The organism is Roseateles sp. P5_E1, assembly GCF_054049335.1.
Genome location: NZ_JBFUMN010000004.1, coordinates 164,914 through 219,980, shown reverse-complemented (window position 1 = coordinate 219,980; position 55,067 = coordinate 164,914). Strand labels below are relative to the sequence as shown.

Annotated in this window: 54 protein-coding genes (2 of these 54 only partly in view); 29 read left to right on the top strand and 25 right to left on the bottom strand. The window is 68.7% G+C overall.

The genetic code is table 11. From position 1 onward, the window contains the following. The 3 genes in view from ACXJKJ_RS06880 to ACXJKJ_RS06870 are tightly spaced (at most 46 nt apart) and all read left to right on the top strand, a layout consistent with a single transcriptional unit that may run on beyond the window. On the top strand, positions 1-536 hold the 3' end of the coding sequence (locus ACXJKJ_RS06880) for a putative bifunctional diguanylate cyclase/phosphodiesterase (protein ID WP_056205140.1). It extends 1,678 nt beyond the left edge of the window; the window shows 536 of its 2,214 coding nt (coding positions 1,679-2,214); the start codon falls outside the window, past its left edge; it ends in the stop codon at positions 534-536. A gap of 46 nt (positions 537-582) precedes the next feature. Next, on the top strand, positions 583-1,803 hold the full coding sequence (locus tag ACXJKJ_RS06875; protein ID WP_056205139.1) for a 6-phosphofructokinase: 1,221 nt from the start codon (positions 583-585) through the stop codon (positions 1,801-1,803). Beyond that, positions 1,800-2,594, top strand: coding sequence for a substrate-binding periplasmic protein (locus ACXJKJ_RS06870; protein WP_457389576.1), 795 nt, complete (start codon positions 1,800-1,802; stop codon positions 2,592-2,594). Before ACXJKJ_RS06875 ends, ACXJKJ_RS06870 begins: the two co-directional genes overlap by 4 nt. Before the next feature lie 6 nt (positions 2,595-2,600). On the opposite strand, the gene ACXJKJ_RS06865 is transcribed toward ACXJKJ_RS06870, so the two are convergent. Further along, on the bottom strand, positions 2,601-3,062 hold the full coding sequence (locus tag ACXJKJ_RS06865; protein ID WP_457389575.1) for a YciI family protein: 462 nt from the start codon (positions 3,060-3,062) through the stop codon (positions 2,601-2,603). 65 nt (positions 3,063-3,127) lie between these two features. On the opposite strand from ACXJKJ_RS06865, the gene ACXJKJ_RS06860 reads away from it, so the two are divergent. From ACXJKJ_RS06860 to ACXJKJ_RS06850, 3 genes are all read left to right on the top strand, one after another. After that, positions 3,128-3,598 (top strand): VOC family protein, encoded by a 471-nt coding sequence (locus tag ACXJKJ_RS06860; protein WP_457389574.1) that lies wholly within the window; start codon positions 3,128-3,130, stop codon positions 3,596-3,598. A 75-nt stretch (positions 3,599-3,673) separates the two neighbouring features. After that, positions 3,674-4,072 carry a BlaI/MecI/CopY family transcriptional regulator gene (locus ACXJKJ_RS06855; RefSeq protein ID WP_056205129.1) on the top strand — a complete coding sequence of 133 codons (399 nt, stop codon included), beginning with the start codon at positions 3,674-3,676 and terminating at the stop codon, positions 4,070-4,072. Beyond that, entirely contained in the window at positions 4,069-6,336 is a 2,268-nt protein-coding gene (locus ACXJKJ_RS06850) for a M56 family metallopeptidase (protein ID WP_457389573.1), read from the top strand. The genes ACXJKJ_RS06855 and ACXJKJ_RS06850 overlap by 4 nt, the downstream gene beginning before the upstream one ends. Before the next feature lie 38 nt (positions 6,337-6,374). On the opposite strand, the gene ACXJKJ_RS06845 is transcribed toward ACXJKJ_RS06850, so the two are convergent. The 14 genes from ACXJKJ_RS06845 to ACXJKJ_RS06780 form a co-directional block, all read right to left on the bottom strand. After that, positions 6,375-7,283, bottom strand: coding sequence for a hydroxymethylglutaryl-CoA lyase (locus ACXJKJ_RS06845; protein ID WP_457389572.1), 909 nt, complete (start codon positions 7,281-7,283; stop codon positions 6,375-6,377). A gap of 3 nt (positions 7,284-7,286) precedes the next feature. Further along, positions 7,287-9,269 carry an ATP-binding protein gene (locus ACXJKJ_RS06840; RefSeq protein WP_457389571.1) on the bottom strand — a complete coding sequence of 661 codons (1,983 nt, stop codon included), beginning with the start codon at positions 9,267-9,269 and terminating at the stop codon, positions 7,287-7,289. Continuing rightward, a complete protein-coding gene (locus tag ACXJKJ_RS06835; RefSeq protein WP_457389570.1) occupies positions 9,262-9,393 on the bottom strand; it encodes a hypothetical protein in 132 nt (43 codons plus the stop codon). The genes ACXJKJ_RS06840 and ACXJKJ_RS06835 overlap by 8 nt, the downstream gene beginning before the upstream one ends. A 94-nt stretch (positions 9,394-9,487) precedes the next feature. Then, complete coding sequence (locus tag ACXJKJ_RS06830) at positions 9,488-9,694, bottom strand: hypothetical protein (protein WP_056205118.1); 207 nt, start codon at positions 9,692-9,694, stop codon at positions 9,488-9,490. A gap of 1 nt (position 9,695) precedes the next feature. After that, on the bottom strand, positions 9,696-10,736 hold the full coding sequence (bioB, locus tag ACXJKJ_RS06825; RefSeq protein WP_457320134.1) for a biotin synthase BioB: 1,041 nt from the start codon (positions 10,734-10,736) through the stop codon (positions 9,696-9,698). Beyond that, positions 10,733-11,434 carry a dethiobiotin synthase gene (gene bioD, locus ACXJKJ_RS06820; protein WP_457352557.1) on the bottom strand — a complete coding sequence of 234 codons (702 nt, stop codon included), beginning with the start codon at positions 11,432-11,434 and terminating at the stop codon, positions 10,733-10,735. The genes bioB and bioD overlap by 4 nt, the downstream gene beginning before the upstream one ends. Then, the gene (locus ACXJKJ_RS06815; protein WP_457389569.1) at positions 11,431-12,645 is read right to left on the bottom strand and encodes an 8-amino-7-oxononanoate synthase; all 1,215 of its coding nucleotides are present in this window, start codon (positions 12,643-12,645) and stop codon (positions 11,431-11,433) included. Before ACXJKJ_RS06815 ends, bioD begins: the two co-directional genes overlap by 4 nt. Then, positions 12,632-13,921, bottom strand: a complete 1,290-nt coding sequence (bioA, locus tag ACXJKJ_RS06810) for an adenosylmethionine--8-amino-7-oxononanoate transaminase (RefSeq protein WP_457389568.1) — start codon at positions 13,919-13,921, stop codon at positions 12,632-12,634. The genes ACXJKJ_RS06815 and bioA overlap by 14 nt, the downstream gene beginning before the upstream one ends. Further along, positions 13,918-14,532, bottom strand: a complete 615-nt coding sequence (locus tag ACXJKJ_RS06805; RefSeq protein WP_457352551.1) for a DUF4126 domain-containing protein — start codon at positions 14,530-14,532, stop codon at positions 13,918-13,920. Before ACXJKJ_RS06805 ends, bioA begins: the two co-directional genes overlap by 4 nt. Before the next feature lie 13 nt (positions 14,533-14,545). Continuing rightward, entirely contained in the window at positions 14,546-15,049 is a 504-nt protein-coding gene (locus ACXJKJ_RS06800; protein WP_457389567.1) for a hypothetical protein, read from the bottom strand. A gap of 15 nt (positions 15,050-15,064) precedes the next feature. Beyond that, positions 15,065-15,850 carry an enoyl-CoA hydratase/isomerase family protein gene (locus ACXJKJ_RS06795; RefSeq protein ID WP_457389566.1) on the bottom strand — a complete coding sequence of 262 codons (786 nt, stop codon included), beginning with the start codon at positions 15,848-15,850 and terminating at the stop codon, positions 15,065-15,067. Next, positions 15,847-16,368 carry a GNAT family N-acetyltransferase gene (locus ACXJKJ_RS06790; RefSeq protein WP_457389565.1) on the bottom strand — a complete coding sequence of 174 codons (522 nt, stop codon included), beginning with the start codon at positions 16,366-16,368 and terminating at the stop codon, positions 15,847-15,849. The genes ACXJKJ_RS06795 and ACXJKJ_RS06790 overlap by 4 nt, the downstream gene beginning before the upstream one ends. A 40-nt stretch (positions 16,369-16,408) precedes the next feature. Further along, positions 16,409-17,203, bottom strand: a complete 795-nt coding sequence (locus ACXJKJ_RS06785; protein WP_457389564.1) for a M48 family metalloprotease — start codon at positions 17,201-17,203, stop codon at positions 16,409-16,411. Next, on the bottom strand, positions 17,203-18,810 hold the full coding sequence (locus tag ACXJKJ_RS06780; RefSeq protein WP_457389563.1) for a carboxyl transferase domain-containing protein: 1,608 nt from the start codon (positions 18,808-18,810) through the stop codon (positions 17,203-17,205). The genes ACXJKJ_RS06785 and ACXJKJ_RS06780 overlap by 1 nt, the downstream gene beginning before the upstream one ends. A gap of 151 nt (positions 18,811-18,961) precedes the next feature. On the opposite strand from ACXJKJ_RS06780, the gene ACXJKJ_RS06775 reads away from it, so the two are divergent. Continuing rightward, positions 18,962-19,654: a TetR/AcrR family transcriptional regulator gene (locus tag ACXJKJ_RS06775; protein ID WP_457389562.1), complete on the top strand. Its 693-nt coding sequence runs from the start codon at positions 18,962-18,964 to the stop codon at positions 19,652-19,654. On the opposite strand, the gene ACXJKJ_RS06770 is transcribed toward ACXJKJ_RS06775, so the two are convergent. Further along, the gene (locus tag ACXJKJ_RS06770) at positions 19,651-19,932 is read right to left on the bottom strand and encodes a hypothetical protein (protein WP_457389561.1); all 282 of its coding nucleotides are present in this window, start codon (positions 19,930-19,932) and stop codon (positions 19,651-19,653) included. The genes ACXJKJ_RS06775 and ACXJKJ_RS06770 overlap by 4 nt on opposite strands. A gap of 76 nt (positions 19,933-20,008) precedes the next feature. Between ACXJKJ_RS06770 and ACXJKJ_RS06765 the strand changes: the two genes are divergently transcribed. From ACXJKJ_RS06765 to ACXJKJ_RS06745, 5 genes are all read left to right on the top strand, one after another. Next, positions 20,009-21,637 carry a FecR domain-containing protein gene (locus ACXJKJ_RS06765; protein WP_457389560.1) on the top strand — a complete coding sequence of 543 codons (1,629 nt, stop codon included), beginning with the start codon at positions 20,009-20,011 and terminating at the stop codon, positions 21,635-21,637. Next, positions 21,634-24,015, top strand: a complete 2,382-nt coding sequence (locus ACXJKJ_RS06760) for a CHASE2 domain-containing protein (RefSeq protein WP_457389559.1) — start codon at positions 21,634-21,636, stop codon at positions 24,013-24,015. Before ACXJKJ_RS06765 ends, ACXJKJ_RS06760 begins: the two co-directional genes overlap by 4 nt. Positions 24,016-24,215: 200 nt before the next feature. Then, positions 24,216-26,975 (top strand): TonB-dependent receptor plug domain-containing protein, encoded by a 2,760-nt coding sequence (locus tag ACXJKJ_RS06755; protein ID WP_457352531.1) that lies wholly within the window; start codon positions 24,216-24,218, stop codon positions 26,973-26,975. A gap of 126 nt (positions 26,976-27,101) precedes the next feature. Further along, complete coding sequence (locus tag ACXJKJ_RS06750) at positions 27,102-27,557, top strand: (2Fe-2S)-binding protein (protein ID WP_056205070.1); 456 nt, start codon at positions 27,102-27,104, stop codon at positions 27,555-27,557. 10 nt (positions 27,558-27,567) lie between these two features. Further along, entirely contained in the window at positions 27,568-29,796 is a 2,229-nt protein-coding gene (locus tag ACXJKJ_RS06745; protein ID WP_457389557.1) for a molybdopterin cofactor-binding domain-containing protein, read from the top strand. Between the two features lies 1 nt (position 29,797). Here ACXJKJ_RS06745 and ACXJKJ_RS06740 read toward each other — a convergent pair whose 3' ends face one another. Then, on the bottom strand, positions 29,798-30,013 hold the full coding sequence (locus ACXJKJ_RS06740; RefSeq protein WP_235532124.1) for a heavy-metal-associated domain-containing protein: 216 nt from the start codon (positions 30,011-30,013) through the stop codon (positions 29,798-29,800). 27 nt (positions 30,014-30,040) lie between these two features. On the opposite strand from ACXJKJ_RS06740, the gene ACXJKJ_RS06735 reads away from it, so the two are divergent. Together ACXJKJ_RS06735 and ACXJKJ_RS06730 are read left to right on the top strand one after the other, a co-directional pair. Further along, a complete protein-coding gene (locus ACXJKJ_RS06735) occupies positions 30,041-30,595 on the top strand; it encodes an NADPH-dependent FMN reductase (protein ID WP_457389556.1) in 555 nt (184 codons plus the stop codon). Further along, positions 30,592-31,494 carry a pirin family protein gene (locus ACXJKJ_RS06730; RefSeq protein ID WP_457389555.1) on the top strand — a complete coding sequence of 301 codons (903 nt, stop codon included), beginning with the start codon at positions 30,592-30,594 and terminating at the stop codon, positions 31,492-31,494. The genes ACXJKJ_RS06735 and ACXJKJ_RS06730 overlap by 4 nt, the downstream gene beginning before the upstream one ends. Positions 31,495-31,560: 66 nt before the next feature. Here ACXJKJ_RS06730 and ACXJKJ_RS06725 read toward each other — a convergent pair whose 3' ends face one another. Both ACXJKJ_RS06725 and ACXJKJ_RS06720 read right to left on the bottom strand, forming a co-directional pair. Continuing rightward, complete coding sequence (locus ACXJKJ_RS06725; RefSeq protein WP_457389554.1) at positions 31,561-32,550, bottom strand: PEP-CTERM sorting domain-containing protein; 990 nt, start codon at positions 32,548-32,550, stop codon at positions 31,561-31,563. A gap of 328 nt (positions 32,551-32,878) precedes the next feature. Then, positions 32,879-33,898, bottom strand: a complete 1,020-nt coding sequence (locus ACXJKJ_RS06720) for an STAS-like domain-containing protein (protein ID WP_457389553.1) — start codon at positions 33,896-33,898, stop codon at positions 32,879-32,881. 146 nt (positions 33,899-34,044) lie between these two features. Between ACXJKJ_RS06720 and fba the strand changes: the two genes are divergently transcribed. The 8 genes from fba to ACXJKJ_RS06680 all read left to right on the top strand — a co-directional run bounded on the left by fba (position 34,045) and on the right by ACXJKJ_RS06680 (position 43,189). Then, positions 34,045-35,109, top strand: coding sequence for a class II fructose-bisphosphate aldolase (gene fba, locus ACXJKJ_RS06715; protein ID WP_457389552.1), 1,065 nt, complete (start codon positions 34,045-34,047; stop codon positions 35,107-35,109). 7 nt (positions 35,110-35,116) lie between these two features. After that, positions 35,117-35,542: a gamma-glutamylcyclotransferase family protein gene (locus tag ACXJKJ_RS06710; protein WP_457389551.1), complete on the top strand. Its 426-nt coding sequence runs from the start codon at positions 35,117-35,119 to the stop codon at positions 35,540-35,542. A 98-nt stretch (positions 35,543-35,640) separates the two neighbouring features. Continuing rightward, positions 35,641-38,763 carry a PAS domain S-box protein gene (locus ACXJKJ_RS06705; protein ID WP_457389550.1) on the top strand — a complete coding sequence of 1,041 codons (3,123 nt, stop codon included), beginning with the start codon at positions 35,641-35,643 and terminating at the stop codon, positions 38,761-38,763. A 1-nt stretch (position 38,764) separates the two neighbouring features. Next, the gene (locus ACXJKJ_RS06700; protein WP_057298198.1) at positions 38,765-39,145 is read left to right on the top strand and encodes a response regulator; all 381 of its coding nucleotides are present in this window, start codon (positions 38,765-38,767) and stop codon (positions 39,143-39,145) included. A gap of 31 nt (positions 39,146-39,176) precedes the next feature. Next, positions 39,177-40,073 carry a phosphoribosylaminoimidazolesuccinocarboxamide synthase gene (locus tag ACXJKJ_RS06695; RefSeq protein ID WP_457389549.1) on the top strand — a complete coding sequence of 299 codons (897 nt, stop codon included), beginning with the start codon at positions 39,177-39,179 and terminating at the stop codon, positions 40,071-40,073. Positions 40,074-40,218: 145 nt separating this feature from the next. After that, complete coding sequence (locus tag ACXJKJ_RS06690) at positions 40,219-41,364, top strand: hypothetical protein (protein WP_457389548.1); 1,146 nt, start codon at positions 40,219-40,221, stop codon at positions 41,362-41,364. Positions 41,365-41,417: 53 nt separating this feature from the next. After that, positions 41,418-42,647 (top strand): serine/threonine protein kinase, encoded by a 1,230-nt coding sequence (locus ACXJKJ_RS06685; protein WP_457389547.1) that lies wholly within the window; start codon positions 41,418-41,420, stop codon positions 42,645-42,647. After that, positions 42,593-43,189 carry a hypothetical protein gene (locus tag ACXJKJ_RS06680; protein WP_457389546.1) on the top strand — a complete coding sequence of 199 codons (597 nt, stop codon included), beginning with the start codon at positions 42,593-42,595 and terminating at the stop codon, positions 43,187-43,189. The genes ACXJKJ_RS06685 and ACXJKJ_RS06680 overlap by 55 nt, the downstream gene beginning before the upstream one ends. A 36-nt stretch (positions 43,190-43,225) precedes the next feature. Here the strand turns inward: ACXJKJ_RS06680 and ACXJKJ_RS06675 are convergent, their stop codons facing one another. Beyond that, complete coding sequence (locus tag ACXJKJ_RS06675) at positions 43,226-44,176, bottom strand: tetratricopeptide repeat protein (RefSeq protein ID WP_457389545.1); 951 nt, start codon at positions 44,174-44,176, stop codon at positions 43,226-43,228. Between the two features lie 115 nt (positions 44,177-44,291). Here ACXJKJ_RS06675 and purE point away from each other — a divergent pair, with 115 nt between their 5' ends. Genes purE through ACXJKJ_RS06655 form a run of 4 tightly spaced genes read left to right on the top strand, consistent with a single transcriptional unit; the run spans position 44,292 to position 47,910 of the window. Further along, positions 44,292-44,756 carry a 5-(carboxyamino)imidazole ribonucleotide mutase gene (gene purE, locus ACXJKJ_RS06670; RefSeq protein WP_457389605.1) on the top strand — a complete coding sequence of 155 codons (465 nt, stop codon included), beginning with the start codon at positions 44,292-44,294 and terminating at the stop codon, positions 44,754-44,756. Continuing rightward, the gene (locus tag ACXJKJ_RS06665) at positions 44,753-45,940 is read left to right on the top strand and encodes a 5-(carboxyamino)imidazole ribonucleotide synthase (protein ID WP_457389544.1); all 1,188 of its coding nucleotides are present in this window, start codon (positions 44,753-44,755) and stop codon (positions 45,938-45,940) included. Before purE ends, ACXJKJ_RS06665 begins: the two co-directional genes overlap by 4 nt. Further along, complete coding sequence (locus ACXJKJ_RS06660; protein ID WP_457352508.1) at positions 45,940-46,926, top strand: L-threonylcarbamoyladenylate synthase; 987 nt, start codon at positions 45,940-45,942, stop codon at positions 46,924-46,926. The genes ACXJKJ_RS06665 and ACXJKJ_RS06660 overlap by 1 nt, the downstream gene beginning before the upstream one ends. A gap of 24 nt (positions 46,927-46,950) precedes the next feature. After that, positions 46,951-47,910, top strand: coding sequence for an SGNH/GDSL hydrolase family protein (locus tag ACXJKJ_RS06655; RefSeq protein WP_457389543.1), 960 nt, complete (start codon positions 46,951-46,953; stop codon positions 47,908-47,910). Positions 47,911-48,036: 126 nt separating this feature from the next. Here ACXJKJ_RS06655 and ACXJKJ_RS06650 read toward each other — a convergent pair whose 3' ends face one another. Then, positions 48,037-49,770: a long-chain-fatty-acid--CoA ligase gene (locus ACXJKJ_RS06650; protein WP_457389542.1), complete on the bottom strand. Its 1,734-nt coding sequence runs from the start codon at positions 49,768-49,770 to the stop codon at positions 48,037-48,039. Between the two features lie 62 nt (positions 49,771-49,832). Further along, positions 49,833-50,534, bottom strand: coding sequence for an FFLEELY motif protein (locus ACXJKJ_RS06645; RefSeq protein WP_457389541.1), 702 nt, complete (start codon positions 50,532-50,534; stop codon positions 49,833-49,835). A gap of 35 nt (positions 50,535-50,569) precedes the next feature. On the opposite strand from ACXJKJ_RS06645, the gene ACXJKJ_RS06640 reads away from it, so the two are divergent. Further along, positions 50,570-51,433, top strand: coding sequence for an esterase/lipase family protein (locus ACXJKJ_RS06640; RefSeq protein WP_457389540.1), 864 nt, complete (start codon positions 50,570-50,572; stop codon positions 51,431-51,433). Here the strand turns inward: ACXJKJ_RS06640 and hppD are convergent. Further along, a complete protein-coding gene (gene hppD / locus ACXJKJ_RS06635; RefSeq protein ID WP_457389539.1) occupies positions 51,385-52,524 on the bottom strand; it encodes a 4-hydroxyphenylpyruvate dioxygenase in 1,140 nt (379 codons plus the stop codon). The two genes, ACXJKJ_RS06640 and hppD, sit on opposite strands and share 49 nt — an antisense overlap. Before the next feature lie 120 nt (positions 52,525-52,644). Between hppD and ACXJKJ_RS06630 the strand changes: the two genes are divergently transcribed. Both ACXJKJ_RS06630 and ACXJKJ_RS06625 read left to right on the top strand, forming a co-directional pair. After that, entirely contained in the window at positions 52,645-53,127 is a 483-nt protein-coding gene (locus ACXJKJ_RS06630) for an Lrp/AsnC family transcriptional regulator (protein ID WP_056205021.1), read from the top strand. Positions 53,128-53,159: 32 nt separating this feature from the next. After that, on the top strand, positions 53,160-53,708 hold the full coding sequence (locus ACXJKJ_RS06625; protein ID WP_457389538.1) for an RNA polymerase sigma factor: 549 nt from the start codon (positions 53,160-53,162) through the stop codon (positions 53,706-53,708). Between the two features lie 13 nt (positions 53,709-53,721). Here ACXJKJ_RS06625 and ACXJKJ_RS06620 read toward each other — a convergent pair whose 3' ends face one another. Further along, positions 53,722-54,564 carry an HDOD domain-containing protein gene (locus ACXJKJ_RS06620; protein WP_457321657.1) on the bottom strand — a complete coding sequence of 281 codons (843 nt, stop codon included), beginning with the start codon at positions 54,562-54,564 and terminating at the stop codon, positions 53,722-53,724. Between the two features lie 305 nt (positions 54,565-54,869). Beyond that, positions 54,870-55,067, bottom strand: the 3' portion of a protein-coding gene (locus tag ACXJKJ_RS06615; RefSeq protein WP_157282183.1) for a hypothetical protein. Its footprint extends 39 nt past the window's final position; only the last 198 of its 237 coding nucleotides appear in the window; its start codon lies beyond the right edge, outside the window; its stop codon occupies positions 54,870-54,872.

Below are 55,067 nucleotides of genomic sequence, written 5' to 3'. Positions count from 1 at the left end.
GCGCCCAGCTGAAGAAGATGCAGGCCCTGGGCCATGCCGACTTCCGCATGGCCGTCAACGTGTCCATGGCGCAGTTCCGCCACCCCGGCTTCATCGACATGCTGGGCCGCGCGCTGCAGGACTGCGGCGTCGCCGGCCAGAACATCGAGCTCGAAATCACCGAGTCCATGGCCATGGAAGACGCCGACCTCGTGCTGCGTGTGCTGGCCGACATCAAGCAGCTCGGCTTCAGCGTCGCCATCGACGACTTCGGCACCGGCTTCTCATCTTTAAGCCAGCTGCGCCAGCTGCAGGTCGACCGCCTCAAGATCGACCGCGCCTTTGTGCAGGAGGCGCAGGCCTCGTCCGCCGGCTCGACGATCGCCCAGATGGTCATCAACCTCGGCCGCGGCCTGGGCCTGACCGTCATCGCCGAAGGCATCGAGACCGAGGAGCAGCGCCAGTACCTGATCGGCCTGGGCTGCCATGAGGGTCAAGGCTGGCTGTTCGCCCGGCCCATGCCCGCGGACCAACTTGAAGTTTGGATGAACCGCTGAGACCCCTAAACTCCGCGCCGTCGATTGACGACAGCCAGGAGCGTTCATGAGTCTCGCCAAGATCCTCGTCGCCCAGGGCGGCGGTCCCACCGCCGTCATCAACCAGAGCCTCGTCGGTGTCGTGCTCGAAGCGCGGCGTCAGGCCGGTGTGGGCAAGGTTTACGGCGCCCGCCATGGCGTGCGGGGCATCGTCAACGAGGACTTCGTCGACCTGACCCAGGAGACCAGCCACAACCTCGAGCTGGTGGCCAACACGCCGGCCTCGGCGCTGGGCTCCACGCGCGACAAGCCCGATGCCGCCTATTGCCGCGAGATCTTCACGGTGCTGCAGGCGCACGGCATCACGCATTTCTTCTACATCGGCGGCAACGACTCGTCGGACACCGTGCGCATCGTCTCGGAGGAGGCGCAGGCGGCCGGCTACCCACTGCGCTGCATCCACATCCCCAAGACCATCGACAACGACCTGGTGGGCAACGACCACACGCCGGGCTATGCGTCCGCCGCGCGCTTCGTCGCCCAGGCCTTTGCCGGCGCCAACCTCGACAACGCGGCCCTGCCGGGCGTCTACGTCGGCGTCGTCATGGGCCGTCACGCCGGCTTCCTGACGGCGGCCGCGGCCCTGGGCAAGAAGTTCGAGGACGACGGCCCCCACCTCATCTACCTGCCCGAGCGCCACTTCGACAACGAGCAGTTCCTGCGCGACGTGAAGGCCACCTACGAGCGCTTCGGCCGCTGCGTCATCGCCGTCAGCGAGGGCATCCACGACGCCAGCGGCACGCCGATGCTGTCCAAGCTGGCCGGTGACCTGGAGCGCGACGCCCACGGCAATGTGCAGCTCAGCGGCACCGGCGCGCTGGCCGACCTGCTCTGCGAGGAGATCAAGACCAAGCTCGGCATCAAGCGCGTGCGCGGCGACACCTTCGGCTATCTGCAGCGCAGCTTCCTGGGCTGCGTGTCCGACGTGGACCAACGCGAGGCCCGCGAGGTCGGCGAGAAGGCCGTGCAGTACGCCTTCCACGGCGACCGCGACGGTTCGGTCGCCATCAAGCGCGTCGGCTACTACGCGGTGGACTACGAACTGTTGCCCCTCACCGCCGTCGCCGGCAAGACGCGCACGATGGAAGACGAGTTCATCAGCGCAAGTGGCACCGACGTGACCGATGCCTTCCGCCTCTACCTGCGCCCGCTGCTGGGCTCTGGCATGCCGGACGCGTTCAGGCTGAGGCCGAACCCGGTGGAGAAGGTGCTGCGGCGCGAGCCGTGAGACCGATCTCCCCGCGGCTGCTGCTGGCGATCGCGGTGGCGATGGCCGGGCCGGCGGCCGCCGCGGAGGTCACGCTGCGCTTTTTGAGCCAGGACTTTCCGCCCTACGTCGAGCGAGAGGGGCAGCAGGCCCGTGGCCCGCTCGTTCGGCTGGTGATGGAGGGTTGTGCGCGCCTGGGCTGGAAATGCTCGGTCGAAGTCCTGCCTTGGCGTCGCGCCCAGGCCGCTGTCGAGCGCGGCGAGGCCGAGGGCATCTTCCCCCTGCTGGACACCCCGCAGCGCCGCCAGATCTACCACCTGAGCCAGCCCGTCGTGGGGGTCCAGATGGTCTTCTTCACACGCGTCGAGCAGGACTTCTTCTACCGTGATCCGGCCAGCCTGGGCACCCAGAGGATCATCGGTGTGTTCGGGCCGTCCGGGACGGCGACCGTGCTCCAGGACATCGTCGCCGCCAACCCCAACACCATGGTCGTCGAGCCCGACAACACGACGGTGCTGCGCAAGCTGCTGGCCGGTCGTTACGGCGAAGACGGCGTCGCCCTGATCAACCGCGACGTGGCCTGGCATCTGGCAGACCGCTCGCACCTGACGGGGCTGCGGGAGGCGGGCATCGCCCACACGGACACCTACCGCATCGGCCTCGTGCGCAAGCGGGTCAGCGCCGCGCAGGCGAATGCCTTCATGGCCATGCTGGCCGAGATGTGTACTTCCCCGGCTGCGGCCCTGCTGCTCGCGCCCGAACTGGTGCCGAGTGCGGCCTGCGGCGCCGTGCCGGCCAAAGCGGCGCGCTGAATGCCCTCACGGCTTGGGCTTGATCAGCTTCGGATGCCACTCGTTCACGGCCAGCAGCGCTGCCGAGCCGAAGTGCTTGTGCAGCTCGGCCACCATCTCGCCGCTGGCGATGACGGGGTCGGTCTCCACGGCCTTGCGGGCGACGTCCATGTCGGACGTCGCGAAGATGAAGAGGCCGCGCCAGCCGTCTACGCCGTCGAAGGGGCCTGCGTAGACGAGCAGGCCTTCCTTGGCCAGGCGGGTCATGTTGGCAAAGTGGCCCTTGAACATTTCGTCGCGCGCCGGGCCGTCGGGCATGCGCTTCGGTCCGGTCTTCAGCAGCACGAAGGTGTAGCTGCGCAGACCCTGGTCGTTGGCACCCCAGGCCTGCGCCTTGGCGGCGTCGTAGGCGGGCGCTTCCTGGGCGTGGACGGGCAGGGCGCCGAGCAGGGCGAGGAAGCTGAGCACGAAGGCGGCAAGTCGGTTCATGGTGGTGGCGGCGCGTCAGTCGGGGTGCGAGGATTGAACCGCACCCCGGCTTCAGTAAGACCGCGATGAAAACCCTTGGTTTCGCCAAACCCACCCCACCCGGCTGGCCGCGCCTGTCGTCGGCCCTGTACTGCGAGAACGCCCGCGAAGCCGTCGCCTGGTATTGCCAAGCCTTCGGTTTCGAGGTCGAGATCGTCGTCGACGCGCCGGACGGCAGCGTCATGCACAGCGAGATCCGCTATGGCGAAGCCATCGTCATGGTGGCCGAGGGCAGCGCCGAGCGCGAGGCGCGCTTTGGCGTGGCGGGGCGCTCCCCCAAGGCCGTCGACGGCGTCAACACGCAGACGCTGTTCCTCTATGTCGACGACGTCGATGCACATTGCGCCCAGGCCCGCGCGGCCGGCGCCAACGTGACCTACGAGCTGACCAACAACGACTACGGTGCGGAGTACTGGACCGACCGCAGCTATGGCTGCCTCGACCCGGATGGCCATCTGTGGTGGTTCAGCCAGCGGCTGCGCAACCCGCCTGTCTGACCCCCTGCCGAAAGACACTTGCTGGCTTCACGGCGGTCTTCTACATTTGTAGTACGACAACTGTAGAAGATCGTGATGGATGAGGACACCGGCAGTGGGGACGTGTCGCTGAGCGAGCTGCAGCTCAGCCTGATGCGCGTGCTTTGGGCGCGCGGCGAGGCCAGTACGGCCGATGTGGCGGAAGCGCTGCGCGGCGAGCGCGATCTCGCGCACACGACGGTGGCGACGCTGCTGACGCGCCTGGAAAAGCGTGGCCTGCTCAGCAGCCGGCGCGAGGGTCGGGCGCTGCTCTATCAGCCCCTCGTGACCCAGGCTGACGTGCAACGCTCCATGGTGGGCAGCCTGGTCGACAGCCTGTTCGCCGGCCGCGCCAGCGCCCTCGTCAGCCACCTGCTGGACGCCCGCGGCGTCGATGCCGGCGAACTGGCCGAGCTGCAGGCGCTGCTGAAACAACGCAAGGGAGAGACGCGATGACCGATGTGCTGCTGACCTGGCTGTGCAGCTACCTGCTGCACAGCAGCCTGTTGATCGGCGCGCTGTGGGCGGCCGAGCGCGCCGGCGTGCTGGCCCGCCTGGCCCTGTCGACGCAGGAGACGCTGTGGCGCCTGGCCTTGCTGGGCGGCCTCGTCAGCGCCAGCCTGCCGCTGCTGCCCACGTTGCCTCAGACCGCGCCGGCCGATGTCGTGCGGCCCGCCGTCGTCGTGCAGGAGGCCGCGCCGGTGCCCGCCGATGTTCGGCTCATCGTCGTCGAGGCGCCCGCCGCCGCGCGGCCCAGCGCCCAGCTCGGCGCCTCGCCCATCACGACGCCGCTGGCGCCGCAGGCCCATGACGTCGCCATCGGCTTCATGGCGCTGTGGCTGGCGGGTGCCGTGTTGATGCTGCTGGGCCTGGCCCTGCAGTGGGCCTGGCTGCGCCGCACCGTGCGCTGCCTGCCCGAGTTGGCTGACGCGCGTTGGCGAACCCTGGCCGTGCGCCTCGCTGCCGACATGCGCCTGCCCCTGCCCTCATTGCGCCATGCCCGCGCCAACTGGGCCAGCCCGCTGCTGGCGCCGGGCCGGGTGCTCTGCCTGCCGGCCTGGTGCTTGGACCTGCCGGACGACGAGGCTCGTGCCGTGCTCGGCCATGAACTGGCTCATCTGCGCCGCCGCGACCCCGCCTGGCGCCTGCTCGCCGCCGTCATGAAGACGCTGCTGTGGCCGCAGGTGCTGAACCGCGTCGCGCTGCAGCGCCTGGACCTGCTGGCCGAGCTGGCCTGCGATGCCGCGGCTGCCGCACCGACTGGCCAGCGCCTGGCCCTGGCGCAAAGCCTGCTGCGCTGCGCCGAGGCACTGAAGGCCCAGGGAGGCGGCCACGGCCCGGCCCTTGCCTGCGGCGCCGCCAGCGCGGGCTCGCCCTTGTTCGCCCGTGTGCGCCGCCTGCTCAAGGCCGAGGTCGAGGGTGAGGACGCTCCGCGCGAGCGCCGCGGCCTGCGCCTGGGGCTGGTGGGCGCCATGGTGGTCGCCCTGGTCGCGCTGCCGGCGGTCGTCGTCAGCCACACCGATGGACGCAGTCTTCTGGATCGCTTCGACCTTGGTGGCCTGAGCGACGGCATGTCCTTCTCGGTGCGCGGCACGCGCATCTACAGCCGCTATCCCGGCGGCAGCTTCTCCGTGACGCTGGACGGCAAGGCGGTGTTCAACGACGCCGAGGATGAAGTACAGGCGCTGACGGGCACCCTGACCGTGAAGGAGCGCGAGGGCGGGCTGACGCGCGAGATGGTGCTGAAGTCCATGGGCGAGGGTCGCATCGAGCGTGAGTACCGGGTCGGCAACGAGAGCCTGCCTTTGGACCAGGCCGGTCGCCAGTGGTGGGCCAAGGCCGTGCAGCGCATGGCCGAGGACCTGACAGACCCGCAGGTGCGTGCCCGCAAGCTGTTCGCCAAGGGCGGTGTCGATGCGGTGATCACCGACATCGAGCATGCCCGGGAGGACTTCCAGCGCCGCCGCCGCATCGAGGCCGCGCTGCAACTCGACGCGCCGCTGCCCGCGGTGGCGTTGGACCGCCTGATCACCGCCTCCACGACCCTGCAAGGTGCCTTCGAGCGTCGCGAGGCCTTGAGCGCCATTGCCCGCCAGCCGCTGAACGAACCCCAGCAGCTGGCCTGGCTGGCCGCCGTGGCCGGCATCGACAGCGACTTCGAGCGCCGTGAGGCCCTGGGGGCGCTGGCGCCCAAGCTGCTCGACAGGCCTGCCGTGCTCGCGGCCTGGACCGAGGCGCTGGGCCGTATCGGCGGCGACTTCGAACTGCGCACGGCCATCGACAACCAGGTGTCGGCGACGCCCCAACCCGCCGTGCTCGCGGCCGCCGTGCAGGCGGCGGCGCGCATCCAGAGTGATTTCGAGAAGCGCGAGGCCCTGGGCGCCGTGGCGCAACGCATGCAGGGCGACGAGGCCGAGCTGGTCGACGCCTATGCCCGTGCAGCCGGCGGCATCTCGGGCGGCTTCGAACGGCGCGAGGCCTTGAACCGCCTGCTGGACCGCCCCAAGTTGGGGGGCGCAGGCCTGGAGCGCGTGCTGGCCAGCGCCGAGACCATGGAAGGCGGCTTCGAGCGCCTGCAGGTGTTGCTGCGCGTGGCCGAGAAGCTGGGCCAGGCCAAGCCGGTCGATGCCGGCCTCGTTGAGCGCGTGCGCCGCGCCGGGCGCGGCCTGGGCGATCACGAACGCGGTCAGATCGAGAGCGCGTTGGATCGGTTGGGCTGACGCCGCAAGGCGCGGCGGGCCCGAAAGAAGCTGCGGGCCTAGCCCGCTCGTTTCGCGAGCACGGCGCGCGCCACGCGCGACACCGGCGGGCGGCCCAGCACGTTGGAGATATAGGCGCCGGCGTCCACGAGCTTGTCGAGGTCGATGCCGGTTTCAATGCCGAGACCATTGAGCAGGAACACCACGTCCTCGGTGGCGACATTGCCGGTCGCGCCTTTGGCATAGGGGCAGCCGCCCAGGCCGGCCACGCTGGCGTGGAAGCTGTGCAGCCCCAGTTCCATGCTCGCGTAGACATTGCTCAGCGCCTGGCCATAGGTGTCGTGGAAGTGCCCCGACACTTCGGCGAGCGGGAAGTGCTTCAGCGCCCGCTCCATGGCCGCCTGCACCTTGCGCGGCGTGCCGACGCCGATGGTGTCGGCGATGTCGATCGCGTCCACGCCCAGCTCGCGCAGCGGCTTCACGACGCGCTCGACCTGGTCGGCGGTGATTTCACCTTCGTAAGGGCAGCCGAGCGAGCAGGACAGCGCTGCGCGCACCTTGATGCCGGCGGCGTGTGCGCCTGCGATGACCGGCGCAAAGCGCTCCAGGCTCTCGGCGATGGAGCAGTTGATGTTCTTCTGCGTGAAGGCTTCGCTCGCGGCCGTGAAGACGAGGATCTCGTCGGGCTTCGTCGCCAGCGCGGGCTCCAGACCCTTGGTATTGGGCACGAGCACCGAGTAGCGCACACCGGTGCGGCGCTCGATGGCCGCCATGACGGCGGCGTTGTCGCCCATCTGCGGCACCCACTTCGGGCTGACGAAGCTGGTGACTTCGATCTCCTTCAAACCGGCGTCCTGCAGCATCGCGACGAGCCGCGCCTTGTGCTCGGTCGAGACGTTTTCCTTCTCGTTCTGCAACCCGTCGCGCGGGCCGACGTCGAGGATCTTGACGTGGGTGGGCAGGGCCATGGCTCAAGCCTCCAGCTTCAGCAGTTCGGCGCCGTCGCCGACTTGGTCGCCAATGCTGAACAGCAGCTCCGCCACCTTGCCATCACGCGGCGACGAGATGGTGTGCTCCATCTTCATCGCCTCCATGACGGCCAGCGGTTGGCCCTTGGTGACGGTGTCGCCGGCCTGGGCGAGGAAGGCGATCAGCTTGCCGGGCATGGGCGCCGTGAGGCGGCCGCCTTCGCTGGGCGAATCCCCGGCGTGGGCGATGAGGTCCACCTCGGTCAGCACGGCCGAGCCGTTCGCGGCGAAGACGGCGACGCGTTCGCCCCGGGCGTAGGTCTTCACGCGGAGGCGATCGGCGCCGAGGAAGAGTTCATGTGTCTCGGTGTCGGCGGACTGAACCGCGAACTCGATGGCTTCGCTCTCGACCGTCAGCGTCATGCCGCCGCGGTGGTGGCGGGACAGCAGAACCTCGTGATGCACGCCGCCGGCCTCCAGATCGAAGCGCCGCGTCGCCGAGCCGAAGAGACGCCAGCCATCGCGGGCGCTCCACGGGTCGTTGCTTTGCCGCGTGCCCTCGACGGCCAGCGTGTGCGCGATGACCGCAGCCGCGCTGACTCGCAGCGGCAGGCCGGGCTGGTCGAACAGCACCGCCTTCTCGCGCTCGATCAGGCCGGTGTCGAGATCGGCGCCCGCGAACGAGGCCGTGGCCGCGCAGCGGCGCAGGAAGGCGACGTTGGTGTGCAGGCCAACGATGTGCGTGTCGCGCAGCGCCAGGTCCAGGCGGGCCAGCGCCTGCGCGCGGTCCTCGCCCCAGACGATGAGCTTGGCGATCATCGAGTCGTAGAAGGGGCTGATCGCATCACCTTCGCGCACGCCGGCGTCGATGCGCACGTTGCCTCGCTGGAAAGCCACATGCTCGGGCCAGCGCGCCACGTCCAGCCTGCCCGTGGCGGGCAGGAAACCGGCGTCCGGGTTCTCGGCACAGATGCGCGCCTCGATGGCGTGGCCATGCATGCGCAGTTCCGATTGCTTGAGCGGCAGCGGCTCGCCCGAAGCCACGCGCAGTTGCCACTCCACCAGGTCCTGGCCCGTGATCGCTTCCGTCACCGGGTGCTCGACCTGCAGCCGCGTGTTCATTTCCATGAAATAGAAGCGGCCGTCCTGCTCGGCGATGAACTCCACCGTGCCGGCGCCGACATAGCCGACGGCCTTCGCAGCGGCCACGGCGGCCTCGCCCATCTGCGCACGGCGCTCTGGCGTCATGCCGGGGGCTGGGGCTTCCTCCAGCACCTTCTGGTGGCGGCGCTGCACGGAGCAGTCGCGCTCGAACAGGTAGACGCAGTCGCCGTGCGAATCGCCAAAGACCTGGATCTCGATGTGGCGGGGCTTTTGCACATAGCGCTCGATCAGCACCGCATCGTCGCCAAAGCTGTTGATGGCCTCGCGCTTGCACGAGGTCAGCGCCGCGTCGAACTCGTCGGCGTTGTAGACCGCGCGCATGCCCTTGCCACCGCCGCCGGCGCTGGCCTTGATGAGCACCGGGTAACCGATGCGGCTGGCTTCGCGCTTCAGCAGCGCCGGGTCCTGGTCGGCGCCGTGGTAGCCCGGCACCAGCGGCACGTTGGCCGCTTCCATCAAGCGCTTGGACTCGGCCTTCAGCCCCATCGCGAGGATGGCGCTCGGCGGCGGGCCGATGAAGACGAGGCCGGCGTCGGCGCAGGCCTGGGCGAAGGCTTCGTTCTCGCTCAGGAAGCCGTAGCCTGGGTGGACCGCTTGCGCGCCGGTCGCCTTGGCAGCTTCGAGGATGCGCTGCCACTGCAGGTAGGAGTCGCGCGGCGCCGGGCCGCCGATGTGGACGGCTTCGTCGCAGGCCTGCACGTGCCGTGCGTCGCGGTCAGCGTCTGAGTAGACGGCCACGGTTTGAATGCCGAGGCGCTTGGCCGTGGCCGCAACTCGACAGGCAATTTCACCCCGGTTGGCGATGAGGATCTTCTTAAACATGGCGCGCTCCCGGGGTGAACTCGCCTGCCTGTCCGGCTACGCCGACCAGCACGCAATTTGTCGCTGGCGCGACCGCGCCTTCGGCGCGAGCACCGCGGTTGGCGATCAGGATTTTCTTGAACATCTCTTCTTGTCTCCGGTCTCGTGAACCTTCTACACGGTTGTTCAGGCGGGGCCAGGATCACTGGCGCTGAGGCAAGGTAAACAGGCGAGGGCGGTCAGCCCGGCTTGTTACCTTCCTGCAGCCGCTTGCGGCGGGCCTCGTAATCGTCATAGGCCGGTGCGTTGCGCTTCTCGCAGGCGCGACGGTCTTGCGCGTTGCCATTGCCGGCGCACTGGGTCTGCGCGATGTCCTGCACCTGGTCGTAGACAAAGGCGCAGCCGGACAGCGCGAGGACAGCAATCAGCAGGAGGGCTTGCTTCATGTCAGTGCGTGCAGACCTGTACCTTGGCCGCGGCGTCCGACGGCGTCAGCTCGGCTTCCGTCGAACAGCGCATGCCCAGCCGCTCCAGCAACGCACGATCCTTCTCGGCCTGAGGGTTGCTCGTCGTCAGCAGCTTGTCGCCGTAGAACATGGAGTTGGCACCGGCCAAGAAGCACAACGCCTGCATCGTCTCGGGCATCTGCTCGCGGCCGGCGGACAGGCGCACCATGGCGCGCGGCATGGTGATGCGGGCGACGGCAATCGTGCGGATGAACTCCAGCGGATCCAGCGGCGCGGTGCCGGCCAGCGGCGTGCCTTCGACCTGCACGAGGTTGTTGATGGGCACGCTCTCGGGGTAAGGGTCGAGGTTGGCGAGCTGGGCGATCAGGCCGGCGCGCTGGCGGCGCGTCTCGCCCATGCCGACGATGCCGCCGCTGCAGACCTTGAGCCCCTGCTGGCGCACGCGCTCCAGCGTGTCCAGGCGGTCCTGGTAGGTGCGCGTCGTGATGATCTGGCCGTAGAACTCGGGCGCGGTGTCGAGGTTGTGGTTGTAGTAGTCGAGGCCGGCGCTCTTGAGTTGCTCGGCCTGGCCGTCTTCCAGCATGCCGGCAGTCAGGCAGGTCTCCAGGCCCAGGGCCTTGACTTCGGCAATCATCTCGCCGATGGCGTCCAGGTGGCGCGGCTTGGGGCTGCGCCAGGCGGCGCCCATGCAGAAGCGCGTCGCGCCGTTCTGCTTGGCCGCGCGGGCGGCTTCCATGACCTCTTCCAGCGGGATCAGCTTCTCGGCCTTCAGGCCGGTGTCGAAGTGGGCCGACTGCGGGCAGTAGGCGCAGTCCTCCTCGCAGCCGCCGGTCTTGATGGACAGCAGCGTCGAGAGTTGTACCGCGTTGGCGTCGAAGTGCTCGCGGTGCACCTGCTGGGCGCGGAACAGCAGGTCGTTGAAGGGCAGCTCGAACAGCGCCGCAATCTCGCTCACGGTCCAGGGCTTGGCCTGGCGGCGGTCGGCGTCGGAGGTGGGGGTGAGGGTCTGGATCTGGTTCATGCTGGGAGGTGTTCGAGCAGAGGTTCGAGCGACAGATGGCGTGCCATCGTGGCGTGGTCGGCGTGGGCCAGGCGCGGCACATGGCCGAGGCAGGGGGCGGCAAGGCCGCGCTGCAGAGCTTGCAGATTGTCGGTGACGTGAGGCTGACGCTCATCCACCGTGTTGGCCACCCAGGCGGCCAGCGTGAGGCCGCGTGCGCGCACCGCCTCGGCTGTCAGCAGCGCGTGGTTGATGCAGCCCAGGCGCAGGCCGACGACGAGGATGACCGGCAGGCCCAGGTCAGTGGCCAGGTCGGCCGTGTCCCACTCGTCGTTGAGCGGCACGCGAAAACCGCCCACGCCTTCGATGAGGGCGACGTCTGCGCGGAAGGCGACCGTGCGCAGCGCGTGCAGCACGGGCTCGCGGGCGATGGCCTCGCTCTCGATGCGGGCGGCGATATGGGGTGCGCAGGCGGTGCGCAACTGCAGCGCGCCGACTTCGGCCGACGTGAGGTCCAGGTTGCCGGCGGCGCGCAGGCGCTCGACGTCGTCGTTGAGCCAGTGGCCGCCGATGAAGTCCTGTCCGGCCGAGATGGGCTTGAGCGCGGCGACGCGCCGGCCGGTCTGCGCGAAGGCGTGGGCCAGGCCGGCCGTGACGGCGGTCTTGCCGATCTCGGTGTCGGTGCCGGTGATGAAGAAACCTCTTCTCAGGGCGGTCATGCGGCCTGCTCCTGAGCCGCCGCGGCGCGCTGCAGTGCAGTCAGCAGCGCGTCCACGTCGGCAGCGGTGTGCGTGCCGCACAGCGTGATGCGCAGCCGCGCCGTGCCCGCGGCGACGGTGGGCGGGCGGATGCCGGGCACGCGCAGGCCGGCGCTCTCCAGTGCAGCGGCCAGGGCCATGACCTCGGCATTGCCGCCGACGATCAGCGGCTGGATGGGCGTGGCCGAATCGGTCAGCGACCAGCCCAGGCGCGGGTGCTGGTCGATCAGCGCCAGCAGGCCGTCGCGCAACTGGGCTTGCAGCGCGACGAGGTTGGCACGGCGGGCGGCACCGAGCGGCCCTTCAATCAACTCGAAGCTGGTCAGCAGCGCATGTTCTACGGCCGGCGGGGAGGCGGTCGAGAAGATGAAGTTGCGCGCGGCCTGCAGCAGGTAGTCGACGATGGTGGCGTGGGCCGCGACGAAGGCGCCGGCGAGGCCGGCGGCCTTGCCCAGTGTGCCGACGAGGATCAGGCGTTCGCTGTGCAACCCGAAGTGCTCCAGCGAGCCGCGGCCCTTTTCGCCCAGCACGCCAAAGCCGTGGGCATCGTCGACGATGAGCCAGGCGTCGAACTCGTTGGCGAGGGCCAGCAGCGCCGGCAGCGGCGCCAGGTCGCCGTCCATGCTGAACACGGCGTCGGTGACGATGAGCTTGACCTTGGCGGTGCTGGCCGCCAGCAGCGCGCGCAGGCCGGCCACGTCGGCGTGGCCGTAGCGCGTGACCTGGGCCTTCGCCAGTCGTGCGGCGTCGATCAGCGAGGCGTGATTCAGCTGCTCCGAGAAGATCTCGGTGTGCTCGTCGCCCAGGGCTGTCACAACGGCCAGGTTGGCCATATAGCCCGTGCAGAAGCCGATGGCTCGCGCCTGCGGGATGTGCGGTGCATACCAGCGTGCCAGCGTGTCGGTCACGGCCTCGTGCGCGGCGCTGTGGCCGCTGACCAGCGGCGAAGCGCCCGAGCCGCCGCCCCACAGGCGAGCGCCTTCGGCAATCGCCTCGGCAATCGCTGGCTCGGCGGCCAGGCCGAGGTAGTCGTTGGAGCAGAACATCAGCAGCTCGCGGCCGTTGATGGTCTGGCGGGGCGCGGTGCCGTTGTCGGCGCGGCGCAGCGTGCGGGTCAGGCTCTGCGCGGCAATCGCGTGGAGCTTGGCCTGGAGGTGATCAAGCAAGGACATCGTTCAAGGTCGCCGTCACGGCCTGGGCCAAAAAGGCCGCGGTCGCGTCGTCGATCAGGTAGGGGGGCATCAGGTAGACGGTGTTGCCGATCGGGCGGATCAGCAGTTCGTGCTCGCGCGCCTTCAGGTGGAAGGCTTCCGCGAAGCGTGGTGGCGCTTGCGGCACATCGAAGGCCAGGATCATGCCGCGTTGGCGCAAATGGGTCACGCGCGGGGCCAGTGGCGCGAAAGCGCGGGTCAGCCGTTCGGCCTGGGCGCGGTTGTCGTCGAGCTGGCCGGCGTCGAAGCGGTCCAGCACCGCATTGGCCGCCGCGCAGGCCAACGGGTTGCCGGTGTAGGAATGCGAATGCAGGAAGCCGCGCGTGACGTCCTCGCTCCAGAAGGCGCCGAACACATCGTCCGTCGTCAGCACCAGCGACAGCGGCAGCGTGCCGCCCGTGATGCCTTTGCTGAGCAGGATGAAATCCGGCCAATCCGCGCCCGTCTGCTCCCACGCGAAGAAGGTGCCGGTGCGGCCGCAGCCCACGGCGATCTCGTCGGCGATCAGGTGGACGCCGAACTCGTGCGTCAGCTTGCGCAGGCCCTTCAGATAGGCCGGCGCGTACATGACCATGCCCGCCGCCCCCTGGATCAGCGGTTCGACGATGACGGCAGCTATCTGGTCATGGCGCTCGGCCAGCAACGCGCGCATGGCTTCCAAAGCCTCGGCCTCGTTGCCCAGGCGCCCATCCGGCGACGCGATGATGTGGGCGCGCATCAGCAGCGGGTCATAGGCGTCGCGGAACACCTGCACGTCGGTCACGCTGAGCGCGCCCAGCGTCTCGCCGTGATAGCTGTTCTTCAGGCAGACAAACTCGCGCTTCTCGGGCCGGCCGCGGTTCTTGAATGAGTGGAAGCTCTGCTTCAGCGCGATCTCGACGGCGCTGGCGCCATCGCTGCCGAAGAAGGCGTGGCCCAGCGCGCCACCGGTGCGCGCCGACAGCCGCTCGGCCAGCCGCACGGCGGGCTCGTGGGTGCAGCCGGCCAGCATCACATGGGGCAGCGTGTCGAGCTGGGCCTTGATGGCGTCGTGAAGCGGCTTGTCGCTATGGCCGAACAGGTTGACCCACCAGGACGAGTTGGCGTCGAAATAGCGCCGGCCGTCGGTGTCGAACAGCCAGGGGCCATCGCCGCGGGCGATGGGCAGCGGCGGCACGTCGGCCAGGCGCGCCATCTGCGTGCAGGGGTGCCAGACGGCGGCGCGGCTGCGTGCGGCGAGATCGGAGGGAGAGGTCATGCGGGAGAGGGGCGGCGCACGCGCTTGAGCAGCGCGCGCAGGAACTTGAAGCACAGCCAGATCAGCGCGCCCATGACGGCAAGGGCCAGGACGAGCAGCGGGAAGAAGATGAAAGGGTGCGCCCAGGCCAGCCACAGCATGGTCGGCACGGCCACATCGCCCATCAGCGACAAGCCGATGTTGGAGAACGGCTCGGGCGACGTGTTGGCCGCCGCGCGCGTGCTGGCTTTGGCCGTGTGCGCCACAGCCGCGAGGCCACCGCCGAACAGCGCTGCAACGACAGCCCAGGCCTGGCCATGGTCGCCCGCCCAGCCACTGACGAGTCCGGCCACGAGCGCCGCGCCGGCGGGGATGCGGATCAGCGTGTGCAGCGCGTCCCAGGCGCTGTCGACGAGGGGAATTTTGTCGGCCAGGAACTCGACGAATGCCAGCGCCGCGGCGCAGCTCATCACCAGTGGCGACGCCAGCACCTGCAGCCCGGGTGGCAGCGCGATCCAGCCCCAGTGCCCGGCAATGCCGACGAGCAGCACCGTCAGGTAAAGGCGCAGGCCGCTGGCCCAGCCGAGGGCGGCGGCGAGGGCGAGCAACTGGATGGCGTCGAGCTGGGGCATGAGGGGTGTCGCGTCAGGGCAGGCGCGGCCGGAAGCCCGGCACCGTCGCGTTGAACAAGGCCACGGCCTCGTGTTTGCCGGGCTGGCAGACCATGGAGAAGTTCAGGATCTTGCGCGAGGTCACATAGCCCAGGTAGAGGTGCACCGGCTCCCCTTCGGCGTGCGCCGCGAAAGACATCTCCAGCCCGACGCCGCCGGCGTGCGGCTTGATGGCCCGCTGCAGCACCTGCACGGGCCCCTGGCTGGCCGATTGAATGGCCTCGATGCGGCTGCTGAGGCACTTCTCGGCGAAGAGCTGGGCCTTGGCGTCGGGGATGTCGAAGAAGTCGGCGGAGATGATGATGGCGGCGCCGTCAGCGTCCGATTGGAAGTTCAGCCCGTCGTCTTCGTCGGTCGGGATCTGGCGCCACTTGTGCGCCAGGTCGAGCAGGAATTCCGAGTCGTCGTATGAGTGCTTGGCCGCAGCCGTTGGCGCTGACGGCTGCGTCAACGAGAAGCTGTAGTTGAGGATAGTCATGGCGGGCCTCAGCCGTCAGCTCGCCAGCCAGGAGGGCTTGGACTTGCTCAGGAAGCTCTGCACGCCCTCCCGCCCTTCGGCGCTGGCGCGGATGTCCGCGATACGGCGCGCGGTGTTGTCGCGCAGTTCAGGTGTGATCTCGCGGCTGGCGACGTCCTTGACGAGCTGCTTGCAAGCGCGCGCGGCGGCGGGGCCGTTGGCGGTGACGGCGGCGACCAGTTCATCGACCTTGGCGTCCAGCGCATCGGCCGCAATGACCTCGTGCACGAGGCCCAGCGCTTTGGCTTCGCCAGCGGTGAAGCGCTCCGCCGTCACGAAATAGCGCCGCGAGGCCTGCTCGCCTAAGGCCCGGACGACGTAGGGGCCGATGGTGGCCGGCAGCAAGCCCAGCTTGGCCTCCGACAAGCAGAAGCCCGCCGCATCCACCGCGACGACGATGTCGGCACAGGCCACCAGCCCCACGCCGCCCGCATAGACGTCGCCCTGCACGCGAGCGATCACCGGCACCGGGCAGCTGTAGATCGCCCACAGCATGTCGGCCAGCTTGCTGGCATCGGCATGGTTTTCGTCCCAGCTGTAGCCGGCCATCGCCTTCATCCAGTTCAGGTCGGCGCCGGCGCAGAAGGCCTTGCCCTCGGCAGCCAGCACGATGGCGCGCAGGTCATCGCGCTCGCCCAGCGCGTTGAAGGTGCCGGTCAACTCGGCGATCAGCGTTTCATTGAACGCGTTGCGAACCTCGGGGCGGTTCAGCGTGACGCGGGCGACATGGCCCGTGGTCGTGACGGTCAGGCAGGTGTTCATGGCAGTGCTCTTCCGTGCGGGATTGTCCGGCCGGCCTCGCCAAGCGGCTTGCACATCAGCACGGATCCATACGTCTTGCCCTGCCACTGCACGCCGCCGACGGTGGCATAGCCGCGGCGCTCGTAGCGGCGGCGTAGCGCGACGGCGGGCTCGGCGGTGTCCAGCGCGAGCCGGGCGAAACCTTGTTTGCGGGCCCAGGCCTCGGCGGCGTCGAGAAGAAGCTCGCCGACACCTTGACCGCGGCAGTCCGGGTGAACGGCTAGCTGCGACAGGATGGCCGTGCCCGGCGTCGTGTACAGCGGCGGCGGCGGGTCGGCGATGTAGGTTTCGCCGGCGGGCTTGGGGCCGCGCACGGCCACGGTGCCGACCATGCGGCGGCCCAGTTCGGCGACGAAGCCCTGGGCGCCGGCCAGGCGTTCGCGCGTCACGTCGACGCTCTGGTCAACGGCGGTGAAGTTCCAGCCTTGGGCGGCGAGGCTGGCGTAGGACAGGTGCAGCAGCGTGGTGAGCGTTTGCATGCAGTCATTGCTGCTCAGCGGGCGGATGGTGACCATCTCGTCATCCCTTCAGCATTCGGGCTGGGTTGGGCTTGCCGCAGGCGCGGGTGAGAAGGGCCGGATCGAGTTGACGTGCGGCTTCATCGCGCGACAGCTCGTAGCGAGGCAGTAGTCGTTCAGTGGCGGGCCACGGTGGGCGCGATGCGTAGACCGCTCGGCAGAAGCTGCGTGCCACCTGGGCCCCGTTGGCATGTCGGCGTGCGTTTTCGGGGTGAGTGGTCGCGCCATGCGACTTCATGCCGGGAATGCGTTGACTGGCCGTGCGCCAGAGTGCCGCGCCGCGATGCACGTCGTACCCCGCCAAGCCGGCAAAGACCAGGCCGAGCGTGTCGGCGTCCAGCTCCTGGGCGCGCAGGTCTTGAGGAGTGTCTGCGTGGGGCTCGATACCGAACTGTTCATTGAGCGACAGCAGCATGGCTTGCGCCTCGTCCGGGCCTTTGGCGATCTGCTGGCGCATTCTGAAGATGCCGTGACCCAACACCACGTGCGCCAACTCATGGCCCATCGCTGCGGCGAGTTCGTCCTCAGATAGCACCGCCAGCAACTCATCGGAGATGCGGGTCATGTCGAACACCGCGAACGCGTTGCCTGCGCCGATCGGCCCCACGCTCTCGAAGGGCACGGTGCAGCGGCGCTGGCCCTGCGCGTCGATTTCCGCCAGACGGCCGCACCACGGCGACGCGGCATGGCGCAGCGCGGCGTCCACGCGTCGCAGGTCTTCCTGCGTGGCGGCGTTGGCAGCAACGGTAAGGCTGACCAGCAACGAGGTCAGCGTGGAGCGCAGGCGTGGCGTCATCACATCCGAAACACGCCGAACTTCGTTTCAGGGATGGGCGCATTCAGTGACGCCGACAGCCCCAGCGCCAGCACACGGCGCGTATCGGCCGGGTCGATGACGCCGTCGTCCCAGAGGCGCGCCGACGCGTAGTAGGGATGGCCCTGGTCCTCGTACTGCTGGCGCAGCGGCGCCTTGAAGGCTTCTTCCTCGTCGGCGGACCAGCTGCCGCCCTTGGCTTCGATGGCGTCACGGCGGATCGTCGACAGCACGCTGGCTGCCTGCTCGCCGCCCATCACCGAGATGCGCGCGTTCGGCCACATCCACAGGAAGCGCGGCGAGTAGGCGCGGCCACACATGCCGTAGTTGCCGGCGCCAAAGCTGCCACCGATGATGACGGTGAACTTGGGCACCTGGGCGCAGGCCACGGCCGTCACCATCTTGGCGCCGGCGCGGGCGATGCCGTCGTTCTCGTACTTGCGGCCGACCATGAAGCCGGTGATGTTCTGCAAGAAGATCAGCGGGATCTTGCGCTGGCAGCACAGCTCGATGAAGTGAGCGCCCTTGTTGGCGCTCTCGGCGAACAGGATGCCGTTGTTGGCGACGATGCCGACCGGCATGCCCTCGATGTGGGCGAAGCCGCAGACGAGCGTCGCGCCGTAGCGGGCCTTGAACTCATCGAACTCCGAGCCGTCGACGATGCGGGCAATGATCTCGCGGATGTCGAAGGGCTTGCGCGTGTCGGTGGGAATCACGCCGTGCAGCTCGGCGGGGTCGTGCGCCGGCGCCTTCGGTTCCTGCATCGCCAGTGGGCTCGCCTTGGTCCAGTTCAGCCGTGCGACGGACTGCCGTGCGATGGCCAGCGCATGCGTGTCGTTGTTGGCCAGGTGGTCGGCCACGCCCGAAAGGCGCGTGTGCACGTCGCCACCGCCCAGGTCCTCAGCCGTGACCACCTCGCCGGTGGCCGCCTTCACGAGCGGCGGGCCGCCCAGGAAGATGGTGCCCTGGTTCTTGACGATGATGGTCTCGTCGCTCATCGCCGGCACGTAGGCGCCGCCGGCCGTGCAGGAGCCCATGACCACCGCGATCTGCGGGATGCCCGCGGCCGACAGGTTGGCCTGGTTGAAGAAGATGCGGCCGAAGTGGTCGCGGTCGGGGAAGACCTCGTCCTGGTTGGGCAGGTTGGCGCCGCCGCTGTCCACGAGGTAGACGCAGGGCAGGCGGTTTTGCTGGGCAATTTCCTGCGCGCGCAGATGCTTCTTGACGGTGATGGGGTAGTAGGTGCCGCCCTTCACGGTCGCGTCATTGCAGACGATGACGCATTCCACGCCCGACACGCGGCCGATGCCGGCGATGACACCGCCGCCGGGCGCAGCGTTGTCGTACAGGTTCAGGCCGGCCAGCGGCGCCAACTCCAAGAAGGGCGTGCCTGGGTCCAGCAGCATCTCGACCCGGTCGCGCGGCAGCAGCTTGCCGCGGGCGGTGTGCTTGGCGCGCGCGGCGTCGCCGCCGCCCTGGGCGATCTTGGCGAGCCTGGCGTTCAAGTCGTCGATCAACCCGCGCATTGCGTCGGCATTGGCCTTGAAGTCGGCCGAGCGGGGGTTGAGTTGCGTGTTCAGGACCGGCATGGAGTCTCCGCGAAGCCCAGCTTAAGCAAGGCTCAACTTTATCGTTTGACGGCCTCGTGAGCCGCGTGAGGGGCGCCAGAATAATCCAGGGTGAACGCGGATGCAATCAAGACTTGAGTGATCCTCAATATTTGCGCAGAATGCGTCCCCGATGACCACGGCCACCGCTCAACCTCAACGCCGCTCCCCCGCCGGCCCGAAGGCCGAGCAGCGCGTGCGCGACATCCTGCGCGTTGGTCGGGAGGTGTTTGCCGAGCGCGGCTACGAGCGTGCGACGACGACCGAGATCGCCCAGCGCCTGGCCATCTCCGAGGCCACCGTCTTCACCTACTTCCGCGGCAAGCGCGAGCTGTGCATGCGCGTCATCCAGGACTGGTACGACGAGATCATCGCCGCCATCCAGGCCGGCCTGCCGCGCCAGGCTTCGGTGCGCGAGCAGCTGGAGTTCGTCGTGCTGACGCATCTGCGCCTGTTCCTGATCCAGGGCACGGGGCTGTGCGCGCTGGTGCTGTCGGAAGGCAGAACCAAGGGCCAGGACCTCGGCGAAGGCTTCGTCGAGCTGCAGCGGCGCTACACCGCGCCGCTGATGGAGCTGCTGGCGCGCGGCCAGGAGGCCGGCGAGGTGCGGCGCGACATCCCGCTGCGCATGCTGCGCTCGCTGGTGTTCGGGCCGATGGAGCACATGCTGTGGGAGGTGGTCATCACCGGCCGCCAGATCGACGTGGAGGCCAGCGCGCGTGACCTCGTCGCCCTGCTGTGGCCGGCCCTGCAGGCACCCGACCAGGAGCTGCAGCGGCTGCGCCGGCTGCGTGGGCAGCTGCAGGATGCGTTGGCTCAGGCCTAACGCGTCCAGGCCTGCACGAGCACCGTCTCGCAGACCTTGAACAGCAGCCAGGCCGCCATCGCCGCCAGCGTCGAGGCGATCAGCTCGGCCAGTTGCCGCAGCCCGCCGTCCTGCAGCCCTTGCCAGCCGTAGTCCGACAGCAGGGCCGCGTTGGCACTCACCAGCCGCACGAGATCCAGCGTCAGCAGCCCGAAAGCGACGAAGCTCAACACCATGACGCCGAAGCAGGCGATGCGATGGCGGCGCAGCCAGCCGATGAAGCCCGAAATCGTGAGCATTGCGCACACTCCTCCTGTGTTCGGCATTCTCAGGCATCGCTAGGATCCAAGCTCCTGCGAGGGAAGGGAGGCGCCGATGAGTGCAATGAGAATCTGGCTCGCCATGGGCCTGTTGCTGCTGGCCTGCGCCGAGGCGCCTGCGCAGACGGAGGCGGCCGACGCCGACTGGCGCTACCGCATCCAGCCCGGTGACACGCTGATCACACTGACCGACGCCTGGCTGGCGCCGCCCAAGACCTGGCGCGACCTGCAAAAGCTCAACCGCGTGCCTGACCCGCTGCGGCTGATGCCCGGTTCGACCCTGCGCATGCCGGTGGCCTGGCTGAAGCGCGAGGCCAGCGTCGCCGAGGCCGTGTTCGCGCGCGGCCAGGTCACGCGCCAGCGTGGTGCGGCGAGCGAAGCCCTCACCGCCGGCACGACGCTGCAAGGCGGGGACCGCATCAAGACCGGCGCTCAGTCCAGCGCCAGCCTGCGTTTCGCCGATGGCTCGCGGCTGCTGATCCCGCCCGACAGCGACATCACGCTGGACCAACTGCTGGTGCTGGGCCGCGGCGCAATCCCCGCGGTGCGCATCGGCGTGCAGCAGGGCGGTGCGGACAGCCGCGTGACGCCCAACGCACAGCGCGTGCCGCTGTACGAAGTGCGCACGCCGCATGTGAACCTGGGCGTGCGCGGCACCGAGTTCCGCGTGCAGACGGCGGGTTCGCAGAGCCGCATGCAGGTGCTGTCCGGCGCCGTGCATGCCGGTGGCCTGGGCCCCGACGTGGCGAGCGGCCAGGGCCTGCTCGCCGAGGGAGCAGCGCGCAGCGTCGCGCCGCTGCTGCCGGCGGCCGATCTGAGTGGCCTGGTGCCCGTGATGGAGCGGCTGCCGCTGCACCTGGCCTGGGTGGGCGGTCCGGCCGGCGCTGCCACCTGGCGGGTGCAGCTGTACGTTGGCGGTGACTTCGACCGCCTGCTGCTGGATGACGTCGTGGGCGAGCCGGCCGTCACCTGGCCGGAGGCGCGCGAGCTGGCCGACGGCGACTACACGCTGCGCGTGCGCGCCATTGACGCGCGCGGCCAGGAGGGCGCCGCTGCCGATGCAAGCATCCGCCTGCTGGCCCGGCCCGAGCCGCCCTTCATCCAGGCGCCTGCGCCCGGTGCCGTCAGCTACGCCGGTGGCACGGCCTTCGCCTGGACGCGCAACACGGTGGCGCCAAATGTGCGCCTGCAGATCGCGCGGGATGCCGGCTTCAAGGACCTGGTTCTGCAACCCTCACCCATTGACGGCGCGAACTACGACGCCCGACTGCCCGACGGCCTCTATCACTGGCGCATCGCCTCCGTCGAAGCGGGCGGCCGTGCCGGGCCGTTCGGCGACCCGCAAACCTTCGAGATCAGGCCGCCGCCGCCCGCGCCACCGCCGGCCGAGCCGGAGGTCAGCGGCGACCAGTTGAAGCTGCGCTGGCGGGCCGACCCGGACGTCACGCGCTACGAACTGGAATGGTCCAAGACCGAGACCTTTGACGGCGCGGACGTGCAGCGCTTTGCAACGGACAAGCCCGAGCTCGCGATCCCGAAGCCATCGCCGGGCAAGTACTTCTTGCGCGCCAAGGCCTTCAACGCCGCCGGCGCGGCAAGCCCCTGGGGCCAGACGCAGATGATCGAGCAGCCCTATCCGCGCTGGCTGTGGCTGCTGCCCTTGCTGCTGATCCCCGTGCTTTGAAACGCTGGCCCTGGCTCGCCCTGCCCGGAGCACTGCTGCTCTGGGCGCTGCTGAGCCTGACCGGCGCGCAGCCGCGTATCGACCGCGCCATCGGCGACCTGTTGCTGCGTGCCGCCGCGCCCGCGGCACCGCCACCCACCAGCGTCATCGTCGACATCGACGACGCCTCGCTGCTTGTGCTGCGCCAGCCCCTGGGCGAGTGGCCCTACTCGCGCGAGGTCTATGCGCTGATGCTGGACTACCTCGGCCAGGCCGGTGCCCGCCTCGTTGTCGTCGACATCGTCTTCGCCGGCCCGCGTGAAGGCGATACACGGCTGGCGCAGACCTTGGCCGCCGGCCCGCCGACGGTGCTCGCGGCTGCCGGCCTGGCGACGCGCCAGCGCGCCGGCGTCGAACTCGCGCCAGCCAGTGCGGCCGAGCAGCGCGCGCTGACCCGCCTGGGCGCGGCCCATGCGCCAGGCCTGGACTGGGACGCGCTGACGGCCCCGGCCGATGCACTGCTGGACGCGCTCGCCGAGCCCGCCAGCCTGGGAGTCATTTCGGTGGCCCTGGACGACGACGGGCTGCTGCGCCGCCTGCCGTTGTTGCATCGCGTGCAGGGGCGCAGCCTGCCCAGCCTGGCCTTCGCTGCGCGGCTGCGCGCCGACGGTGCGCTTGGCTGGCGGCGCGAGGGCGACGAGCTTGTCGCGGGCGCGCGCCGCTGGCCTGTGGACGAGGCCGGCCAGCTGCGCCTGCGCCTGCCGTTGGGCGGCGGCGAGCCACCGCGCGTGTCCTGGCAGCGCCTGATGCGCGCGGCCCTGGGCGAGAGCGAGGACGCCGAGCTGGCCCGATTGCTCGCCGGCCGCAGCGTCTTCGTCGGCAGCAGTGCCTTCTTTGCCGACGAGGTCATGACGCCCCAGGGCCGGTTGTCGGGGACGGCGCTGAACGCTGCCGTCTTCGAAGCCCTGGGCGCCGAGCCGCTGGCGCTGCTGCGCGAGCGCGGTGCGGGCGTGTGGGCCGTGGATGCATTGTTGTTCGCCCTGGGTGCGTTGCCCCTGCTGTTGCGTCGCCAGGCGCTGGCGGCAGGCATCGCGATGGCGGCGCTGCTGTTCGCGTCATGGAGTGCCGCGTGGGCCGGTACGCTGCCGACGCTCGCGCCCGGCTTCTACCTGCTCGCGCTGGCCCTGCTGCTGACAGCCGTCGAGCACGAGCGCCATGCCCGTGAGCGGGAGCGCGAGCTGACCCGCGAGCGCGAGTTGGCCGATGCGCGCAGCCGCGCCAAGACCGAGCTGCTGGCCCAGGTCAGCCACGAGATGCGCACGCCGATGAACGCCGTGCTGGGCTTCTCCGACATCCTCGCGCGCTCGCCGCTCAAGCCGGATCAGGCCCATTACGTCGAGGTGCTGGGCCATGCCGGTCGCCAGGTGTTCGCCCTCATCAACGACCTGCTCGACAACGCCCGCATCGAGAGCGGCCGGCTGGAGCTGGCCTCGCATCCCTTCAATCTGGTCGACCTCGTCGAGTTGCAATTGGAGCTGCTGCGCGAGCGCGCCCAGAGCCAGGGCCTGTGGCTGCGCGTGTTCGCGCGCACCGAAGCGGCGGGCTGGGTGCTGGGCGACCAGCAGCGTGTCGCGCAGATCGTCACCAACCTGGTCGGCAACGCCATCAAATTCACCAAGACGGGCGGCGTGACGGTCGAGCTGTCGCGCAGCACCCAGGGCCAGGTGCTGATCAGCGTGCAGGACACCGGCATCGGCATTGCACCCGACGGGTTGGAGCGCATCTTCCAACCCTTCGCCCAGGCGGATGCGACCATCGCGCAGGAATTTGGCGGCACCGGCCTGGGCCTGGCCATCACGCGCAGGCTGGCGCGGCTGATGGGCGGCGATGTCAGCGTGCACAGCCGTGTAGGCGAGGGCAGCTGCTTCGAGGTGCGGCTGGATCTGCCCGACTCACGCCCGCCGCATGCCGACCCGGCAGAGCCGCGCGCTGAGCGCATGGCGCCGAGCCGTCCGCTTGAGCTGCTGCTGGCCGAGGACAACGACGTCAACGTGCTCGTCATCGAGGGCATGCTGCAGCCCCTGGGTCACCGCATCAAGCGGGCACGCGATGGCGAGCAGGCCCTGGCCGCTCTGCGTGAAGGCACGGGCGAGGGTGACTTCGACCTCGTGCTGATGGACATGCTGATGCCCGGGCTGGACGGGCTGTCGGCCACGCGGCAATGGCGGGCCATCGAAGCTGCCGAGGGCAGGCCGCGCACGCCCATCGTCGCGCTGACGGCGAACGCCTTCGACACCGATGTGCAGCAGTCCCTGGCGGCGGGTTGCGACGCCCACCTGACCAAGCCCATCAGCCTCGCAGCGCTGCTGCGGGCGCTGGCCAAGTACGCGCGAGTCTGAGCCTTGCGGCGCCGGCCGCGGACGTGAAGGAAGTCAGGCCCTAATTCGCAGTGCTGTGAATGCGCCACAGCCTGACTTCCCGCAGGGGAGGAGCCATGAACTGCGGCTCAACACTTCTTTGCATGAGGGCAACAAGCCGCGCCGCGGCGGGGGTCGGGGGCGACCCTTCACAAGGCCCCAACTGACAGGAGTGAGCTTCCATGCAACACCGTCACACCCGACTGGCGCTGGCCTTGCTGGCCGCCGGTATCGCCGGCTCGGCCGCTGCGCAGAACGCACCGGCCCAACAGCAGCAGCTCGAGCGCATCACCATCACCGGCTCGTCGATCAAGCGCGTGGAATCCGAGACGGCCCTGCCGGTGTCGGTGATGACGCGCGACCAGATCGAGAAGACCGGCGCCACCAACGTCGAGGACATCCTGCGCCGCATCGGTGCCAACACCGCCGTGCAGTCGGACACCACGCAGGGCGCCGGCTATTCCCAGAGCTTCGCCAACCTGCGCGGCCTGGGCCCCAACTCGACGCTGGTGCTGCTGAATGGCCGGCGCCTGGCCAACTTCGCCTTCGGCTCCATCGGCGGCAATTCGTCGGTGGACCTGAACAGCATCCCTTTCGCGGCCATCGACCGCATCGAGGTGCTGCGTGACGGCGCCTCGGCCGTGTATGGCACCGACGCCGTCGGCGGCGTCATCAACTTCATCACCCGCAAGGACTACGACAAGGGCGCCGTCACGCTGAAGTACGGCGCACCCGAGAAGAGCATTGGCGGCAAGGAGACGAGCGCCTCCATCGCCTTCGGCATGGGCGGCCTCAAGACCGATGGCTACAACCTGCTCGTGACCGGCAACGTCAAGAAGCAGACCAAGGTCAGCTCCCTCGACCAGAAGTGGTATCTGCGCGGCATCGACGAGATCCCCGGCTCCGACCCCCCCACCTCGGGCCGCTCCTTCCCAGGTCGCCTCGTCGACTTCAACATCACGCCGGGCGCCTATGCCAACGCGGGTACCAACTTCAGCCCCTGCGACCCCAACTTCAACACCATCCAGACGCTGACCGCGACGACCCCCAACGGCACGCCGATCAAGCGCTGCCGCTTCATCTATCCGGCCATGCAGGAGAACCTGCCCGACTCCAAGAAGGCCGATGCCTTCGGTCGGTTGACGCTGGACACGGGCGGTGATTCGCAGGTCTTCTTCGAGGCCAGCTACGCACGCAACGACTCCATCGGCCGCACGGCCGCCGTGCCCATTGACTCGACGGCGGGTCATGTGAAGGCCGACGGCACCTACCCGTCCTTCGCCTTCCCCATCTCGAGCAAATACTTCCCGGCGGCACTGCTGACCAGCCTGGGCTACACGCCGGCGCAGTTCGACACGCTGGGCGGCGGTTTCACCGAGATCGCGATGCGTTCCGTGCCGGTCGGCCCGCGCACCAACAACGTGTTGAACGAGCAGACCCGCTTCGTGGCCGGTGCCACCGGCATCTTCCAGGGCTGGGACTACGACGCCGGCCTGACGATGTCGCAGGCCAAGGGCTCGCTGGACTACTACAACTACCTGCACGAAGGCCGCTTCATCACCGAACTGGCCACCGGGGTCATCAACCCCTTCGGCCCGCAGGATGAAGCTGGACTGGCCGCGCTGAACCGCGCGCGCATGGAAGGCCCGATGCGCCGTTCCAAGAGCACGACCTATGCCTTCGACGCCAAGGCCAGCACCGAGCTGATGGCCATGAGCGGCGGCCCGATGATGCTGGCCGTCGGCACCGATCTGCGCAAGGAAAAGGCCGACGACCATGCCGTGAATGCCGACTATGAGCTGGGCCTGCACATCGGCGGCGAAGGCACGGTGCCCAAGACCGTGGCCTCGCGCACCATCTATGCCGTGTTCAGTGAGCTGTCGATGCCCTTCGCCAAGGGCTGGGAGGCCACGGTCAAGGCGCGCTACGACAAATACAGCGACTTCGGCGGCACGTTCAACCCGGGCGTGACGCTGCGCTTCCAGCCCAGCCGCGAAGTGCTGCTGCGCGCCAGTGCCGGCACGGGCTTCCGCGCCCCGACGCTGTGGGACGTGAACAGCCCGACGGCCTTCACCAACACCGCCAACTCCCTGGTCGACCCGAACTGCCCGCCCGGCCAGGCCGGCGACCCGCGCTGCGAAACGCAGTTCAACGTGCGCCTGTCCAGTGACCCCTCGCTCAAGCCCGAGAAGTCGCGCCAGTATTCCTTTGGCGCGGTGTTCGAGCCGATGCGGGACCTGTCCATCGCGCTGGACTACTGGCATATCCAGAAGAAGGACCAGATCGGCACCATCGGCGGCGACGCCATCATGTCCGACCCGATCCTTTACCAGCGCTACAACACCCGCATCCACCGCCTGCAGCCCAGCGGCTTCATCAGCTACATCGAGACCCCGGTCGAGAACCTCGGCGATCTGAAGACCAACGGCATCGACCTCGACGTGAAGGCGGGCTGGAGCTTGGGTTCCATGGGTCGCCTGAGCGCCAGCTACGCCGGCAGCTTCATCAACCAATGGAAGCAGCAGAACGGCAAGGGCACGCCTTATGTGTCCTATGAGGGCACGGCCGGCGACGGTGCCGGCGTGCAGCCGGTGCCCAAGTGGCAGCACACCCTGGGCCTGGACTGGAACATGGGCAACTGGAACCTGACGCTGGAGAACATCTTCGTCAAGGGCTGGACGGAATCGGCCGGCCTGGTGGAGGCCAACGTCGGCCCGCTCGTCGAGCACAAGGTCAAGGACAGCAGCCGCTGGAACCTGGGCCTAGGCTGGAAGCCCATGCCCACGCTGGCCCTGCGTGTCGGCGCCCGCAACCTGCTGGACCAGGACCCGCCGTTCACCGCCGTGTCCAGCTATGGCTCGCACGTGACCGGCTATGCGGGTTCCTTCGTCGACCCGCGTGGCCGCTTCTGGTACGCCACGGCGAGCTACCAGTTCAAGTAGGCGGCGCCGGAGTGGCTACGTCTTGGGGGCTCTTCGGAGCCCTTTTTGTTTGGCAATGCCCGAGTGATGTACGGGGACACCGCAAGTGGCTAGAGTCGCCCGCGTCCCACCCCCCTGAGGAATCCCATGATCAACATGACCGTCAACGGTCGCGCCGTGTCGCTGGACGCCGAGCCCGATATGCCCCTGCTGTGGGCCGTGCGGGAGGAATTGCAGCTGACCGGCACGAAATTCGGCTGCGGGGCGGCCCAGTGCGGCGCCTGCACCATGCACGTGGCCGGCGCGCCGGTGCGGTCCTGCCTGACGCCGATTTCCTCGGTGCAAGGCCCGGTGACCACCATCGAGGGCATCGCCACCGACAAGGTTGGCCAGGCCGTGCAGGCGGCCTGGGTCGAGCATGACGTGGCCCAGTGCGGCTACTGTCAGAGTGGCCAGGTCATGAGTGCGGTTGCGCTGCTCAAGGGCAACAAGAAGCCCAGCGACGCGCAGATCGACGAGGCCATGGCCGGCAATCTCTGCCGCTGTGGCACCTACACCCGCATTCGCGCGGCCATCCACACGGCTGCGGCCAAGCTCGCCTGAGGAGGCCGACATGCTGAATCCCCGTCGCATCGACCAGGCACTGACCGCGGGCTCCCTTGGAGTTTCCCGCCGCAGCTTCGTCACCACCACCGTCGGCGGCGCCGTCGGCCTGGCGCTGTTGCCTGGCATGGCGAGCGCCCAGGCGCCCAAGCCCGGGTCCAAGCCGACTGAACAACCGTTGGCCTTCGTCACCATCGCCAAGGACGGCACCACCACCATCCTGTGCAACCGCATGGACATGGGCCAGGGCGTCGAGACCGGCCTGGCCATGATCTGCGCCGAGGAGCTGGAAGCCGACTGGAGCAAGGTGCGCACCGGTTTTGGCGACCAGAAGGCCGCCTACGTCGACCCGCTTTTCGGCATCCACCTGACCGGCGGCTCCAACTCGGTCAAGAACAGCTACCAGCAGTACCGCGAACTGGGTGCGCGCACCAAGGCCATGCTGGTGGCCGCCGCGGCCGAGAGCTGGGGGGTGCCGGCCGCATCGTTAAAAGCCGAGAACGGTGTCATTTCAGGTGGTGGCAAGAGCGCCGGCTATGGCGAATTCTTCGACGCCGCCATGAAGGGCACGGTGCCCGAGGCCGTCACGTTGAAGGATCCCAAGACCTTCAAGCTGATCGGCAAGCCCACCGGCCTGGTCGTCAGCCAGGCCAAGAGCACCGGCACCCAGGCCTATGGCATGGACGTGCAACTGCCGGGCATGGCGGTGGCCGTCATCCAGCGCCCGCCGGTCTTCAACGGCAAGGTCGCCAAGCTCGATTCGACCGAGGCGCTCAAGGTCAAGGGTGTCAAGGCCGTGCTGCCGGTGGCGCTGGACCGCGGCGGCCAGGGTGTGGCCGTGGTGGCCAGCGGCTACTGGGCGGCCAAGAAGGGCCGTGATGCGCTCAAGGTCGACTGGGACCTGGGTGGCGTGGCCAAGCCCGACACCGCGGCGCTGACCAAGCAGTACCTGGCCCTGGCCAAGACGCCCGGCACGCCGGCGCCCAAGCCGGAGTTCCAGGCCGATGCCAGCGCCTGGGCGAAGGCGCCCAGGAAGATCACGGCGGACTTCGTCTTCCCCTATCTGAACCACGCCCAGATGGAGCCGCTGGCCTGCACGGTGGACCTGAAGGCCGACCGCTGCGACTTCTATTACGCGGCCCAGATGCCCGGCATCGATGCGATGAACCTGGCCAAGACGGTGGGGCTCAAGCCGGAGCAGGTGCAGGTCAATGTGCAGATGGCGGGCGGCGGCTTTGGCCGGCGTGCCACGCCCGCCACCGAATGGCCGCGCGAGGCGGCAGCCGTGGCGGTGGCCCTGGCCCAGGCCGGCAAACCCATGCCGGTCAAGGTGATCTGGAGCCGCGAGGATGACGTCAAGGCCGGCTACTACCGGCCCATGACGGTGCATCGCGCCGAGATCGGCTTCGATGCCGCGGGCAAGATCTCCGGCTGGCAGCACCGCATCGTCAGCCAGAGCATCCTGAAGGGCTCGCCGCTGGAAGGCTTTGGCTATCAGAAGGGCGTGGACGGCACGACGACCGAGGGCATGCGCGATCCCTACGAGATCCCGATGAATCTCAGCGTCCACCACCCCGACGTCAATGTGCCGGTGCTGTGGTGGCGCTCGGTGGGCTCCACCCACACGGCCTATGTGATGGAGACCCTGGTCGACGAGATCGCCTTCGCCACCAAGCAGGACCCGGTGGCCTACCGCCTCAAGCTGATGGAGGGCAATGCCAAGGCCGACCGGCATCGCGCCGCCCTGCAGGCGGCCGTCGACAAGAGCGGCTATGGCAAGCGCAAGCTCAAACCCGGCCAGGCCTGGGGTGTGGCGGTGCATGAGAGTTTCGAGTCGGTCGTCGCCTATGTCGTCGTCGCCAGCATCAAGGGCAAAGGCAAGGATCGCCAGCCGGTGCTGCAGGAAGTGCATGCGGGCGTGCACTGCAACCTCTGCATCAACCCCAAGGCGGTCGAGACCCAGGTTCAGGGCGCGGCCATCATGGCCCTGGCCACGACCATGCCGACCCACCGTGTGACCTTCAAGGACGGCGTCGTCGAGCAGAACAACTTCTACGACATGGCCATGCCGCGCATGCCCGACGCGCCCAAGGTCATGACGGTCAGCATCGTGCCCAGCAACGACCCACCCAAGGGCATGGGCGAGCCGGGGCTGCCGCCGCTGGCACCGGCGCTCGCCAACGCGGTGGCGCGGCTGACTGGCAAGCGCCAGCGCGAGTTGCCGTTCAGCTTCGCTTGAGTCAGGTGCTGGCCGGCGCCGGCGGGTAGCCGGCCTCGGTCAGCACGGCCACCAGTGCCTCGCGGGGCAGGTCGCTGTCGACGTCGGCGGTCTTGGCGTTGCGATCAATCTCGACGCGCGCCTGGGCGTCGGCCGCCTTCAGCGCTTCGGTGATGGCGGCGACGCAATGGCCGCAGCTCATGTCGGGCAGGATGAAGCTGTGCATCGCTGGCATCATGCCCGCATCCACCTTTGCGGTATCGCCATGCACATCATTGCCCTCAGCGGCGCGCTGCGCCGCGCGTCCTACAACACCGCCTTGCTGCGCGCTGCCATCGCGATGGCGCCCGAGAGCGTCACGATCGAGCTGCGCACCCTGCACGGCATTCCCCTCTATGACGGGGACGTCGAGGCCCAGGGCATCCCCGAGGCCGTGACGAAGCTGCGCGAGGAGATCCGTGCCGCGGATGCGCTGCTGATCAGCACGCCCGAGTACAACCACTCCATCCCCGGCGTGCTGAAGAACGGGTTGGATTGGCTGTCGCGCCCCAGCGGCGAAGGCGCCAAGCTGTTTGGCGGCAGGCCCACGGCCGTGATCGGCGCGTCGCCGGGCGGCTTCGGCACCGTGCGCTCCCAGGGCGCGCTGTTGCCGGTGCTGCATGCTTTCGGCTGCGACCACTGGATGGCCGGCGAGCTGCTGGTCTCCAAGGCCGGCTCGGTCTTCGACGCCGACGGCCGTCTCGTTGATGACAGGGTGCGGGGGCAGTTGCAGACCTTTGTCCACGGCTTTGTCGACTTCGTGCGCAAGAGAACGTCATGAGCGTCCACGTCGAGCGCCTCGCCAGCCACATCGGCGACGTGGGCGGCATTCCCATCCAGCGGGCCCTGCCCAACAAGGCCCGGCGCATCATCAGCGCCTGGTGCTTCGCCGACCATGCCGGCCCGGCCACCTTGCCGCCCGAGCGGCGCATGAATGTCGGCCCGCATCCGCACACGGGGCTATCGACCTTCAGCTGGATGATCGAGGGCGAGATCCTGCACCGCGACAGCCTGGGCTCCGAGCAGGTGCTGCGGCCGGGCCAAGTCAACCTGATGACGGCCGGCCACGGCATCTCGCACAGCGAGGAGTCGCTGTCCGACCGCATTCACCTGGCCCAGCTGTGGATCGCGCTGCCCGATGCCGAGCGCGAACGCGCGCCCAGCTTCCAGCATTTCGCCGAACTGCCGCGCTGCTCGGTGGGCGGTTTTGACGGCACGCTGCTGGTTGGCGAGTTCGCCGGCCTGCGCTCGCCAGTGCCCAGCTTCACGCCGCTGCTTGGCGTGGACCTGGTTGCGGGCGGGCCGGCTGATGCGATGCTCACGCTGCGGCCCGGCTTTGAGCATGGGTTGATGCTGCTGGAGGGCGAGATCGAGGCGGCGCCGGCCGGCCACGATGCCGTCGAGACGGTCACGCCGGGCACGCTGCTCTACCTCGGCCCCGGCTGCGAATCCGTCGAACTGCGCTGCTCGGTCTCGTCACGCCTGCTGCTGCTCGGCGGCGAGCCCTGGAGCCAGCCGCCGCTGCTGTGGTGGAACTTCGTCGGCCGCGAGCCGGATGAGATGCGGGCCTGGGCCCTGGACTGGGCGCGCGAGGACGGTGGGCGCTTCGGTGCGGTCGAGGGCTATGGCGGCCCGCGCATCCCGGTGCCGCCGGTGCCGGCGCTGCACCGGCCGGGCTAAAGCGGCGCAAACCAAAACAGGCCGGCCGGCCCCAAGGTCAGGCCGGCCGGCTTGCCGGGTTCAGCGTCACTGTTTGCGGCGCCGGCTCCAGGCAGCTGCGGCAAGCGCCAGAACCATCAGCACCAGCACGTTCGGCTCCGGCACGGTGTTGCCCGGGCCGCCTATGGTGCATCCCGCACCGCAGCTCAGGCGCAGCACCTGTTCGATCTGCGATATGAAGAGCGTGCCGTTGCTGGTATCGGCCGATGTGAAGTCGCCGCGGCTGCCGCCGTTGGCAATGATGAGCATGGTGTCGTTGTCGACATCAAGCAGCCCCAGGGTCCCATCGTTGTTGTTGACGATGACGTCGCCGTCGTAGAGGCCGCCGATGATGACGCCTGTGCCGTCAGCGCCATGACCGCCCGTGCTGAAGTACGAGCGGATCAATGCGCCCGTGGCGATGTCATAGGACTGGATGATGCCGCCGTTTTCGATATAGGCGATGGTGCCGTCGGGTGAGACGGAGACACCGTCGGGGAACAGCCCCGGGTTGATGATGCGGTAGGCGCCGCTGACCGGGTCGATCTCGACGAGGCCGCGATTGGTAGACGCAATCATCTTGCCGCTGACCGATCCCCAGATGCCCAGATAGTCCACGAGATCGGTACCGGTGGCGCCGCCGATGGGCACGTAGGAGCCATCGTTGGCAAAGTGGTAGAAGCGCCCGCCGAAGAGCTGGCCGCCATAGGCCTGACCGGCGACGGTAGCCATCGCGAAATGCGGGTTCCCCGTTTCGAAGGCGTAGGGATTGGCGATCAGCGCATCGCCCAAGGTCTGGTTGTCCACATCCTTGAAGACATAGAGCTGACCGGAGCCCACGCTGCCGGTGACGATGTTGCCATTCGGCAGAACCGCCTGGGATAGCGGGCCGTAGTTGCCGAAGTTGTAGCCGCTGACGAAGGTGGTCAACGTGAAGCCGGCAGTGACGCCACCTGCCGTCAGTGTGAGGCCGGCGTGGGCAGCGGGGGCGAAGGCCACAGCCAGAGCCACGAAGCCAAGCAGTTTCTTCAGTGTCATCGCGGTCTCCGGACTGATTTTCGAGGTCGCCTCGGAGCAAGGCGGCGGTCCACATTTGCGGCACGCATAAGTCGTGCCGCGAGCCAGAAAAAGCTGCTGCGACACGCATTTATGGTTTTATGTCGTTTGTGAAAGGGGACAGGGTGTCAACTTCTCCGACACGCGTTCCGGAAGCCATGGAGCACGCCCACCGAGAGCTCGAAATCGTTGCTGCGCAAAAGGGATGCCTGCGTCGCGTTGGCGTCTGGGGCGCGGCCGCTGGGCGACCTGCGCATCTGTGCCACTCGGCCCGGCATGCGCAGCCGGACTGACGAACGAGTTGACCGCCTCAACCGGCCCGGGCGCTCTTCACCAACGCCTCGATGCGCGGCGTCGCATTCACCGGCACCAGCTCGATCTGTGGATTGGCCTTGGCGAACACGCGGAACAACTCGTCCGTGAAGCCGTGGCCGACGTCGGTCACGCCGTCGAAGTCGATCTCGGCGCGCCTGAAGGCCGACAGCCGTGAGCCGACGCGGCGGGCCTGGGCGCGCGAGTCCAGGGCGAGCCCCTCGCCGGCGAGCAGGCGCAGCTGCACGCGCGTCTGGTCGAACTCGATGCCGTCGCCTGCCAGGCTCCAGGTTTCCATGACTCCGTCCAGCGTGCGCGTCGTGTTCAGCGCGATGGCCATGTAGATCGAGCTGCCCTGGCGCGGCAGGGCGCGGCCCTTCTTCCAGCCGGCGCTTTCCCAGGCGCGGCGCTGGTAGGCGGTGTTGTTGGCGTGGATGTCGAACACATCGGCCAGCTGCGAGCTGAAGAACAGGCCCCGGCCGGTGTGAGCGTCGGGGGCGCTGGTGAGCCGCCCCTTGCTGAGCTCCAGCATCGCGTGCTGCGGGTCTTCGAGCTGGAAGGCGCTGCAGATCTTGTCGAACACGCCCATGCCGTCATCGCTGACGAGCAGCTGCACATGGGTGGGCGTCTGGCGCAGCGACACGGTGACGCTGCTGCCGCCGGAATGGTCGGCTGCGTTGTTCACGAGCTCGGTGAAGCCATGCTGCACCATGCGTTCCACATGCTTGGGCAAGGCGAAATGGGGTGCGAAGTCGCGTTGCCAGGGCAGGTCTTCCTGCAGGCCGTAAAGGGTGTAACTGCGGGCCACCTGGCGCAGGCTGCCGGGCGAGTACACCGGGCGGCGGCCGGTGCCGGAGCGGGTCAGCCAGCCGGCGTCCACCAGGCGCTTCAAGGCCGACACCGTCGCGCGGTGGCTGGCGCCGGTGCGCTCCTCGATGTGGGTGGCCAGATCGTGGGAATGCTCGCTGGCAGCGGCGGTGATCCAGTTGGTCAGGTGGTCGAACACCAGTCTTGTCATGGCCGAGCATTGTGATGACTACTCTCATCCGTGGGGGTGGGGCATGCCCGGGACTCCATAGAATCCCCAACCAGTTACGAAGCGGTTACGGCCTAGGGTGCGTACCGCAGTCGGCCCAGATTTCTCAACTCCACCGGGGACAACCCATGCCTCTCGTTTCCATGCGCCAGTTGCTGGACCACGCCGCCGAAAACGGCTACGGCATTCCAGCCTTCAACGTCAACAACCTGGAGCAGGTGCAGGCCATCATGGCTGCGGCCGACGAGGTCGGCGCCCCGGTCATCCTGCAGGCCAGTGCAGGCGCCCGCAAATACGCCGGCGAGCCCTTCATCAAGCACCTGATCCAGGCCGCCTGCGAGGCCTACCCGCACATTCCCCTGGTCATGCACCAGGACCACGGTACAAGCCCCAAGATCTGCGCCGGTGCCATCGACCTGGGCTTCGGCTCCGTGATGATGGACGGCTCGCTGATGGAAGACGGCAAGACGCCGGCCTCCTTCGAATACAACATGGAAGTGACCCGCAAGGTCGTCGAGATGGCGCACCAGGTCGGCGTCACCGTCGAGGGCGAGCTGGGCTGCCTGGGCAACCTCGAAACGGGTGATGCCGGCGAGGAAGACGGCATCGGCGCCGAGGGCAAGCTGGACCACAGCCAGATGCTGACGGACCCCGAGGAGGCGGCCACCTTCGTCAAGGGCACCCAGCTGGACGCGCTGGCGATCGCCATCGGCACCAGCCATGGCGCCTACAAATTCAGCCGCAAGCCCACGGGCGACATCCTGGCTATCGGCCGCGTGAAGGAAATCCATGCACGCATCCCCAATACCCACCTCGTCATGCACGGTTCGTCCAGCGTGCCGCAGGAGCTGCTGGCCATCATCAACCAGTATGGCGGCAAGATGAAGGAGACCTTCGGCGTGCCGGTCGAGGAGATCCAGGAGGCCATCAAACATGGCGTGCGCAAGATCAACATCGACACCGACATCCGCTTGGCGATGACGGGCGCGGTGCGCAAGTTCCTGGCCGAGAACCCCGACAAGTTTGACGCCCGCGAATGGCTCAAGCCCGCCCGCGAAGCCGCCAAGGTCATCGCCAAGGAGCGCTATATGCAATTCGGCTGCGAAGGCCAGGCCGGCAAGATCAAGGGCCGCACGCTGGTCGACATCGCTGGCGCCTATGCGCGCGGTGAGCTGGCACAGAAGGTCCAATAAGGGTTCAGTGACGCGTCACTGCTTCACCTACGGCTCACTGATGTGGGCCGACATCATGGCCCGCGTCTGCGGGCGTGAATTCGCCAGCGAGCCGGCCTCGCTGGCGGGTCATGCGCGCCACCCGGTGCGCGGCCAGGACTACCCCGGCCTGCAGGCCGCGCCCGGCGGCCTGGTGCCGGGGCGGCTGTATCGCGACGTCGACGCTGACGCCTGGGAGCGGCTGGATGCCTTCGAGGGCGTCGAGTACGAGCGCGCCGATGTCGTCGTGGCGCTGGCCGACGGCAACGCGCTACTGGCCCAGGTCTACCGCTTCCGCCCCGAGTTCGCCGACCGGCTGCTCCCTGGGGACTGGGACGCCGACGCTTTCGCCCAGGAGGGCCGGGAGCGCTTCATCGCCCGCTATGTGGGCTTCGAGCTGATCACGCCACGCTGAAGCCCCGGGAATAAGACACGTTTTCGCCTGATGCCCCCCTGTTCGCGGGGTCACAATGCATCGGCATAACCCCTTGGTCATTGGGGTCGGGAGCTGGGATGGACGAGCTGACCGGAATCGTCGCGCGAGCGGGTTTCCTGCCCCACGGCTATTGCTTCCAGTGGTCGCCCGGCCTGCTCTGGACCATGGTCGGCGCCGACCTTTCCATCGCGCTGGCCTACTTCTCCATCCCGCTGGCCATCGCCAGCTATGCCCGCCAACGCCCCCAGGTCAACCTTGGCAGCATCGCGACGCTGTTCGCCATCTTCATCTTCGCCTGCGGCGTGACCCATGTGCTGGACGTCTGGACGATCTGGCGCCCCGACTACGGACTGCAGACCGCTGGCAAGGTCTTCACCGCCTGCGCGTCCGTGCTGACGGCGGCCGTGGCCTGGCGCCTGATGCCCACGCTGCTGGGCCTGCCGTCACTGGACGAGATGCGCACGGCCAACGAGGCGCTTCGCAGTGAGATGGACCGCCGCCACAGCGCCGAGGACCATCAGCTGGAAGCCGAGCAGAGCCTGGCCGCCACGCTGTCGGCCATCGACGCCGGCTTCATCACGACCGACGGCGACGGCCGGGTCACGCGCATCAATGCCGTGGCCGAGCGCATCACCGGCTGGCCGGCGCGCGAGGCCCTGGGCCTGCCGGTCTGGGAAGTCTTCCAGCGCGAGGGCACGCCGGCCGACCTGAAGGCGCGCAACCCCATCGACGTCGTGCGCGAGCGCAACCGCGAAGGCGCTTTCCAGCGCCAGGCCGTCTGCGTCGCACGAGACGGCAGCCAGCGGCCCGTTGAGGTTCACGCTGACCTGACCCACCACGCCGACGGCCGCGTGCGTGGCGTCGCCATCGTCTTCCGCGACGTCGGTCGCCTGACTGAAGCCGAGGCCGAGGTGCGCCGCCTGGCGGCCGTCGTCGAATCCTCGGCCGACGCCATCATCGTCAAGACGCCGGATGGTCGCATCACCAACTGGAATGCAGGCGCCGAGAAGATGTTCGGCTACACGGCCGCGGAGGTCGTCGGGCAGCCGGTGCAGATGCTGATCCCGCCCGAACGTGAAGCCGAGGAGACGCGCATCCTCGCCAGTCTGGCCCAGGGCCAGCATGTGCCGCCGTTCCGCACCGTTCACATCGCCAGGGACGGCCGGCGAGTCGAGATCTCCGCCCAGGTCTCGCCGCTGCGCGATGCGGCCGGCCGCATCATCGGCGGCATCAAATCCGCCCGCGACCTGACCCACCAGCGCCAGATCGAGACCGCGCTGCGCCAGAGCGAGGCACGGCTGCGCTTCGCCCTCGAGTCCGCGGCCATCGGCGACTGGGAGCTGGAGCTGGACAGCGGCCTGATCCACCGTTCGCGCCGCTATGACCAATGTTTCGGCCGACCCGACTCTGAAGGCCCGTGGGACCGCGAGCGCATGCTTGCTGCCGTCCATCCCGACGACCGGGCCATGGTGGAGGCCGGCCTGGCGGCGCTGCCCGAAGGCCACCGGCCCTGGCATGCCGAGTTCCGCGTCATCTGGCCCGATGACAGCGTGCACTGGCTGCGCCTGGACGCCCGGGTCACCCACGACGACGCCGGTTCGCCGCGGCTGGTCGGCATCGTGGCCGACGTGACCGCCATGCGCACCGCCGAGCAGGCCCGCCAGCAGTCCATCTGGCTGGCGGCCGAGAACCGCCGCGTGCAGGAAAGCAGCCGGCTCAAGAGCCTCTTCCTCGCCAATATGTCGCATGAACTGCGCACACCGCTGAATGCCGTCATCGGCTTCGCCGACCTGCTGACCATGAGCGCCCATCCGCCGCATCTGCTGGATGGGCCGCGCCAGCGCGAGTGGCTGCAGCACATTGCCAGCAGCGGCCGGCATCTGCTGGCCATGATCAACGACGTGCTCGACCTGTCCAAGATCGAGGCCGGCAAGATGGACTTCCATCCCGAGCCGGTCGAACTGCCGGCCCTGGTCGACGACGTGATGGCCACCGTCGCGGTGCTCGCCGAGCAGCGTGGCCTGAGCCTTAAGTCCTCCATCGAACCGGGGCTGCGAGACCTGGTGCTGGACCCCGCTCGGCTCAAGCAGGTGTTGCTCAACTACCTGTCCAACGCCATCAAGTTCACGCTCGCCGGCGGCCACGTCGAACTGCGCGTGGTGGGCGAGGGCCCGCGGCTGTGGCGGTTGGAGGTCGAGGACAGCGGCATTGGCATTCCGGCCGACCGCCTCGGCCATCTGTTTGTCGAATTCCAGCAGCTCGACGACGGCCTGACCAAGCGCCACCAGGGCACGGGCCTGGGGCTGGCGCTGACGCGCCGGCTGGTGGAGGCCCAGGGCGGCCGTGTCGGCGTCTACAGCGAGCCCGGGCGCGGCAGCCGCTTCTACGCCGTGCTGCCGCGCCAGCCGCTGGATGCCGGCGAGCCGGTCGGGCGGCCGGCCCACCAGCAGCTCATCGCCCTGCGCGACCATCCGCTGCGCGACGGCCTGGCCCGTGATCTGTCGCGGGCCGGCGTGAGCGCCGACACCGCGTCCACAGCCGGCGAGGTGCTGCGCCTGACCCGCGCGCGCCGTTACACCGAACTGGCCATCGACCTCGGCCTGCCTGATGCGCCCGGCCTGTCATTGCTGGCGGCGCTGCGCAGCGGCGGGCCGTCCATGCACGCGGCCGTCAAGGCGCTGGCGCTGACGCCCCCGACGGGGGCGGGCGTGGCTTTCACGGTGTCCGACGTGCTGGCCAAGCCGCTGCGCCGCCCGGCCCTGGCGCGTGCCCTCGTGCCGCTGCGCGACCGGTTGGGTCCGGGCCGGCCGGTGCTGGTGGTCGACGACGAGGCGGCGTCGCGCGAGCTGATGCGTGCGGCATTGCAGGCCACGGGCGTCGAGGCCGTGGCCGTCGGCAGCGGCGCCGAGGCGCTGCAGCGCCTGCCCGCCCTGCAGCCTGGGGCCATCGTGCTCGACCTGATGATGCCCGGCATCGACGGATTCCAGGTGCTGCATGAACTTCGCGGGGACCCGCGCTGGGCCGAGCTGCCCGTCATCGTCTGGACGGCGCTGACCCTCAGTGGGCAGGACATCGAAAGCCTGGCGCGCTCGGCCGCGGCCATCGCCAGCGCTGGCGAGGCCGAAGCCCTGGCCGAGGTGCGCGATGCGCTGCTGCGCGCCGCCCGCCAGGACCGGCGTGGCCGACTCACGAAAGGTTGACATGGCTGGCGAACGCATCCTGATCGTCGACGACAACGAGCTCAACATCGATCTCGCACAGTACGTGCTGGAGGCCGACGGCTTCATCGTCGACCGCGCGCTGCACGTCGACGAGGCCTGGGCGCGGCTGCGCGCCTACCGGCCCGCCCTGGCCCTGGTTGACATCCAGTTGCCGGGCACCGACGGCCTGAGCCTGGTGCGCGCCATCAAGGCCACGCCCGACCTCGCCGATCTGCCCGTCATTGCCTTCACCGCCTTTGCCATGCCGGGCGACGAGGTGCGCTTTCGCGCAGCCGGCTGCGACGGTTATCTGACCAAACCGATCGACGTGCACAGCTTTGCTGCAACCGTACGTGGCTATCTGGCCGGAGGGGGCACCTAAAATCCGCGGCGTTGCCCTTCCGCTCGCCGCCATGCCCCAAGCCTTGTACGAATCCAGCCTGACCTCCCTGCCGCTGCTTGGCCGCGGCAAGGTGCGCGAGAACTACGCCGTCGGCGACGACCGCATCCTGATGGTCGCCAGCGACCGTCTCTCGGCCTTCGACGTCATCATGGGCGAGCCGATTCCGGGCAAAGGGGCGCTCTTGACCCGCATGGCGCTGTTCTGGTTCGACAAGCTGCAGGGCATCGTTCCCAACCATCTGACCGGCCAAGACCCGCTGTCCGTGGTGTCGGCCGAGGAGCGCGAGCAGCTCAAGGACCGCACCATGCTGGTCAAGCGGCTCAAGCCCCTGCCCATCGAGGCCGTCGTGCGCGGCTACCTGGCCGGCAGCGGCTGGGCCGAATACCAGGCCAGCGGCAGCGTCTGCGGCGTCAAGCTGCCGGCGGGCCTGCGCAATGCCGACAAGCTGCCCGCCCCCATCTTCACGCCGGCCACCAAGGCCGAGATGGGCGATCACGACGAGAACATCTCGTTCGAGCAGGCGGCTGAAATCATCGGCGCCGACCTCGCCGCCCGCGTGCGCGACATCTCCATCCAGCTCTACCAGCGCGCCGCCGATTTCGCGCTGACCAAGGGCATCATCATTGCCGACACCAAGTTCGAATTCGGCCTGGATGCCGACGGCACGCTGACGCTGATGGACGAGGTGCTGACGCCCGACTCCTCACGCTACTGGCCGGTCGAGAGCTATGCGCCGGGCAGTAACCCGCCCAGCTACGACAAGCAGTTCGTGCGCGATTGGCTGGAGGCCGTGCGCATCGACGGCCAGCCCTGGGGCAAGAAGGCTCCCGCGCCGGCCCTGCCGGCCGAGGTGATCGCCAAGACGGTGCAGAAGTACGAAGAAGCGCTGCAGCGGCTGACGGCATGAGCGCCGCGCCGGGCCGTCCCAAGCAAGCTCGCTCCCGCCTGGCGGGAGTGAGCCCGGACATGGGATGCCCAGTGGGCATCGCATGCCTGGCGAACGCCTGGCCGCGCTGCCGGACAGGCAAGGCCGCAGGCCGAAGGGTGCACCAATGAGCGTTGCAGCCGGTCCGGTCAAGCTTCGCAGCCGGCTGGCACAGCGGCTTGACGGCGAGATTGCCGCCGTCGCCTCCATGCCGGCGCGTGCCGCCGTGCTGCAGGTCCAGCGTGCCATCCTGTGGCTGCGCCATGGCCGCGAAGTCGAGGCCCGCGAGGAGCTGAACCGCCTGCAGGCGCGCGCCCTCGTGCATCCGCGCATCGAGCTGGCCGCCTGGCTGCATCTGGCCGAAGGGCTGACGGCTTATTTCAGCGCCTTCGGCGGTGGCGCCCGTGAACGCGTGCGGCGCGCCCACGTCATGGCCAAGGCGGCCAACCTGGCGGCGCTGCAGACCCTGTGCGACGCCTGGCTGGCGCAAATGGCCTTTGTCGACCGCGATATCGACCGTCTCGTCGCCCATGCCGCCGCCGTGCTGGCCGCCCCCGCGGACAACCCCGCAGCCTGTCGCGTCGCTTCTGCGCTGGGCATGGCCTGGGACCTCGCGATGGGGGCTCGGGACGAAGCCGCCGCGTCGTCCTGGTATGCCTGGGGCCGCCGCGCCGCCAGCGCCGACGGAGACGACGCCGGCCTGGCTGCCTTGCTCTACAACCAGATGCAGATGCGCGCCCTGCGCATCCGCCACGCTGCCCTGGCCGGCGAGCCTGGCGAGGCGCCGGCCGTGCTGCTGGGGGTGGACTCCATCGGCCATTTCGACGACGCCGTGGGCGGTTCGGCCCGCGCCAACCTGACCCCGCTGCTGCGCGCCCAACTGCTGACCGTGCAGGGTGACTACGCCACTGCCGCTGCCTTGCTGGAGGCCAACCTGCCCGAGGCGGTGGCGGCTGGCCTGGCCCGTACCGGCGGCAGCCTGCTGGCCGACCTGGCCTGGTGCTGGGCCAACAACGGCGAGGTCCAACGCGCCAGGGCCCTGGCCGATCAAGCTGCCGTCGAGGTGCTGGCCGAGGATGCGGCCCACTGCGACCTCGACGAATGCGCGGCCCTGCACGCCCGCCTGGCCCAGGTCTACGCCCGCTTGCATGAGGATGGGCTGGCAGCCCGCCACGGCGACGCCGCCCAGGCCGCCTGGGGCCAGGACGCCGCCCAGCGCCGCCTCTGGGCCGAGCGCTTGAGTAGCGCCGGGCTGGGCACTCCGCCACGCTGACCGGCTTTTTCCGGAGAGTCGGCACGGCTTGGCTGCGGTACTCTCGCCGGCCTATGACCGCCGACGCCCGCGACGACGAAGCCATCAATGCCTTGCCCGCCGGCACCCGGTTCGGCGAGCTGGAGATCATTGGCACCCTGGGTGTGGGCGGCTTCGGCATCGTCTACCTCGCACGCGACCACTCGCTCGAGCGCGAGATCGCGATCAAGGAGTACATGCCCAGCCAGTTCGCACTGCGCGACGGGCAGTCCCAGGTGTCGGTGCGTTCGGTCTCCATGAAGGAGACCTTCGAGCTCGGTCGACGCAGCTTCGTCAACGAGGCCAAGCTGCTGGCGCGCTTCGACCACCCTTCCCTGCTCAAGGTCTACCGTTTCTGGGAGGCCAACGGCACCGCCTACATGGCCATGCCGCGCCTGGTCGGCCAGAACCTTCGCGAGGCGCGCAAGGCCCGACCGACGCCGCCACCCGAGGCCTGGGTCAAGCGCATCTTCGACGCCGTGCTGGGTGGGCTGGAAACCCTGCACGCCCAGAACGTCTGGCACCGTGACGTCGCGCCCGACAACATCTTCCTGCCCTCCGACGGCAGCCCGCCCATCCTGCTGGACTTCGGCGCCGCCCGCCAGGCGATCAGCGACCGCACGCAGGTCTTCACCGCCATCCTCAAGCCCAGCTTCGCGCCCATCGAGCAGTACGCCGAGGCCACGACACTGCGTCAGGGGGCCTGGACCGACTTCTATGCACTGGCCGCTGCCATGCATGAGCTGCTGACCGGCCGGCCACCGCCGCCGGCGACGGCCCGCGCGATGGGCGACGAACTCCTGCCGCTGGAGGTGCCCGGCTATTCACCGGCCTTCCTCGCCGGCATGGACTGGGCGCTGCGCGTGGCGCCCCATCAGCGCCCCCAGACCGTCGCCGCCTGGCGCGAGGTGCTGGACGGCCGTTCGGCCGTGCCGCGGCCCCAGCTCGCTCAGCCCCGGGTGCCGGCTGCGCCCACGTCGCCGGCACCCGCGGAGCCGCTGGATCTCGAATTCGCCGACACGGTGCAAGGCCCGCCGCTGGACGAGGACGACGGGCAGACCGTTGTCGTGCCGCTGCGCAAGTCCGCGCCGCCTCCTCCACCGCCGCCGCCACCGCCGCGTGCAACGAAACCGTCACCGCAGGCCGCGGCCCCGCAGCGGCCCTCCTGGCAGGTGCCAGCCATGATCGGCGGCGGCTTGGGAGCGTTGCTGTGCTGGGCCTTTTTGTCATGCAGTTGCGCGGCAATCAGGCCCAGCCCGAGGTGACGCCGGCCGAACCCGCGGCCTCCGTGGCCGCGGCCGCGCCGGCGCCCGTGCAGCAGACGCAATCCGAACCGTCAGCTTCGGTGGCCAGCGCGCCGGCTCCGCAGTCCGCATCTGCGCCCGGACCTGTGGTCACACCGGTGCCTGCGCCCCTCAAGGCGGCCTCGTCGGCCGTGACCACGGTCAACATCCGCCCGGCGTCATCGTCCGCCTCGGCAACGTCGCGCCGTGAAACGGCGCCCAAGCCCATCGTGACCGAAAAGGCCGGTGACTTCCGCCCCGTGCCGCGCAGCCCCGTCTTCGCGGCGCCCGAGCCGGCGGCCTCCAGCCCGGCCGCCCCGTCGAGCAAGGCGGCCCCGGCATCGGCGGCCCCTGCGCCGTCCACCGAGCCGCGCACCGCCAACGAGGCCTGCGGCGGCCGGGTGCTGTTCGCGCGCGCCTGGTGCATCGACCGGCAGTGCGAAAAGCCGATCTATCACAACGATCCGGAATGCGTGAGGCTGCGCGACATCCGCAGCAATCGCGGCAACAGCGGCGTGCCCTGAGGCATGCCGGGCTGCCCGGCCGTCAGACGGGCTTGATCAGAACAGCGCCATCGACAATTTGCGCCGATAGCTGTCGATCAGCGGGTCGCTGGGCACGACGGCGGCCTTGCCGGACAGTTCCAGCGTGCCACTTTTGGCCTCGGCGGCGTGCTTGGGAGCCGGCTTGGTCAGCAGCTCGAGGATGGCCACGTAGGTTTTGCGCGCGGCCTCGCCGTTCCAGGCCTTGTCGCGCATGATGATTTCCAGCAGTTCGTCCATGGCTTCGGTGAAGCGCTGGCCGGCCAGATGTAGCTGGGCCAGCGTGAAGCGGGCCTCGAAGTCGCGCTTGTTGGCGGCGATTGATCCCCGCAGCGCGGTCGGGTCCGCACCGGCGGCGGCATCGAAGGCGCTGAGCCACGTGGCCAATGCGGCCAGACGGGGCGAGGGCACCAGGGTGTCAGCGGCCTTGGCCGCCACCGGTGCGAAGGCGGCGCGCGCGTCGTTGAGCAGGCCGAGTTCCAGCAGCGCCTTCACGTAATCGAAGCGGGCGGCGTCATTGGCGGGGTCGGTCTGCACGGCATGGGCCAGCTTGGTCAGCGCGGCTTCCAGGTCGCCGTCGGCCATCAGGTCCTGGGCATCGGCCAGGTCGGCCTCGGCTTCGAGTTCTTCGCCGGCCGGCACATGCTTGTCCAGGAACTCGCGGATCTGCGCCTCGGGCAGGGCGCCGACAAAGCCGTCCACCGGCTGGCCGCCAGAGAACATCACGCAGAAGGGGATGGAGCGCACGCCGAACATCTGGCTGAGCTGGGTGGCGATCTCGGGCACCTCGTCGCTGTTCAGCTTGGCCAGCGTGAAACGGCCAGCGTAGGCGGTTTCCAGCTTCTCCAGGACGGGACCCAGGGTCTTGCAGGGGCCGCACCAGGGCGCCCAGATGTCCAGCAGCACGGGCTGGTTCTGGGACGCGACGATGAGTTCGGCTTCGAAGTTCTGGAGGTTGATGTCGATCATGGCTGAGGGTAGTTGCGGACGCGCCACCTACAATTCAAGGCTTTTCTGAGCCTTCCGGAGCGCGACCTTGTCCACCCCAGCCCCCCAGAACCCGGATGCCGTCATCGGCATCGTCATGGGCTCCAGCAGCGACTGGGAGACGATGAAGCAAGCGGCCGAGATTCTGACCGAGTTCGGTGTCGGCTTCGAGGCGAGGGTCGTGTCGGCCCATCGCATGCCCGATGAGATGTTTGCCTATGCCGAAGCGGCGGCAGGCCGCGGGCTCAAGGCGATCATCGCCGGTGCTGGCGGTGCGGCCCATCTGCCGGGCATGCTGGCCGCCAAGACGACGGTGCCGGTGCTGGGCGTGCCTGTCGCCAGCCGGCACCTGCAGGGCGTCGACTCCCTGCATTCCATCGTGCAGATGCCCAAGGGCATCCCGGTCGCGACCTTTGCCATCGGCAATGCCGGCGCGGCCAATGCGGCGCTGTTTGCGGTGGCGATGCTGGCCACGGGCAATGCGGCCCTGCTGGACAAGCTGAATGACTTCCGCATGAAACAGACCGAAATCGCCCGCGCGATGAGCGAGGAACTGCGTTGACAGCCCTTCTCCCTGGCGCGGCGACGCTTGGCGAGTCGCGGCAAGCGACGCTGGGCGTCTTGGGCGGCGGCCAGCTCGGTCGCATGTTCGTGCATGCCGCCCAGGCCCTGGGCTACCGTTGCATCGTGCTCGACCCTGACGCCGTCAGCCCGGCGGGCGCCGTGGCCGAGAAGCACATCAAGGCCGACTACCTGGATTCCTTCGGCCTGGCCCAGCTGGCGCGCGACTGCGACGCGATCACGACCGAGTTCGAGAACGTGCCGGCCCTTGCGCTGGAGACGCTCGCCGGCATGCGTGTCGTGGCGCCCGCCGCGGCGTCGGTCGCCGTCTGCCAGGACCGCGCCATCGAGAAGGCGCATTTCGAAGCGGCCGGCGTGCCCTGCGCGCCGCATGCCGTCATCACCAACGAGATCGAACTCACGGCCGTCGACCCGGCCCTGCTGCCAGGCATCCTGAAGACCAGCCGCATGGGCTATGACGGCAAGGGTCAGGTTCGCGTGGCCACCACCGCCGAGCTGGCCCAGGCCTGGGAAGGGCTCAAGCGCGTGCCCTGCGTGCTTGAGCAGTTGCTGCCGTTGAAGGCCGAGCTGAGCGTGCTGGTCGCACGCGGCGCGGACGGGCAGATCGTCAACTTCCCGGTGCAGCAGAACCTGCACCGCGGCGGCATTCTGGCCGTCACCGAGGTGCCGGCGCCGGATGTGCCGGTCGAGGTCGACAGGCTGGCAGTAGCCGCCGCCCATCAGGTCGCGGACGCGCTGAACTATGTCGGCGTGCTGTGCATCGAGTTCTTCTGGTTGCAGGACGGCCGTCTGGTCGTCAATGAGATGGCGCCGCGGCCGCACAACTCCGGCCACTGGACGATGAACGGCGCCGATGTGTCGCAGTTCGAGCTGCAGGTGAGGGCGCTGGCCGGCCTGCCATTGCCGGCGCCGCGCCAGCATTCGGCCAGCGTCATGCTGAACCTGCTCGGCGACCTCTGGTTCAACGACGACGGCGGCCCCACGCCCCCGGCCTGGGACCGCGTGCTGGCCCTGCCGGGCACGCATCTGCACCTCTACGGCAAGGCCGACGCCCGCCATGGCCGCAAGATGGGCCATCTGAACATCACGGCCGACACGCCTGCGGCGGCTCATGCGATCGCCGTGGAGGCTGCCGCCGTCCTGGGCCTGCCCACCGACTTCTGATGTTGCTTCTGCCCGGCAACGATCCCGAAGCCGTCCAGGCCGCCGCGCGCCGCCTGGCCGACGGCGAATTGCTCGGCCTGCCGACCGAGACCGTCTATGGCCTGGCCGCGCGCGCCGACCAGGACGAGGCCGTTGCCAGGATCTTTGCCGCCAAGGGTCGGCCCAGCGACCACCCGCTGATCGTCCATGTGCTGGACGCCGCCGGCGCCGAACCCTTTGCCGACCATCTGCCCGTCGCAGCACGCCGGCTGATGGATGCCTTCTGGCCCGGCCCGCTGACCGTCATCGTGCCGCGCAAGGCCGGCATGGCCGAGGCTGCGGCTGGTGGCCACGCCACCGTCGCGCTGCGCTCACCCGCCCACCCGGTCGCCCGCGCTGTGCTGGCCGCCGCGCGCGCGCTGGGCGTCGAGGGCTTGGCCGCGCCGAGCGCCAACCGGTTTGGTCGCGTCAGCCCGACGCTGGCTCGCCATGTCGTCGAGGAATTCGGCCCCGAGCTGATGGTGCTGGACGGCGGTGCCTGCGAGGTGGGCATCGAGTCCAGCATCGTCGACTGCAGCCGCGAGCATCCGGCCCTGCTGCGTCCGGGGCTGATCAGCCGTGGCCGCATCGAGGCCGCCCTGGGCCAGCCGCTCGTGGAGCCGGATGCCACGGCGCCCAAGGCCTCGGGCACCTTGGCTGCGCACTACGCGCCGAGCGCCCGCGTGCGCCTGCTGGATGCCCAGGCGCTGGCTTTACGTTTGGCCACAACGGCCGCCAGCGGGGGCCTGGAGGGGGTGGCGGTATATTCACGCGCCCAGCTGCCGGCTTGGCGCTGGCAGGCCATGCCGGCCGACCCGGCGGCAGCGGCCCACGAATTGTTCGCGGTGCTGCGCCTTCTGGACGCGGCCGGCGCGCGTGAAATCTGGGTCGAGGCACCGCCCCACGACCCTGCCTGGGATGGCGTGCGCGACCGGCTCAGCCGGGCCGCGGCTGCCTTTTCCGATTGAGTTCTTGTTCCTGAGTTGATCGTCATGCAACGTGTTGTCTCCCAGAAATTGAAGCGCGGCCTGGCCCTGGCCACGGTGGCATCAGCCGCGCTGATCGCCGGCTGCGGCGGTGGCAGCACCCAGCAGATCGACCCGTTTGCGCCGACCCGCGTCATCGCCTTCGGCGACGAGATGGGCACCATTCTGCAAAGCGGCAAGAAGTACACGATCAACGGCCTGAATCCCGACACCAAGCAGGTGGACTGCAAGCTCAGCCCGGTCTGGAGCCAGATCTTGGCCGGCGGCTTTGGCTTCGTCTACCCGCAGTGCAACACTGACTTCGTCGCGCTGCCCCAGGGCATCATGTACGCGGCACTGGGCAACAAGGTTGCCGATGTGCGCGACAAGATCGACCTGCATCTGTCCAACGACCGCTTCGGCCCCAAGGACATCGTGTCCATCATGGTCGGCGTCAACGACATCCTCGAGTTGTATCGCCAGTTCCCGGCCCAGAGCCGTGACTCGTTGATCAACGAGGCCAAGGCGCGCGGCAAGCTGCTAGCCGACCAGGTCAACCGCATCGCCAATGCCAACGGCCGTGTGCTGGTGGCCACCATCTTTGACGTCGGCCTGACACCCTACGGTCAAAAGGAAAGACAGCAGCAGACCGACATCGACCGTGCCATCTTCCTGAACGACCTGAGCTCGGCCTTCAATACGACCATGCGTCTGAACCTGCTCAACGACGGCCGCCTGGTTGGCCTCGTGCTCGTTGACGAGACGATCCAGCAGATCGCGCGCTTCCCGGCCGCCTTCGGCTACGCCGATGTGACGAACGCGGCCTGCCGCACCGAGGTCGCGCCTCAGGACTGCACGACGGACACGCTGGTGACCGACGCCAACCCCACGCAATGGCTGTGGGCCGGCGACACCCTGCTTGGCCCGAGCGCGCAGCAGCGCATCGGCACTTTGGCGCTCACGCGCGCCAAGAACAACCCGTTTTAGCCCACCCCCGAGGCGCTGACTGCCAAGGCCAGAGGCCTTGTCCTTCGGCAGGCACAAACAGTCCTCAGGACTGTTTGTGTCCGGCCTCAGTGCCTCCCCCTCAAGGGCAGCAGGCACTGGGAATGCTCAGGCCGTATTGGTGCGCAGTTCGCGGCGCAGGATCTTGCCGACGTTGCTCTTGGGCAGTTCGTCGCGGAACTCGATGAACCGGGGCCGCTTGTAGGCCGTCATCTGTGCCGTGCAGTAGCTGGCCAGGTCTTCCTCGGCCAGCGCCGGGTCGCTCTTGACGACGAAGAGCTTGACCGCCTCGCCCGACTTGGCGTCCGGCACGCCCACCGCGGCGCACTCCAGCACGCCGGGATGCATGTTGACGACCTGCTCGATCTCGGTCGGGTAGACGTTGAAGCCACTGACCAGGATCATGTCCTTCTTGCGGTCGACGATACGCACATAGCCGCGCTCGTCCATGATGCCGATGTCGCCGGTCTTGAAATAGCCGTCAGCGCACATGACGTTGGCGGTCTCGTCCGGGCGCTTCCAGTAGCCGGCCATGACCTGCGGGCCGCGGATGCAGATCTCGCCGCGTTCGCCGATCGGAAGGTCGCGGCCGTCGTCGTCGCGGATGGCGATCTCGGTGGACGAGATCGGCAGGCCGATGCTGCCGTTGAAGGCGCGCTGGTCCAGCGGATTGATGGTCGCCGCCGGCGAGGTCTCGGACAAGCCATAGCCTTCGACCACCGGGCAGCCGGTGACCTTGAGCCATTTCTCGGCCGTGGCCTGCTGTACGGCCATGCCGCCGCCGTTGGAGATGACCAGCTCGGAGAAGTCCAGCCGCGAGAAGCCCGGCTCTGCGGCCAGTGCATTGAACAGCGTGTTGACGGCAGGGAAGATGTGGATCTTGTGTCCGCGCAATGTCTCGATGAAGCCGGGGATGTCGCGCGGATTGGGCACCAGGATGTTGAGGTGGCCCATGCGCGCACCGAGCATGAAGCAGGCCGTCAGCGCGAAGATGTGATAAAGCGGCAGCGCACAGACGTTGGTGAACTGCATGTTCTGGTCGGGCAGCCGGGCCAGCATGGGCTGGAACCAGGCCTCGACCTGCAGGATGTTGGCGACGATGTTGCGGTGCAGCAGCGTGGCGCCCTTGGACACGCCGGTCGTGCCGCCGGTGTATTGCAGGAAGGCAACGTCGTCGGGCCCGAGCTCGGGCTTCTTCAGGTGCAGGCGCTCGCCATGGGCGAGGGCCTCATTGAAGCGCACGACGGTGCGGCCGTCGCCGGCTGGCAGGCGGAACTCCGGCACCATCTTCTTCAGGTGGCGCACGGCAAAGTTGATCAGCGGGCCCTTCCACCAGTTCAGCAGGTCACCCATGGAGGCGAGCACGACATGCTTCACGTCGGTCGCGTCGATGACCTCGGACAGCGTGTGCGCGAAGTTCTCCAGCACGACGATGGCGCGCGCGCCCGAGTCCTTGAGCTGATGCTCCAGCTCGCGCGGCGTGTACAGCGGGTTCACGTTCACGACGACGAAGCCCGCGCGCAGGATGGCCGCGATGGCCACGCCGTACTGCAGCAGGTTGGGCATCATGATCGCGACGCGGTCGCCCTGCTTGAGCCCCTGGGCCTGCAGCCAGGCGCCGAGCTGCATGGAGAGCTGGTCGATCTCCGAGAAGCGCATCCGCTGGCCCAGGCAGATGGCGGCATCGCGCGAGGCGTGCTTGCGGAAGGCCTCGTTGAGCAGGTCGACCAGCGAGCCGTAGACGCGGGTGTCGATCTGCGCCGGCACGCCTGCTGGGTAGCTGGCCAGCCAGGGCTTGGCGCGGGATGTCACTTCGGTGACTTCGGCAAGGACGGCGGTCATCGAGAGCCTTCTGACGTGCTTGGCGTGAAGCCTTCGATGTTGGGACGCCGTGTTACATCAAGCTAGGGGAGTTGCCCTAACGCGGATGCATCACCGCGAAACAATGCACGTGCGAGTGTGTCCTCACGGTGTCGCACAGTGGACAGGAACTCGCCGGCGCCCCGCATGTCGCGGAAAGTGTCGAAGCCGCCTTCGAGAAAGCTCTGCAGCGCGCCCAGGCCCGCCATCTGCGCGGGGCCGCGCATCAGCCGCAGCGTCTGGCGCAGCAGCGGCTTGCGGGTCAGCTTGTCCAGCGACTCGCCCACCGCCATCGTCAGCTCGATCTGCCGCTGCCTCGACGCGGGCTCGCCGCAGGCGCGCCAGGCAATGGCGTATTCGTCGGGCTTGATATCGGCTGACAGCAGGTGCTCGGCCATGCGCGTATCCAGGCGTTCGGACAGGGCGTGCAGCTGCGCGAGCTTGGCGACCGTGTCGACGACCTCGGCGGGAAAGAGGCGGGTCAGCGTCGGGATGACGCGGGCGAACTGCGCATCACGCTGGCGGTAATCGTCGGGACCGTAAAGCTCGTGCAGGAAGAAGCGCGTGGCCGCCTCATAGCGTGGGTTGGCGAGCAGATCGGCATAGGTGGCCGCAAAGCGGCGCTGCTGGAAGGCCTTCACGCTCTGGACGCGGGCCTCGAGCTCGGGGTCGGCAGCACGGCGGGCGCGTTCTGCGTCGACGGCGCGCAGTTCCTTCAGCAGGGATTCGGCACTCAGTTCATCCATGGGTCGGCGGAATTCTGCCTTCCTACACTCGGGCGATGAACGGACGACTGCAAAGGATCTGGGTATTGCTGCGGCTGGCCCTGGCGCTGGCCGTGGGCTGGCGCTTCGGCTGGGGCTGGGGGCTGCTGACGCTGGGCCTGCATGCGCTCATTCTGGCGGGGGGCTTCCTGCAATTGCGCTGGGTGAACCGGCCCGCACCGGCCTGGGGGCAACTGCTTCGCGCCTGGGCCCGGGAGGTCGTCGCCAGCGAGTTGGCCTTCTCATGGCGCCAGCCCTGGCGCGAATGGGCCGAAGCGGATCATCTGCCGGCGGGCGCCGGGCAGGGCGTGTTGCTGGTGCACGGTTTTTCCTGCAATCGTGGCCGCTGGAATGGCTGGATGGAGCGCCTGCGCGAGCAAGGTGTCGCTTTCGTCGCGCCTTCGCTGGAGCCGGCTTTCGGCAGCATCGATGCCTATGCGGACGAGATCGAGGCCGGCGTGCAGCGGTTGAAGGCACTGACTGGCCGTATGCCCATTCTTTGCGCCCACAGCATGGGCGGCCTGGCGCTGCGGGCCTGGTGGCGCCGCTTCGGCGCGGGGCATGAGGCGCCGCACGTCATCACGCTGGGTTCACCCCACCAGGGCACGCGCATGGCGGCGCTCGGTCTGGGCGTCAACACGCAGCAGATGCGCCTGGGCAATGCCTGGCTGGCGGCGCTGCCGGGTCTGCCTGACGTTGACTGCTTCTGGACGCCCTGTGACCAGATCGTCAATCCGGCGGAGCGGGCGATCCTGGCCGGCGCGCGGGCGCACCGGCTCGATGGCGTCGGCCACATGGGCCTCGTCCACTCGGACGAGGCCTGGCAGTGTCTTCAGACGGCCTTGGCGGGCTCGTCCTTCAGCACACCGCGGCGGATCTGATCCAGTTCGATGCTCTCGAACAAGGCCTTGAAATTGCCTTCGCCGAAACCCTCGTTGCCCTTGCGCTGGATGAGTTCGAAGAAGATCGGACCGATGACTTCCTTGGTGAAGATCTGCAGCAGCAGCTCGTTGTCCACGCCCAGGTGGGTGGCGCCGTCGATGAGGATGCGCAGGCGGCGCAGTTCGTCCACGTTCTCGCCGTGGCCCGGCAGGCGCTTGTCGATGAGGTCGAAATAGGTCTCGATGGTGTCCTGGAACTGCACGCCGGTGCTCTTCATGCCCTCGACCGTGCCGTAGATGTCGGTCGTGCCCAGCGCCACGTGCTGGATGCCCTCGCCGTGGTACAGGTCCAGGTACTCGGCGATCTGGCTCTTGTCGTCGCTGCTCTCGTTGATCGGGATGCGGATCTTGCCGCAGGGGCTGGTCATGGCCTTGCTCTTCAGGCCGGTCAGCTTGCCCTCGATGTCGAAGTAGCGCACCTCGCGGAAGTTGAAGAAGCGCTCGTAGAACTCCGACCATTCCTTCATGCGGCCGCGGAAGACGTTGTGCGTCAGGTGGTCGATCTCGGTCAGGCCGTGGCCCACCGGGTTGGGGTCGACCGGCTGGCCCTGCGCGTCCAGCAGCGGCACGAAGTCCACGTCATAGATCGAGATATTGCCGATGGCACCGGCGCCCGCGCCGCCCTTGCCCTGCCAGCGGTCGACGAAATAGATCAGCGAGTCGCCGATGCCCTTGATGGCCGGGATGTTCAGCTCCATCGGGCCGGCCTTGTTGTCGAAGCCCCAGGCGCCCAGCTCCAGCGCGCGTTTGTAGGCATGGCCGGCGTCCTGCACGCGAAAGGCGATGGCGCAGATGGACGGGCCGTGCAGGCGCGCGAAGCGCTGCGCGAAGGAATCGCTCTCGGCGTTGATGATGAAGTTGACGCCACCCTGGCGGTACAGCGTCACGCTCTTGTGGCGGTGCTTGGCGACGGCCTTGAAACCCATGGTCTCGAACAGCTTGCCCAGGCCCGCCGGATCGGGCGCGGCGAACTCGATGAACTCGAAACCATCGGTGCCCATCGGGTTGTCCCAGGGGGTGAACTTGGCCATGAAAGTCTCCAGCGGCGTGATGCTTGAAAACGAAAATTCTGCGGCGCGGTTCGCGCAGGTTTCATGCATTCTTCGGCGCGGACTCGGCCATCGGCGCAGGAAACATGCAAAATCACGGCCATGGAAGCCGCCATCGAGCTCGACGCCATTGACCGCCGCATTCTGCGCGCGCTGCAGCAGGATGGCCGCCTCACCTATGACACGCTGGCCGGCGAGGCTGGGCTGTCGTCTTCCGCCGTGCTGCGCCGCGTGCGTCGCCTGGAGGAGGCCGGTGTGATCGCCGGCTATGTCGCGCTGGTGGCGCCGGCGCGCATCGGCCTGGGCCTGACCGCCTATATCAATGTCAGGCTGGAGAAGCAGACCGACAACCCGCTGCGCAATCCGCGCGACCTCTTCCGCGCTGCCGTGCAGACCTGGCCCGAGGTGGTCGAGTGCGCGGCGCTGACGGGCGAGATGGACTATCTGCTGCGCGTGCTGGTGCAGGACATGCAGCACTACGCCCGCTTCATCAGCGACACGCTGCTGATGCACCCCAGCGTGCAGGACTGCAAGACCAGCTTCGTGCTGGAACGGCTGAAGAACACGACCGCTGTACCGGTTTGAACCTGTGCGCCGGCCGGTGGCATTCACCGGCCATGACCACGGTCGACCGGTACCGTTCCCGCCCTGGCACGTCGCTGCCCGACGTCGGCCTGGTGCTGGGCTGGCTGCCCCGGCTGCACCGCTATGCGCGGTCGCTGCGGCGCAACCGCGAGGACGCTGATGATCTCGTGCAGGACACGCTGGAGCGCGCCTGGTCGCGCGCCGGGCTCTGGCAGGGCGTGGGCGACATGCGCGGCTGGCTGTTCAGCATCATGCACAACCTGCACGTCGACGCTTTGCGCCGTGGCCGGCTGGATGTGGTGGACCTCGACAGGCAGGCGCTGGACATCCCCGTCGCTGCAGCGCAGTCCGAACGCCTGGCTCTGCGCGACCTGCACAAGGCCCTGGCGACCTTGCCGGTGGAGCAGCGCGAGGTGCTGCTGCTGCTGGCCGTCAACGGCATGGCCTATGCCGAGATCGCCGCGGCCCTCGGCATTCCCGTTGGCACCGTGATGTCGCGGTTGTCGCGCGGTCGCACGAGGCTGCGCGGCCTGATGGCCGGGAATGTGCGGCGGCCGAACTTTCAGGGGAGAAGGGAATAGCCCGGCGTTGGCGTCAGTCGAATTCGTGAAGCAGCTTGAGGGCGTGCGCTTCGCTGAGGTTGAGCAGTTCGGCGATGTCGTGCAGATCATCCGGCACGCCCGCGTCATCCCAGCCCCGCGCCGTGTGCCGCGCCAGCCGCACAGCCAGGTGCACGCAGCGCACCTGCGGGTTGCGGCCGTCTTTCTCGCTGGTGATGCGCGCGAGCAAGTCCGGCAGATGCCAGCGTCGCATCAGGGCCTGCTCCAGTTCGGCCAGTTCAATGCCCAGCACCTGGCGCTGGGCAGCCGTGCTGCGCAGATGCCTGTCGGCGTCCTGCAAGGCGGCGATCTTCAGCGCCAGCACGGGCGCATGTACCCACAGCAGCATCTCGGCGAAGTCGTGCAGCAAGGCGGCGCTGTGGATGACGGCGGCATCGGGGTCGGCCCGATGGGCCGCAAAGCCCAGCGCGAAGCGCGAGGCACGTTCGGCGCGCTGCATGACACGTGACAGCCCGAGCAGGGCCTCGTCGTTGTCAGCCAGCACCAGCTCGAGCGTCGGCTGCGGACCGAAGTCGCGGAAAAAGGGGGTGATGCCCATCAGCACGATGGCAGCGGTCACTGTTTCGGCGTCGGCCCTGAGCCCGGAAGTGCTGCCGCGCCGCCGTTCACTGGCATGGGCCAGCACCTTCAGCGTCATCAGCGGGTCGGTGGCGATCATTTCTCCCAGGCCGTGGGCGTCGACGTCGTCCTCGGTCGCGCGCATGTGCTCAAGCGACTCGGCCGTCTCGGCCAGTACGGGGATCTCGGCCCGCGCAAAGGCGTCCACCCAGGCCTCCAGGCTGTGGAGTGGCGCGGTCAGGCAGAGGCGGTCGGACATGGGGCCGATGCTAGGCCTGGGCGGGGCCGCCTGCTCGTCGGAGGCGGCCCCGTTTTGCCAACCATTTCAGCTTTGACGGCACCCCTATCTCGGGGCGAGCGCCGGGCTGCCATGGGCCAGAGGCCCATGGCCTGTCGTAGGCACAAGCAGTCCGCAGGGACTGCTTGTGTCCGACTCCAGTTCCCAAGCCGGCCCGGCTGGCGATGTGCTTGCCGGTCAATACGGCAAGCATCGCCGTCCCCTCGGGGGACCGTTCGCACTTGCCGGCGTTCAGCTGGAGCAAGAGCAAACGAGGGGCGACTTTCCTACAGCCTGCGCACGCCTTCCAGCCGGGCGGTCAGCTGGCCATCGACGTAGAGCGCGCCTTCAGGCGCGCCGGCTTCGGCGTAGAACTCCAGATGGTTGCGGGCACGGCGCCGGCGGTAGGCCGGCGAGAACACCAACCGGATGGCACGGGCCGCGCGCTTGACGCGGGTCCAGCGGCGGGCCCAGGCGGCGTGGGT

Coding starts and splice junctions, on each gene's coding strand:
- purE (WP_457389605.1), top strand. CDS start 44,292: ATGGGCTCCAGCAGCGACTGGGAGACGATGAAGCAAGCGGCCGAGATT.
- ACXJKJ_RS06805 (WP_457352551.1), bottom strand. CDS start 14,532: ATGCCCCAGCTCGACGCCATCCAGTTGCTCGCCCTCGCCGCCGCCCTC.
- ACXJKJ_RS06645 (WP_457389541.1), bottom strand. CDS start 50,534: ATGGATGAACTGAGTGCCGAATCCCTGCTGAAGGAACTGCGCGCCGTC.
- ACXJKJ_RS06735 (WP_457389556.1), top strand. CDS start 30,041: ATGCACATCATTGCCCTCAGCGGCGCGCTGCGCCGCGCGTCCTACAAC.
- ACXJKJ_RS06740 (WP_235532124.1), bottom strand. CDS start 30,013: ATGATGCCAGCGATGCACAGCTTCATCCTGCCCGACATGAGCTGCGGC.
- ACXJKJ_RS06785 (WP_457389564.1), bottom strand. CDS start 17,203: ATGACGCCACGCCTGCGCTCCACGCTGACCTCGTTGCTGGTCAGCCTT.
- ACXJKJ_RS06795 (WP_457389566.1), bottom strand. CDS start 15,850: ATGAACACCTGCCTGACCGTCACGACCACGGGCCATGTCGCCCGCGTC.
- bioB (WP_457320134.1), bottom strand. CDS start 10,736: ATGAACCAGATCCAGACCCTCACCCCCACCTCCGACGCCGACCGCCGC.
- ACXJKJ_RS06720 (WP_457389553.1), bottom strand. CDS start 33,898: ATGACAAGACTGGTGTTCGACCACCTGACCAACTGGATCACCGCCGCT.
- bioA (WP_457389568.1), bottom strand. CDS start 13,921: ATGACCTCTCCCTCCGATCTCGCCGCACGCAGCCGCGCCGCCGTCTGG.
- fba (WP_457389552.1), top strand. CDS start 34,045: ATGCCTCTCGTTTCCATGCGCCAGTTGCTGGACCACGCCGCCGAAAAC.
- ACXJKJ_RS06660 (WP_457352508.1), top strand. CDS start 45,940: ATGTTGCTTCTGCCCGGCAACGATCCCGAAGCCGTCCAGGCCGCCGCG.
- ACXJKJ_RS06875 (WP_056205139.1), top strand. CDS start 583: ATGAGTCTCGCCAAGATCCTCGTCGCCCAGGGCGGCGGTCCCACCGCC.
- hppD (WP_457389539.1), bottom strand. CDS start 52,524: ATGGCCAAGTTCACCCCCTGGGACAACCCGATGGGCACCGATGGTTTC.
- ACXJKJ_RS06860 (WP_457389574.1), top strand. CDS start 3,128: ATGAAAACCCTTGGTTTCGCCAAACCCACCCCACCCGGCTGGCCGCGC.
- ACXJKJ_RS06725 (WP_457389554.1), bottom strand. CDS start 32,550: ATGACACTGAAGAAACTGCTTGGCTTCGTGGCTCTGGCTGTGGCCTTC.
- ACXJKJ_RS06700 (WP_057298198.1), top strand. CDS start 38,765: ATGGCTGGCGAACGCATCCTGATCGTCGACGACAACGAGCTCAACATC.
- ACXJKJ_RS06695 (WP_457389549.1), top strand. CDS start 39,177: ATGCCCCAAGCCTTGTACGAATCCAGCCTGACCTCCCTGCCGCTGCTT.
- ACXJKJ_RS06830 (WP_056205118.1), bottom strand. CDS start 9,694: ATGAAGCAAGCCCTCCTGCTGATTGCTGTCCTCGCGCTGTCCGGCTGC.
- ACXJKJ_RS06640 (WP_457389540.1), top strand. CDS start 50,570: ATGAACGGACGACTGCAAAGGATCTGGGTATTGCTGCGGCTGGCCCTG.
- ACXJKJ_RS06780 (WP_457389563.1), bottom strand. CDS start 18,810: ATGCCGGTCCTGAACACGCAACTCAACCCCCGCTCGGCCGACTTCAAG.
- ACXJKJ_RS06865 (WP_457389575.1), bottom strand. CDS start 3,062: ATGAACCGACTTGCCGCCTTCGTGCTCAGCTTCCTCGCCCTGCTCGGC.
- ACXJKJ_RS06730 (WP_457389555.1), top strand. CDS start 30,592: ATGAGCGTCCACGTCGAGCGCCTCGCCAGCCACATCGGCGACGTGGGC.
- ACXJKJ_RS06620 (WP_457321657.1), bottom strand. CDS start 54,564: ATGTCCGACCGCCTCTGCCTGACCGCGCCACTCCACAGCCTGGAGGCC.
- ACXJKJ_RS06855 (WP_056205129.1), top strand. CDS start 3,674: ATGGATGAGGACACCGGCAGTGGGGACGTGTCGCTGAGCGAGCTGCAG.
- ACXJKJ_RS06625 (WP_457389538.1), top strand. CDS start 53,160: ATGACCACGGTCGACCGGTACCGTTCCCGCCCTGGCACGTCGCTGCCC.
- ACXJKJ_RS06765 (WP_457389560.1), top strand. CDS start 20,009: ATGAGTGCAATGAGAATCTGGCTCGCCATGGGCCTGTTGCTGCTGGCC.
- ACXJKJ_RS06675 (WP_457389545.1), bottom strand. CDS start 44,176: ATGATCGACATCAACCTCCAGAACTTCGAAGCCGAACTCATCGTCGCG.
- bioD (WP_457352557.1), bottom strand. CDS start 11,434: ATGACCGCCCTGAGAAGAGGTTTCTTCATCACCGGCACCGACACCGAG.
- ACXJKJ_RS06790 (WP_457389565.1), bottom strand. CDS start 16,368: ATGCAAACGCTCACCACGCTGCTGCACCTGTCCTACGCCAGCCTCGCC.
- ACXJKJ_RS06750 (WP_056205070.1), top strand. CDS start 27,102: ATGATCAACATGACCGTCAACGGTCGCGCCGTGTCGCTGGACGCCGAG.
- ACXJKJ_RS06630 (WP_056205021.1), top strand. CDS start 52,645: ATGGAAGCCGCCATCGAGCTCGACGCCATTGACCGCCGCATTCTGCGC.
- ACXJKJ_RS06655 (WP_457389543.1), top strand. CDS start 46,951: ATGCAACGTGTTGTCTCCCAGAAATTGAAGCGCGGCCTGGCCCTGGCC.
- ACXJKJ_RS06840 (WP_457389571.1), bottom strand. CDS start 9,269: ATGTTTAAGAAGATCCTCATCGCCAACCGGGGTGAAATTGCCTGTCGA.
- ACXJKJ_RS06815 (WP_457389569.1), bottom strand. CDS start 12,645: ATGTCCTTGCTTGATCACCTCCAGGCCAAGCTCCACGCGATTGCCGCG.
- ACXJKJ_RS06650 (WP_457389542.1), bottom strand. CDS start 49,770: ATGACCGCCGTCCTTGCCGAAGTCACCGAAGTGACATCCCGCGCCAAG.
- ACXJKJ_RS06835 (WP_457389570.1), bottom strand. CDS start 9,393: ATGTTCAAGAAAATCCTGATCGCCAACCGCGGTGCTCGCGCCGAAGGC.
- ACXJKJ_RS06705 (WP_457389550.1), top strand. CDS start 35,641: ATGGACGAGCTGACCGGAATCGTCGCGCGAGCGGGTTTCCTGCCCCAC.
- ACXJKJ_RS06845 (WP_457389572.1), bottom strand. CDS start 7,283: ATGGCCCTGCCCACCCACGTCAAGATCCTCGACGTCGGCCCGCGCGAC.
- ACXJKJ_RS06685 (WP_457389547.1), top strand. CDS start 41,418: ATGACCGCCGACGCCCGCGACGACGAAGCCATCAATGCCTTGCCCGCC.
- ACXJKJ_RS06690 (WP_457389548.1), top strand. CDS start 40,219: ATGAGCGTTGCAGCCGGTCCGGTCAAGCTTCGCAGCCGGCTGGCACAG.
- ACXJKJ_RS06850 (WP_457389573.1), top strand. CDS start 4,069: ATGACCGATGTGCTGCTGACCTGGCTGTGCAGCTACCTGCTGCACAGC.
- ACXJKJ_RS06800 (WP_457389567.1), bottom strand. CDS start 15,049: ATGACTATCCTCAACTACAGCTTCTCGTTGACGCAGCCGTCAGCGCCA.
- ACXJKJ_RS06770 (WP_457389561.1), bottom strand. CDS start 19,932: ATGCTCACGATTTCGGGCTTCATCGGCTGGCTGCGCCGCCATCGCATC.
- ACXJKJ_RS06775 (WP_457389562.1), top strand. CDS start 18,962: ATGACCACGGCCACCGCTCAACCTCAACGCCGCTCCCCCGCCGGCCCG.
- ACXJKJ_RS06745 (WP_457389557.1), top strand. CDS start 27,568: ATGCTGAATCCCCGTCGCATCGACCAGGCACTGACCGCGGGCTCCCTT.
- ACXJKJ_RS06755 (WP_457352531.1), top strand. CDS start 24,216: ATGCAACACCGTCACACCCGACTGGCGCTGGCCTTGCTGGCCGCCGGT.